Consider the following 57,443-nt stretch of genomic DNA (forward strand, 5'->3'; position numbering starts at 1 on the left):
CTCGTGATGGTGAGCGTCGTTCGTTTGGTGGGGATCGTGACCGTAAGCCGTTTGGTGACCGCGGTGACCGTCCGGCCCGTGAAGGCGACCGTCGCCCCTTCAACAGTGACCGCGGCGAGCGTAAGCCGTTTGGCGACCGGCCCGAGCGCGGGCCCCGGAACTTCGACCGTCCCGCCCGTGACGGTGACCGACGCTCCTTCAACAATGACCGCGGAAATTCCTGGGAAGAGCGTCCCGCCCGCGTTCCCAACGCCAAGGATATTCGTAGCGCCAACCGGCCTGACCGCGAGCGTTCCCCCGAGATTGATGACGACGTCACGGGCAAGGAACTCGACCGCGCCACGGGCCACCAGATCAAGACCCTCGAGGAGCAGAGCGCGGGCTGGGTTGCCAAGCACCTGGTCATGGCTGGCCGCTTGATCGACATTGAGCCGGAGCTCGCCTTCCAACACGCTCTGGCCGCGAGTCGCCGTGGCGGAAGGCTCTCCGTGGTTCGGGAAGCAGTAGGTTTGACCGCCTACGCTGCCGGCCACTATGGCGAGGCTCTGCGCGAATTCCGTACCTACCGTCGGATCAGCGGCTCTAATGTGCACCTTCCTGTCATGGCCGACTGTGAACGTGGCTTGGGCCGTCCCGACCGTGCACTGGACGTGGTTCGCTCTCCCGAAGCCCAGGATCTGGATGCCCCGGGCAAGGTTGAACTGGCCATCGTGGCTTCTGGTGCACGCGCTGACCTGAATCAACTTGACGCTGCTGTCAGCGAACTCGAGATCCCGCAACTGGACATCAATCGGGCATTCTCCTACAGCCCTCGCCTTTTCCGCGCATATGCAGAAGCGCTGTCTGCCGTCGGGCGTACCGAGGAAGCCGATAAGTGGGCTCGCCAGGCGCTCGTCGCGGAGAATGCACTGGGTGTTGGCGACTTCGCCGAGCCGGAAATTCTCGACCTTGGCTGGGACGAGGAGGACGAAGAAGCCGCGCGCAAGCCGCGCTTCGAGAAAGCTACCCGGGACGCCGACGTCGTAAAGCCCGAAACTGAAACCGTCATTGCAGAGGCCGCGGCAGCTGATGTTGAGCATGATGACGTTGAGTTGGACGACGTCGAATCGGACTACTTTGAGTCCGATGATGCCGAGTCGGACGTGGACTCCGTAGAGGATGAAGCGGATCGCCGGGAAGCAGCCGAGAACGACGACACCGACGCCCAGAATGGCTGATTCACTGATTTCCGCGTTTGATGCCGTCCTTTCCGACCTCGATGGTGTGGTCTACACAGGACCACACGCCATCCCGGGGGCGGTGGCGTCGTTGCAACGCCTCGAAACTGAGGGCGTTCGCTTGGGTTATGTGACCAACAACGCCTCGCGGACTCCCGCTCAGGTTGCTGCGCACCTCCGAGAGCTGGGTGCGCCGGCAGAGGATCACCAAGTGGTCAGTTCGTCCCAGGCAGCCGGGGAGCTACTCGCGTCCCTGTTGCCTGCAGGAGCCCGCGTCCTGATCACGGGCAGCGCGGCACTGGCGCACGAGATCGAGCTGGTGGGGCTTGTACCTGTGTCCAGCGCTGCGGAGAACCCTGTGGCCGTGGTCCAAGGCTTCAACCCGGAGATTGGCTGGAAGGACCTGGCTGAGGCTTCGTACGTGGTTGCCGGGGGCGCGTTGTGGTGTGCGACCAACACGGATATGACCATCCCACAGGCCCGGGGCATTGCCCCGGGTAACGGTGTGCTGGTCGCTGCGGTTGCAGCTGCCACCGGGAAAACACCCGTCGTGGCGGGAAAGCCAGAAGCGCCCTTGTTCCACACCGCGGCAAAGCGGTTGAACTCCGATCGTCCGCTCGTGGTGGGCGACCGTTTGGACACCGACATCCTGGGCGGCAACCGGGCAGGATTTACCACGGCGGCCGTTCTTACGGGAGTGGACACCAAGGAAACCATCCTGGCTGCACGGTCCGACGAGCGTCCCGACTACTTGCTGGCCGACCTTGCGGATCTCTACGTCACCTATCCGCAAATAACGGACGACGGCGGCACGTTCCGTTGCGGTGCCGCCTCGGCACATGCGCACGATGGCATCGTGACCGTGACGGGTGCCGAGGATGACCTCGACGCGTGGCGCGCTGCATGTGCGGCGTGGTGGTCGGCGGTCCCGGACGCGTCCACTGCCCGAGCGCCGCGTCTTGAGTGGCGCCGTCACTAGACTGGTGGGATGACCGAGCCTACACACCGCCTGGCGCCAGAGGCCGGCAACGATCAGGTTGAGCCGACCCGGACCCAGCTGGAAAGCCCGCAGATTCAATGGCCAGACACACCACTCCCCACCGGTGATGCCCTCGTGGACCGAGCACTGGACGCACTGGGCCGGATCAACGCGGTGCCGGTGGGGGAGCACGGTGACCTGTATGCCCATATCCACGACGCGCTTTCGGAAGCCCTTGATTCCGAGCCGGGCCTTCCCCCGGTAAGTCCACGCAGCACCAACAGTTCCGGTTCGGAAGGCGACAGCTAAGGCATGGCACGACTCGATCAGGAACTCGTCGCCCGAGGACTGGCGAGGTCCCGGACCCATGCCGCGAAACTCATCAGCGACGCCAAAGTCAGCTCGGGCGGTACCTTGCTGACCAAAGCCTCGCACCAGGTGGATGCGCAGACTGAGCTTGCCGTGGAGTCCCACCTTGAGGACATTTACGCCAGCCGGGCCGGGCATAAGCTGGCCGGTGCACTGGCGGCTTTTCCCGACGTCGTGGTGTCCGGGAAGCGGTGCCTCGACGCGGGCGCATCAACAGGTGGGTTCACGGATGTGCTGCTGCGCCAAGGTGCAGCCCAGGTGGTGGCAGTGGACGTCGGACATGGCCAGTTGGTGCCGCACCTGCGCGAAGATCCCCGCGTGGAGGTCCACGAGGGCCTCAACGTGCGGTACATGACGCCCGAACAGATTGGCGGATTGGCCCGATTGACGGTCGCGGATCTTTCCTTCATATCGTTGACCCTGGTCATGTACCCGTTGGCGCAGTGCACGGAGCCGGGGGGCGATATGGTGCTGATGGTCAAGCCGCAGTTCGAGGTGGGCAAGGAACGGTTGAGCCGTACCGGCGTGGTGTCGTCGGAGAGCGAACGACGCCGGGCCGTCGCCCAGGTTGCAAGGGCCGCGGTGGATGCCGGCTTGGAATTGAGGGACGTGGCGGCAAGCCCTTTGCCCGGCCAGGACGGAAATGTTGAATACTTCCTTTGGATGACACGCCGGATGTCGTCCGTGTTGCCTAAGATCGAAGAGCGGGACGAGGACGTTGCTGCGTTGATCCATAAACTCTGGCCAGATGACTAGAAAGCAGACCCGATGAGCAGGCGTGTACTTGTCCTTGCCCACACCGGCCGTGAAGAGTCGCTCCGTGCAGCATGGGATGCCTGCACCCAGTTGCATTCCTCCGGCCTTGTTCCGGTCCTCCAGAAGTCTGAACTGGTAGATATTGAGCGCTTCTTCGGCGCCCTCGATACCCCCATTGAGATCCTCCACGACCACGTCAGCCTGGAGGACGTCGAGTTGGTCATGGTCCTGGGAGGTGACGGGACCATCCTGCGTGCAGCCGAGTTGGTCCGCGAAGTGGACGTCCCACTGCTTGGCGTGAACTTGGGGCATGTGGGTTTCCTTGCCGAGAGTGAGCGGGCCGACCTCGCCCAGACAGTGGAATGGATCGCGAGCCGCCAGTACACCGTGGAAGAACGCATGACCATCGATGTCCAGGTGTGGATCAAGGGCCAAAAGATTTGGCACACCTGGGCGTTGAACGAGGCTGCGATCGAGAAAGCCAACCGCGAGCGGATGCTGGAGCTCGTCACGGAAGTGGATGAGCGTCCCATAACCTCCTTTGGCTGCGACGGGGTGGTTTTGGCAACGCCTACGGGTTCGACCGCTTACGCCTTTTCTTCGGGGGGCCCGGTGGTTTGGCCTGAAGTTGAAGCCTTGGTCATAGTTCCGATCAGCGCCCACGCACTTTTTGCCAAGCCGCTGGTGGTATCCCCACGCTCGAAGCTTGCGGTGGAAGTGATGAACCGGACGGATGCGCTGGGGGTTCTGTGGTGCGATGGCCGCCGATCCGTGGACTTGCCTCCCGGCGCCCGCGTGGAAGTGACGCGTTCGGCCACCCCGGTGCGGCTTGCCCGCACGCATAAAACCCCGTTCTCTGCACGGCTTGTCCGAAAGTTCGAGCTCCCCATCCATGGCTGGCGGGGGCCGGCACCCCGACAGGCCGAGGTCCACACGGGTCCTATCCCGGTCATCCGGACCCTGTCGCCGGCGCCGCTGCCAAGCCCGCGTGATCCGCATGCCCCCGCTCCCCAGGATCCGGGGGAGCCTTCCGACCCCACGAATGCGAAGTGAATAATGCTTGAGGAACTCCGAATCCGTGACCTGGGCGTTATTACGGACGCGGCCTTGCCGCTGGGCCCTGGCCTTAGCGTGGTCACCGGTGAAACGGGCGCCGGTAAGACCATGGTGGTGACCGCCGTCGGGCTTCTCCTCGGTGCGCGGTCCGACGCCGGCGCCGTGCGGAGCGGCGCCAAATCAGCGTCCGCCGAAGCCGTCCTGAAGCTCGATCCCCGGCACAGCGCGGTGGAGCGTGCCAAGGAAGCAGGTGGTGATGCGGAAGAGTTCGACGGCGTAGCTGAACTCCTGCTGGCACGCACGGTAGGAGCCGATGGGAGAAGCCGGGCTTACGTTGGCGGCCGTGCGGCACCGGTCGGGGTACTGGCGGAATTGGGTGAAAGCCTGGTGGTGGTTCATGGCCAGTCGGACCAGATCCGGCTCAAAAGTTCCACGGCGCAACGTCATGCCCTGGACCGCTTCGCCGGAGCGTCCTTCGCCAAGGCCCTTGGAGAATATCAATCCCTGTTCAGCCACTGGAAGGCGATCCAGTCAGAGCTGGAGACCTTGCGCAGCGAAGCCCGGGAGCGTTTGCGTGAAGCCGAATCCTTGGAGGCAGCGCTCCAGGAAATTGACGAGGTGGATCCGCAGCCAGGCGAAGATGACACGCTCAAGGCCGAAGCCGTGAAGCTAGCGAACGTGGAGGAACTGCGGCTGGCGGCAGCGGCGGCGCACCAATCCCTGATTGCGGAAGAGTTTGGCGACGCCGGGGACGCCACAACCATGGTTGACGCGGCCAAACGGACCCTGGAACACGTAGCCGATCACGATGAGGAACTGCGATCGGCCGCCACTCGCCTCGCCGAAGTAGGCTTCCTCCTCAATGACATCGCTGCCGAGCTGGCGAGTTACCAGGCTGCCTTGGATACGGAAGGGCCCGAGCGGCTTTCCGAAATCGAGGATCGTCGCGCGGCCTTGGCGAAACTGATCCGGAAGTACGCCCCGAGCATTGATGAAGTACTTGAATGGGCAGCTGCCGCGAGGGTGCGCCTGGACGAACTGCAGGATGATTCGAGCCGTATTGAGTCCCTCGATGCGGAGGTCACCGCCACGGAGGCCACGCTTCGGAAGCAGGCCGCGGCGATCAGCAAGGCGCGGCTGAAGGCAGCCAAGACCCTCTCAACACGGGTAAGCGCCGAGCTGAAAGCCCTGGCGATGGCTGATGCCACCTTGGTCATCGAGGTGGATGGCTCCGGCGTTTTGGGCCCGTGGGGTACCGACGAGATCGCGTTCCTTCTTCAGCCGCATTCAGGGGCCCCCGCCAGGCCGCTGGGCAAGGGAGCCTCGGGCGGTGAACTCTCCCGGGTGATGTTGGCCATAGAAGTGGTGCTTGCCGCCGTCGATCCTGTTCCCACTTTCGTGTTCGATGAAGTCGATGCGGGCGTCGGTGGGCGTGCCGCCGTCGAGATCGGGCGTCGCTTGGCCATGCTTGCCCGCCACGTCCAAGTGTTGGTGGTAACGCATCTTCCGCAGGTGGCCGCTTTCGCGGACCACCACATCCGCGTTACCAAGACATCCGTCCGCGGCGCCGATGGGAAGACCACCACGGGCTTCACCTCCAGCGATGTGCAGTTGCTCGGTGACGAGGACCGGGTCAAGGAACTGGCCCGCATGCTGGCCGGGCAGGAAGACTCCGAGTCGGCGCAGGCGCACGCCCAGGAATTGCTGGACGATGCCAAACTCTTGCCAGCGGCTCTTGATTGAAACGCGGTGGTGGGCAACCATTGACCATTTGGGGAATCCGGCAGGACGCTTGGAAGGCGTAATTGATGATAAGCTCGAATTCCGTGGTGCAGCGATCAAATTCCCGTGTAAATTCCCGGTTCCCGGGCTCGTCCAAGACGACCAAACACATCTTCGTCACCGGTGGTGTGGCGTCCTCGCTCGGTAAGGGACTGACGGCTTCCAGCCTCGGCCACCTGCTGCGGGCACGCGGTTTGTCTGTAACTATGCAGAAGCTCGATCCCTACCTCAACGTGGATCCGGGCACGATGAACCCCTTCCAGCACGGCGAAGTATTCGTGACTGACGACGGCGCAGAGACCGACCTCGACATCGGACACTATGAGCGCTTCCTCGATGAAAACCTTGAAGGTTCGGCGAACGTAACGACGGGCCAGATCTATTCGACGGTCATCGCCAAGGAACGCCGCGGCGAATACCTCGGAGACACTGTTCAGGTCATCCCGCACATCACCGATGAAATCAAACGCCGCATGCGCCTGCCTGCTGAGGGCAAAAACGCTCCGGACGTCATCATCACCGAAATCGGTGGCACGGTGGGCGACATCGAGTCGCAGCCGTTCCTTGAGTCGGCCCGCCAGGTCCGCCAGGACGTCGGCCGCAACAACGTTTTCTTCCTGCACGTGTCCCTGGTGCCGTACATCGGTCCGTCCCAGGAGCTGAAGACCAAGCCGACGCAGCACTCCGTGGCAGCACTTCGCTCCATCGGCATCCAGCCTGAAGCCATCGTGATCCGTTCAGACCGGGAAGTTCCCGACGCAATGCGCGAGAAGATCGGCCGCATGTGCGACGTTGACATCGACGCCGTGGTCAACGCCGCCGACGCCCCGAGCATCTACGACATCCCGAAGACCCTGCACCGGCAGGGCCTGGACTCATACATCGTCCGCGCACTGGACCTGCCGTTCAAGGACGTTGACTGGACCAAGTGGGACAAACTGCTTGAAGCTGTCCACAACCCCAAGCACGAAGTCGAGATCGCCTTGGTGGGCAAGTACATCGACCTTCCGGACGCCTACCTCTCCGTGACCGAAGCCCTCCGTGCCGGTGGTTTCGCCAACGAAGCAAAGGTCAAGATCCGCTGGGTCCCCTCGGACGAGTGCGAAACCCTTGCCGGTGCCACCAAGTCCCTTGCCGGCGTCGACGGCATCTGTGTTCCGGGCGGCTTTGGTATCCGTGGTCTGGAAGGCAAGCTCGGTGCGCTGAAATTCGCCCGTGAATCCAAGCTTCCGGTCCTGGGTCTCTGCCTTGGTTTGCAGTGCATGGTGATCGAGTATGCACGGAACGTCGTGGGCCTTGAAGGTGCTTCCTCCAGCGAGTTCGAGCCGGACTCCAAGTACCCCGTCATCGCCACAATGGAAGAGCAGTTGGACATTGTGGAGGGCCGCGGAGACCTGGGCGGAACCATGCGTCTGGGGCTCTATGAAGCCAAGTTGGACGAAGGCTCGGTTATCGCCGAGACCTACGGGACAACCACCGTGAGCGAACGCCACCGCCACCGCTATGAGGTCAACAACAAGTACCGTGACCAGATCGCGGCCGAAGGCCTGGTCTTCTCGGGGACCTCTCCCGACGGCAAGCTCGTGGAGTACGTGGAGCTTCCCCGCGAAGTCCACCCGTACTACGTTGCGACGCAGGCACACCCGGAGCTCAGCTCACGGCCCACGCGTCCGCACCCGTTGTTCGCAGGACTGGTCAAGGCTGCATTGGAGCGCCGCGAAGGCGAGCCGGCCGCAACCAAGACCGGTGCCCGCGCTGTAGCTGCCAAGTAACACACGTACAAGCAAAGGACGGCGCGATGCCCGAAATTTCTGAAACCGCCAGTACATCGAAGCAGGTTTCGGATATGCCGAGCCCGCGCCGTCTTTTGTCCTCCAAGAAGGTTTACGAAGGCCGCATCTGGGATGTGGTCAGCGATTCCTTCAAGCTCGGCGAGGACACAGACACGCTGGTGCGTGACTACATCGACCACCCGGGGGCAGTGGCTGTCCTTCCCATGAACGTCGACGGCGAAGTGTTGCTGATCAAGCAATACAGGCATCCCGTTGGCATGGACCTCTGGGAAATTCCGGCCGGCCTGTTGGATGTCGAAGGTGAAGACTTCGTAGCAGGCGCCGCGCGCGAGCTCGCCGAGGAAGCGGATCTCACGGCTGCCACATGGAATGTACTGGTGGACTTCTTCAATTCCCCGGGCTCTTCCAGTGAAGCTGTCCGCATCTACTTGGCCCGCGGCTTGGGCCAGGTGCCGGAAGCCGAGAGGCATGTACGGACGGATGAAGAGGCAGAGATTGAGCTGCACTGGGTCCCCTTGGAGGACGCAGTCAAAGCCGTCGTGGAAGGCCGGCTGCACAACCCCTCCGCGGTGCTGGGGATTCTTGCAGCAGCCGCCGCCCGCGCGGACGGCTTCACCAGCCTACGTCCTGCAAACGCCCCTTGGCCTGCCCATCCGAGCCAGCGCTGAGCGTGGCCGACTCGACCACCCGGCAGGCCACGGCAGTTGACCGGGCGGTAACGGACTACTTACAGCACGTCGGCGTGGAGCGCGGCTTGGCAGCGAACACCCTCTCGGCGTATCGCCGGGACCTTGCCCGGTATTCGAACTTCCTTGCAGGCCAAGGCGTCGAACGTCCGGATGGGGTCACCCGGCACCACGTCACGGCATTCGTGCAGGCACTTTCCGATGGCTCCGATGACGCGGCAGTCCTTGGAGTCCGTTCAGCGGCCCGCACCGTGGTGGCCGTCCGTGGCCTCCACAAGTTTTGGGCCTTGGAAGGAATCACGACGGCGGACCCCGCCAGCGATGTACACCCGCCTATGGCGGGTAAACGGCTTCCGAAAGCGATCAGCGTTGACGAAGTAACCCGCATCCTTGAGGCTGCCGGGACCGATTCGCCAACAGGGCTCCGCGACCGGGCGCTCCTGGAGTTCCTGTACTCCACTGGCGCACGTATCAGCGAGGCTGTTGGGCTCGACGTCGATGATGTGGCCCTTGAAGGCGACGACGCCGGACAGAACGGCGCAGAGCACGACGCCGGACCCGCCGTCGTCAGGCTTTTCGGCAAAGGGTCCAAGGAACGGCTGGTGCCCCTGGGGTCCTACGGTGCCCGCGCCGTCGGGGCCTATGTTGTCCGGGGCCGGCCCCTGCTTGCGTCCAAGGGGAAGGGGACGCCGGCACTGTTCCTCAATGCCAGGGGCGGCAGGATCAGCCGCCAAAGCGCTTGGACCATTCTCAAAACCGCAGCCGAGAAAGCCCGCATCACCAAGGACGTCTCACCCCATACCCTGCGCCACTCTTTCGCAACGCACCTCCTTGAAGGTGGGGCCGACGTACGCGTCGTTCAGGAGTTGCTGGGACACGCTTCCGTGACCACCACGCAGGTTTACACCTTGGTCACGGCCGATACTTTGCGTGAGGTCTACGCCGCGGCGCACCCCAGGGCCCTCGGGTAGATCCGTCACGGGGGATGGTCACCCCAAGACGTTCAGCGTCAGTTCCACGGCGTTGGTGAACAAGGCCAGTAGCGAGGTTCCTAAGCCCGCCACGAGCAGGAGACCAGGATGAGCGAGTCCCACTACCACACGCTTTAGCCTGGGCCGTTTACGCAGGAACTTTTTAGGTACGCGGGTCCCTACGGGTACCTGCCGCCAACCGCGAAGCCGCCGCAGGAACCAAGCACAACGGACGATGAACGCCATCCAAAGAATGGAGAGCACCAGCGGAACGGCAGCAACCATGAGGTTGAATCCGAGGGCCGTGACTTCCTTTTCCGAGTCGCCAACCACCGATTGGACGGTGGTGGAAATCGAGGCGCTCATCACCACGGAGGCACACCACACAATGAACGCAGCCACCAATGCAATGAACCGCACGAAGAAGTGCCCCAGCACCGTGGCGTCCACGGCGCGCAGGCGGCTCCGGGGCGTGGCGTGCAGAAGCATGACGGTTGAGACCAAAGTAGGCAGTGCTGCCGCAACGACCAACAGGTACCAACTCCAGCCGGCGACGTCCAGCACTTCGTCAAGGACGATCAGCCCAGCCCAGAAACCCGTCCAGGCCCAGCCTGCGTAGAGAGGGTGGGCCACCAGCCACGACGGGAGCCAGGAGTCGCGGTCAGGGACGGCCCGCTCGACGACGGTCGACTCGCCCGCAACCGACGGGTCCGTCTGTGCGTCACCCCCATCTTCGCTCATGGGCTCACTGTAGCAATGGGCGCAGTGGCGGGGGAGAGCAGGTTAAGGTAGTCACCATGACAGCTGCCCACGTGACTTTATGCTTCCTCCTCCGCGACGGACCCGATAGCGAACATGTGCTGCTCGGCACCAAGAAAACCGGCTTTGGCCGCGGCAAAGTTGTCGGCGTCGGCGGCCACGTCGAGGCAGGCGAGACAGCATCACAGGCAGCGTGCCGGGAGGTCATGGAAGAGGTCAGCGTGGTGGTCGCGCCGGAGGACCTGGTACCGGCAGGGACCGTTGATTTTGTGTTCCCGGCGCGGCCCGAATGGGATATGGCCACCACAGTGTTCCTGACGCGGGCATGGCAGGGCGAACCATTAGAAAGCGACGAGATCGCCCCGGCATGGTTTCCGGTGAACCGTTTGCCGGTTGAGCGGATGTGGGCCGATGCCGAGCACTGGTTACCTGCCATGATCTCCGGGCAGCGCATCGCGGCCCAGGTCCGTCTTGCCGCAGACAACGAGAACGTGGCGGAGGTCCACACAGTGGAGTGGGCTGACCCAGCCTAAGCACCGAACGACGGCGGACCGGCCACCTTGGGTGACCGGTCCGCCGTCGTTGGTGCAGCTGCGGTACAGCTAGGGGACGTGCCGTTCTTCGGGTCCGTTGTATTCGCTCAAGGGGCGGATGAGCGAGTTGGAGGCGACCTGTTCCATGATGTGGGCGGTCCAGCCGGTGATGCGGCTGGCGACGAACAACGGTGTGAAGGTTTGGGTGTCGAAGCCCATGAGGTGGTAGGTCGGTCCGGCGGGGTAGTCCAGGTTGGGCTTGATCGCCTTTGCCTCGTCCATGGCCTGCTCGAGGCCGTTGTACAGTCCGAGCAGTTCTGGCCGGCCGTAGTGGGCAATCATCTTATCCAGCGCTGCCTTCATAGTGGGCACCCGGGAGTCGCCGTGCTTGTAGACGCGGTGTCCGAAGCCCATGACCTTCTTCTTGTGAGCCAGGGCATCCTCCATCCAGGTCTTGGCCCGGGCGGCGGCTTCCTCCAGCGATTCTTCGCTGCGGATGCCGATCTCGTCGAAGGTGTGCATGACGGCCTCGTTGGCTCCGCCGTGCAGCGGGCCCTTGAGGGCGCCAATGGCTGCGGTGACCGCCGAGTGCAAATCAGCGAGGGTAGAGGTGACCACGCGTGCAGTGAACGTGGAGGCGTTGAAGGAGTGTTCCGCGTACAGGATCATCGAGACGTTGAAAGCCTCCACCACCTCATCCACAGGCTCTTCGCCGAACGTCATCCAGAGGAAGTTCGCTGAGTAGTCCAAGTCTTCACGTGGTTCGATGACGTCCTGGCCCCGGCGGCGGCGCTGGTCATACGCCACGACGGCGGGCATGGCAGCCCACAGGTCGATCGCTTTCTTCATGTTCGCTTCGGGCGACGAGTCCTCGGCCAGCTCATGCCGGGCACCGATCACGGACGTGGCGGTACGGCAAACGTCCATGGGGTGCGCAGTGGTTGGCAAGGCATCAACAACCTGCTTCACAACCGGGTCCAGCGCCCTGCCCGCGCGCTCGCGGGCGGTGAACTCGGCCAGCTGGGCCTCGTTGGGCAGTTCGCCGTTCCACAGCAGGTAGGCGACTTCTTCGAAGCTGCATTTGGCTGCCAGTTCCTGTACCGGATAGCCGCGGTAGAGCAGCGAGTTGGTGTCCGGGTTGACCTTTGAGACGGCGGTGTAGTCCACTACGACGCCGGCGAGGCCCTTTTTGATCTCTGTTTCAGCCATGCTGAACTCCTTCGTTCATGATGCAGGGCTCCGCGTGTTGCCGGAGCACCTGCGCTCCCCTTTGATGGATCCAGGACCTAGCGAACGCCGGGAACCTGGAAGTTGAAAACGCCGGTATCGAATTGGTTATATGCCTCGTAATCGACCAGTTCGTAGAGACGAGCACGCGTGAGCATGTTGTCCACGTGCGCTTCTTGGGTCCCCGCAGCCTTGATCGATTCCAGAGTACGCTCTGCAGCGCCCATGGCAATGCGGAGGAGAGTGACGGGGTAAATGACCATGTTCACGCCGACGCCTTGGAGCTGGTCCACGGTGAAGAGGTCGCTTTTGCCGAACTCTGTCATGTTGGCCAGGATGGGCACGTCCACGGCGTCGCGGATGGCTTGGAATTCGGAGAGGTCGCGCATGGCTTCGGGGAAGATCGCATCAGCCCCGGCGTCCACGAGTGCGCGGGCCCGGTCCTTGGCGGCGTCCAGTCCTTCGACTGCGCGGATGTCGGTGCGGGCCATGATGAGGAAGTTCGGGTCCCTGCGGGCATCGGCTGCGGCCCGGATTCGTTTGGTGGCGGTGTCGATGTCGACGACGTTTTTGCCGTCGAGGTGGCCGCAGCGTTTGGGGTTGAATTGGTCCTCGATGTGGAGGCCGGCCAGCCCGGCGTTTTCGAGTTCCTGGACGGTGCGGGCAACGTTCATGGGTTCGCCGAAGCCGGTGTCCGCGTCCACGAGGGAGGGCAGGTCCGTCATGCGGGCGATCTGCCCGGCCCTGGTGGCGACCTCGGTGAGGGTGGTCAGGCCGATGTCGGGCAGGCCGAGATCGTTGGCCAGGACCGCGCCGGAGATGTAGACCCCGGCGAAGCCTTTTTCCTCAATCAAACGGGCGGAGAGCGGGTTGAACGCGCCGGGGAACTGGGCGATGGTCCCGGAGTTCAGCAGTTCCCGCAGTTTCACCCGCTTCTGTTCGGGTGTGACGTTCGAGTACAGCATTTAGAACAGTCCCTTCGGTGCTGCGTCGAGGTTGATGACCCCGGGAGCGGCGGTGATGTTGAGTTGGTCCAGTTCACCGGCGCCGAGTTCGGGGAGGCGTTCGACGGCGGCGAGGAACCGTTCGATTTCGGCGTCCTCGACGAGCCCGGCGGCGAGGGTGCGGAACTTGGTGATGTATTGCTCGCGGGCGAAGGGCCGGGCGCCGAGCGGGTGGGCATCGGCGACGGCGATCTCATCGGTGATGACGGTGCCGTCCCTGAGGGTGATTTCCACGGTGCCGCCGAAGGCTTTCTCGGCGATGTCCAGGGAGTGGTAGCGGCGGGTCCATTCCGCGTCTTCGACCGTGGTGACTTTGTGCCAGAGTTCCACGGTGTCCGGGCGGGTGGCGCGTTCGGGGGCGTAGGAGTCCACGTGGTGCCACGCACCGTCCTGCAAAGCGACGGTGAAGATGTACGGGATGGAGTGGTCCAGCGTTTCCCGGGAAGCGGTGGGGGAGTATTTTTGGGGGTCGTTAGCGCCGGAACCGATCACGTAGTGGGTGTGGTGGCTGGTCTTGATCAGCACGGAGGCGACGTTGGCGGGGTCGGTGGTTTCGGGGTGTTCGCGGTGGAGCTTCCGGGCCAGGTCGATCCAGGCCTGGGCCTGGTATTCGGCGGAGTGTTCCTTGGTGTAGGTGTCCAGGATCGCGCGTTTCGCCTCGCCCGGGAGGGGCAGGGGCACCTCGTAGGAGGCGTCCGGGCCGTCGAGCATCCAGGCGATCACCCCGTCTTCGCCTTCGTAGATCGGCACGGGAGAGGTCTGTCCGCGCATGGCACGGTCGGCGGCTTCGACGGCCATCTTGCCCGCGAACGCCGGGGCGTGGGCCTTCCAGGTGGAGATTTCACCCTTGCGGGACTGGCGTGTGGCGGTGGTGGTGTGCAGTGCCTGCCCGACTGACTGGAAGATCGTCTCAACGTCCAAGCCCAGGAGCGTTCCGATGCCGGCCGCTGCGGAGGGGCCGAGGTGGGCGACGTGGTCGATCTTGTGTTTGTGCAGGCAGATCGCCTTGACCAGGTTCACTTGGATCTCGTACCCGGTGGCGATGGCCCGGACCAGGTCTTTGCCGTTGGAGCCCACATGCTGGGCGACGGCCAGGATCGGCGGGATGTTGTCCCCGGGGTGGGAGTACTCGGCGGCGAGGAACGTGTCGTGGTAGTCCAGTTCGCGGACTGCGACGCCGTTGGCCCAGGCGGCCCATTCCGGGGACACCCGCTCTTCGATGCCGAAGACCTTCGCGCCCTTGCCTCCCGTGGAAGGCCCATGCGTCAGGGCCTGGGCCCGGGCCGCGACGATCGGTGCCCGGTTCAACGACGCGATGGCCACCGACGCGTTATCGATGATCCGGTTAATCACCATGTCAGTGACCTCGGCCGTGACCTCTACCGGGTCGGCGGCGACCACGGCGATCTTATGGGCCAACTGCTCCTCGCGGGGAAGGTTCTCTTCGCTCTTATAGACGCGGACGTGGTTGTTCTTGACCATGGTGCTCCTTGTGGTGAGACGTTCTAACGGGCCGGATGGACGGCCTTGACGTGGGTAAGGCTGCGGTGCAAATGAAGTATCGTGGCGGCTTCGGCCAGCCGGGGATTTCCGTCGGCGATAGCCTCCGCTATGGCTGCGTGCTCTGCCGCGGCCGCATGGAGCCGGGCGGCGTCGTCGGCTGCGAGGCGCCGGACCCGGACCAAATGGACCCGGAGGCTGCGCATCGCATTGGCAAGATAGGAATTGGAAATCGCGGCATCGATGGCCTCGTCCAACCGGCCAACCAGCGCGTAGTACTCGTGCCGTGCGGGATCGTCTTCGCTGAGTAGTGCAGGGGCATCCAGGAGCCGGGCGCGGAGCTCAGCAAAAACGCTCGCTTCACCGCGCTCAGCGGCCAGGGCGGCGGCCCGCACTTCCAAGGTTTCGCGCAGCTCGAACAGCTCGTCGATGTTCTCCAGCGAAATATCGGTAACGACGACGCCGCGGCCCCCCGCCGCCGTCGTCAACCCTTCTGCGGTGAGGCGGCTCAGAGCCTCCCGGACCGGGGTCCGTGACACTCCGAGGCGTTCGGATTGCTCAACTTCAGCCAAGATGGCGCCCGGCCGAAGACGCCATTCGACGATGTCTTCACGGAGGGCCATGTAGGCCCGATCACTGGCGCGCATGATGCCACTGTATACACAGTGAGTGGCAATTGCTAGAACAGGACGTGAAAAATGGCCGATTAATGCCCATTTGTATACAAAGCCCGTCTGCGGGCTTTTCAGTAGCTAGCGGCTAAGCGCGGTTCCAGCTGTACTCGTTTTCCGGCCGTCCGGGCGTACCGTACCGCGGTGCCCTGGTGACGGTGCCTGCGTCGGCCAGGTATTCCAAGTATCGTCGGGCGGTCACACGCGACATGCCGAGCGCATCCATCACCTCGCTGGCGGACACCGGCACTTGCCGTGCCCTCATCAAGTCCTTGACCGATTCCAAGGTGGACGTGGAGAGGCCCTTGGGCAGCGGCAGCTCGGTGGGGGCACGCAGGCTCGCAAACGCCTGGTCCACATCACTTTGCGACGCCCCGGCTTTTGAAATGCCGGACACGGAACCGGCCAACTGTTCACGGAAGGTGCGGTAGCTGCGCAGCTTGTCCGCAAACGTGGCGTAGGTGAACGGCTTAATCAGATACTGCACGACGCCGATGGACACCGCGCTGCGGACGATGTTGACTTCCCGGACCGCGGTGATCGCGATGATGTCAGCAAACACGCCGGAGGAGCGCATCCTGCGGGCCACATCCAGGCCGTGCAGATCAGGAAGGTTCAAATCAAGCAGCACCAGGTCCACGGGTGTACCGGAGGCCGCGAAATCACTCAGGATTCTTAGTGCTGATTGGCCATCCGGTGCCGTCCCCACCAAGGTAAAGCCCTCCAGCCGACCGACGTAGACGGCGTGTGCGTCAGAGGCGATGGGTTCGTCCTCGACCACCAAAACCCGGATGTCTGTCATGCTTTCTCTTCCTCGGAGACCGGCGCGGGAAGCACCACATGGAATTGCGCACCGCCGAGGTTGCTGTTGGACCCGAGGTTGCTGATGGACATCGTACCGTTCAGGCGATGTACGGCCTGACGAACGAGCGCGAGCCCGACGCCCCGCCCATGGGCTCCGCGGGGATCTTCCGCCGAGGATTTCGTGCTGAATCCGTACTGCAAGACGTCCTCGATGGAGTCGGCATCGATTCCCTTGCCGGAATCCCGCACGGTGAACTGAACGCCCGTCGGCCGGGCATCCACGTCCAGTTGTACCTGCCGGGGAGCTTCACCCGCCGCCGCGGCATCGATGGCGTTATCCAAGAGATTTCCCAGGATCGTCACCAAATCCTGGACTTCGAGACCGCGGACGCCGGAATTGCCGGAGGTCCGCACCTCAAGCTCCACCCCGCGCTCATGTGCTTCTGCGGACTTGCCCATGACCAGCGCGCTCATTACCGGTTCGTCGACGGAGGCCACCATGTCGTCGGTGAGCTGTTGGCTGAGCTCAAGATCCTTGGTGGCGAACTCCAGCGCCTGCGGGGTGCGGCCCAATTCCAGGAGCGAGACAATCATGTGCAGCCGATTTGCGTGCTCGTGGGTCTGGGCCCGCAAGGCATCTGAGAGCGTCTTCATTGTTTCCAGTTCGGTGCCGAGGGACTCAATTTCGGTCCTGTCCCGAATAGTGGCAACTGTGCCATAGACGGCAGGTTTCTGCCTGCTGCGCTTGGGCACGGGGGCAATTGCTGGCGCCTGGTTCACCACCAGGATCCGGGATCCGGTCAGATGGATCTCGTCATGTGCCGGTCGGCCGGACTCGAACAAGGCCCGGAGGCTGCCGCCGAAGGGAAGCTCGGCAAGTTTCGGCGCGGCGTCGGGTGACCGGTCGACGTCGGACGGTTCCAGCCCCAGCAGCTCCGCCGCTTGATCGTTGTACATGACGGCTTTTCCCTTGGTGTCCACCAAGATCAGGCCTTCACGAACTGAATGCAGGACTGATTCGTAATACGCGAAGAGTTGTGCCAGCTGCTCTGGGCCCCACCCGCGGGTGATGCGGCGAAGGTACCGGCCCAGGATCCAGGAGGCCAGGAACGCGAAGAACAACACCACTATGGCGATTCCACCAATAACGCCGAGCCGCTCCGCCACATCGGTGTCAACTGTTCGGACGGTGATCCCCGCCGCCACTAACGCCTTGACGTTGCCGGCGCTGTCCTCCACGGGGGCGATCGTGCGCACCGACGGGCCAAGGGTTCCTGCGGTGACTTCGGTAAATGTCTCGCCATGGAGTGCGGGGTCGATGGTCCCGATATAGGGCTTGCCGATTTCCTCGGGACGAGGGTGGGTCCAGCGTGTGCGGTCCGGCGCCATGATCGTGATGAAATCCGCCTTGGCGTCCGCGGTGACTTTAAGTGCGTAGGGCTGAAGCGCCGCTGACGGATTCGGCGTCGAAGCAGCTTGGAGGACCAAGGGATTGTTGGCGATTGACGTGGCGATGGCGCGCATCCGGTCTCCGGCGTCGCCATAGGCGCGATCCCTGGCTTCCACCACGGAGAACGTACCGAAAACCGCCGTCAGCACCAGGACGAACAGTAAGTTCGCCACAAACAAGCGCCGGGCGATGCTCCATTTATGAAACACGTTGGCCTCCCATGACCAATATGAACGCAAGGGTGATGTGTGTCACCAGCGGATCAATGATGGATATCACACAGGGGCGGCGGAGTGGACACAAGTGCAGGACCGCGGCGCCTTACACAGTACCCAGAAGGAGAATCCCATGACCTCTCAACGAGGAGAGTCGGCGCTGGCCGCCCGTACCGGACGCAAGGGGCTCGATAAGTCGCATTACCTGTACATCGCCGTCATTTTGGCGGTCGTGCTCGGCGCGGTCATCGGCCTGATGTTCCCCGAGGTCGGCAAGTCGCTGAAACCGCTCGGCGACGGCTTTATCAAACTCATCAAGATGATGATTGCCCCTGTCATCTTCTGCACCATTGTCCTTGGTATCGGGTCCATCGCCAAAGCAGCCACTGTGGGCAAAGTCGGCGGCTTGGCACTCGGATATTTTGTGGTGATGTCAACGTTCGCCCTGGCCATCGGTCTGGTGGTGGGTAACGTGATCCACCCGGGCGCCGGCCTGAAGTTGAGCCCCTATGATCCAAATGCCAAGGCGGCGACCAACAGCACGGCCGATTTCCTCCTGGGTATCATCCCGAATGACATCCCGGTCCTCCCGACGTTGCTTGCGGCGATCCTTATCGGGTTCGCACTCCAGAAAATGGGCAAGCAGGGTACGCCGATCCTCACCGCGATTGGCCACGGACAACGCCTGGTGTTCCGCATCCTGGTCATGATCATGTGGCTGGCTCCAGTGGGTGCCTTCGGTGCGATCGCGGCTGTTGTGGGGGCTACGGGTGTCCAGGCGATCTTCAGCATGTTCACGCTGATGGTGGCGTTCTACATCACCTGCGCACTCTTCATTGTGGTGATTCTCGGTTCGATCCTTCGGGTAGTGTCCGGGGTCAACATCTTCAAGCTCATGAAGTACTTGGCCCGTGAATACCTGCTGATCTTCTCCACCTCGTCGTCGGAAGCAGCACTGCCCCGGCTCATCGCCAAGATGGAACACCTCGGAGTCTCCAAGCCGGTAGTCGGCGTCACCGTTCCCACGGGCTATTCCTTCAACCTGGACGGCACCGCCATTTACCTGACCATGGCTTCCCTCTTCGTCGCGAACGCCATGGGTACGCCTCTTGATTTCGGAGCCCAGATTTCACTGCTCGTCTTCATGATCATTGCTTCGAAGGGCGCGGCCGGTGTCACTGGTGCAGGCCTGGCAACCCTTGCGGCCGGACTCCAGGCGCACCGCCCCGAGCTGCTCGGTGGAGTGGGCATGATCGTGGGCATCGACCGCTTCATGTCGGAAGCGCGGGCACTGACGAACTTCACCGGTAACGCCGTGGCCACGATCCTGGTGGGCACCTGGGTCAAGGAGATCGACAACAGCCAGGTGGGGCGCGTCCTCTCGGGCGCCGCTCCCTTTGACGAGCAGACCATGATGGCCGACGGCGAGGCTCACGCCGACGCCGGGGTTGCCGCGACGGTCGCTTCCAACAGCACTGCAGCCACGCCACTGTCCATCGAAAAGCACGCAGCAGGCGTCTAGCCAGCTTCCCGTACGTCATGCCACGGCAAAAGGCCGGTGTCCTCCAGATGCCGGCCTTTTGCGGTGTCCGCAGCACCCGCGGCAAGCGCTCAACCTTAGACCTCAACTAGAAGGTCAAGGCTCAATATGCGGACAAAGTCAAGTTCCCAAAATAAGCGTGTCGGCGCTGTAGCCTGAAGAGGTAGTAGCGCTGGGACCCGGGGGATCAGCGGCAGGGAAGATCGTCGTCGAAAGAGTGGTTAGATACGTGGGCATCGAACGTGGAACAGCGACGCTGGAAGGCACTGAAATCGATCTGGAAGACGCCGTCATGGGCCCCACGGGCCGCCCTCACCGCGACTTCCCGGAACCCGCTCCCTTGGCGTCCCATGGGCCGGCCAGGGTCATCGCCATGGTCAACCAAAAAGGTGGCGTAGGTAAGACCACCTCCACCATCAACCTTGCCGCGGCGCTCGCAGAATACGGCAGGCGTGTGCTCTTGGTCGATTTCGATCCCCAGGGCGCACTCTCAGCAGGCCTCGGCGCCAACCCGCACGAGCTCGACCTCACTGTTTACAACGTGCTCATGGACCGCAAAGTGAGCATCGAGGACGCCATCCAGAAGACCGGCGTCGAGGGTGTGGATCTTTTGCCCGCGAACATTGACCTTTCCGCGGCCGAGGTCCAGTTGGTCAACGAGGTGGCCCGCGAGCAGGTTTTGGACCGTGCCCTGAAGAAGGTGGAAGATGACTACGACGTCGTACTCATCGACTGCCAACCCTCCCTTGGCCTGCTGACCGTCAATGCTCTGACCGCGGCCCACGGCGTCATTATTCCGTTGATCTGCGAATTCTTTGCCCTCAGGGCCGTTGCCCTCCTCGTGGAGACCATCGAGAAGGTCCAAGACCGCCTCAACCCGCGCCTGCAGGTGGACGGAGTCCTGGCAACGATGTACGACGCCCGTACACTGCACAGCCGGGAAGTGATTTCCCGCCTGGTGGAGGCTTTCGGCGACAAAGTGTTCGAGACTGTCATTAAGCGTTCCATCAAGTTCGCTGACGCCACGGTGGCTGCGGAGCCGATCACCAGCTATGCCGGCAACCACATCGGCGCAGATGCCTACCGCCGTCTTGCAAAGGAACTGATTTCGCGCGGCGGCGCGCCCTAGCCCATCGTGGTTCCGTCAATCGCCCCGGCCACTGAGGCGCCCACAGAAACGGACGCAAGCCCGCGGAAGGCCGGCTTCGAGGTGCGCCTGGCTAACTTCACCGGCCCGTTCGATCTCCTTCTGGGGTTGATTTCGAAGCACAAGCTCGATATCACCGAGGTGGCCTTGGCCACGGTGACCGATGAATTCATCAAGTACATCCGGCGCCTCCAGAAACTGGGGGAGGACTGGGCGTTGGATGAAGCCAGCGAGTTCCTGGTCATTGCCGCTACGTTGCTGGATCTCAAAGCTGCCCGCCTTCTTCCTGCCGGAGAAGTCGAAGATGCCGACGACATTGCCCTCCTGGAGGCGCGGGACCTGCTGTTCGCCCGCCTTCTGCAGTACAAAGCGTTCAAGGAAGTTGCGGGCATCGTGGGTGCAACGCTGGAGGAGGAAGCCCGGAGGTATCCACGCCACGTGGCTTTGGAGCAGCATTTCGCTGCCATGCTTCCCGACCTTGTGTGGCGGCACACCCCCGAGCAGTTCGCGGAGCTGGCTGCCGCGGCACTCAAACCCAAAGGCACCGCACCGGTTGAGGTGGGGTTGGACCACCTCCACGCACCGCCGGTCAGCGTCAAGGAACAGGCCGAGATCATGGGTTTCCGCTTGAGACTGGGTGCGCCGCTGTCCTTCCAAACGTTGATTGCCGACGCCGACACAACGTTGGTGGTGGTGGCTCGCTTCCTTGCGTTGTTGGAAATGTTCAGGGATCGCGTTGTTGCCTTCGAACAGCCGGAACCGTTGGCCCAGCTGACCGTGCGATGGACCGGAGCCGACGCGGAGTGGGACAGTTCCAGCCTGAACGAGGAATACGAAGCAGGACGCGACGCTGGAGAAGCTGGAAGCGCAGGAGACAGCAATGAGTGAAGAGGGAACCGTCCAGGACGGCCTGGCAGAACTGAATCAGCTGCCCGGCGGCCCGCGGGGCGCGCTCGAGGCAGTCCTCATGGTCATTGACCAACCGGCCACCTCGGCCGAGCTGGCCGCAGGACTGAACGTCACGGTCGCCGTCGTCGAGGAATTGCTGCAGGACCTGCAGCGGGAGTATAGCGGCTATACTGTTAAAGCCCCGGACGTGGATGCTGTCGGCTTTTCCCATGACAGCACTGCACCCCGGGGTTTTGAATTGCGGAACGTCGCCGGTGGGTGGCGGATCTACTCGCGGCCGGAATTTGCCGACGTCGTGGGCAGGTTCGTCCTCGAAGGCCAGACCACCAGGCTTACTCAAGCGGCGCTTGAAACACTGGCGGTTATTGCTTACCGGCAACCGGTCTCCAGGGCCCGGGTGTCCGCAATTCGCGGCGTCAACGTTGATTCGGTGGTCCGGACCCTGACCCAGCGGGGTTTGATCGAGGACTCCGGAACCGATCCCGAATCGGGTGCTGTCCTCTACCGGACAACCTCGTACTTCCTGGAACGGATGGGCATCGGTTCGGTGGCCGAACTGCCGCAACTCTCGCCGCATCTTCCGGGCTTGGAAGGCATCGACGAGTATTACGACGCAAGCCGCATGTAACGCCGGGCCGACGCCCGGACTGCTTCAGAACTTCATACTGATTCACGCACCACACCCCGGTGCACAGCGACAAAGGGCAGACGATGTCTGCCGGGCTGGCTAGTGTTGATTTCATCAACGAACGCCGGCCATTACTACACAAGGACGGGTCATGACACAGGCGGGACGCCAGAGTTCACCACGTAACGGTTCGGGACGCAACAGCTCCGGACGCAATGAGGCCAAGGGCGGCAACGGCCGCTCCAACGCCGGCGGCTTCTCCGGCCGCGGCGGCAGCGCCGGCGCTGGAAAGCGCAACTTCACCCAGGGCGAGGGCCGCCCTTTCAAGGCTTCTAAGCCTCGCGAAGCTGCCCCCTTCGATCCCGACAACCCCACGACGGCGGGCGGTTACGATCGCGGCGAGGCGGCAAGGCCTGCCAAGCCGTTCCGTAAGCCGGGCTCCAACAAGCCAGGCTTCGGGAAAGCCCCGGGCACTCCCGGCGCCATCAAGCCCAAGGCAAAACCAGCCAAGCAGTTCGGCTCCAAGGCCTTCGGCAGCGAACGCTTCGGCCAGAACCTTGGTCCCATTCGCAAGCCAGGACGCAACCGCGGCCCGCGCCAGGAAGTTCCGCAGTCGGACCTGCACGACGTCGACGGCGTGCGCCTTCAGAAGGTCATGGCCCAGGCCGGAGTGGCCTCGCGCCGCGTGTGCGAGGAAATGATCCTCGAAGGCCGCGTTGAGGTTGACGGCCAGGTCACCACTGAACTCGGCATGCGTGTCGATCCCACCGCTGTAGTGATCCACGTTGATGGCATCCGGATCCAGCTCGATGAAACCCTTGTCTACATGGTGTTCAACAAGCCCAAGGGCGTTGTATCCACCATGGAGGACCCGGAAGGTCGCCCCTGCATCAGCGACTTTCTGAAGAACAACAAGAACAAGGGCGAACGCCTGTTCCACGTCGGCCGGCTCGATGTCGCCACCGAGGGTCTTCTGCTGCTGACCAACGACGGCGAACTCGCCAACCGCCTGACACATCCTTCCTATGAGGTACCCAAGACATACCTGGTGCAGGTGCGTGGGCCGTTCCCGCAGGGTGTCGGCGCCAAGCTGAAGGCCGGCGTCGAACTTGAAGACGGCTTCGCTGCCGTTGACTCTTTCAAGTTGGTTGACTCAACCCCGGGCCACGTCCTGATCGAGGTTGTCCTCCACTCGGGCAAGAACCGGATCGTGCGCCGTATGTTCGACGCCGTCGGGTTCCCGGTGGAGCGGCTTGTCCGCGTCAAGGTTGGCCCTATCGGCTTGGGTGACCAACGCCAGGGCAGCATCCGCAACCTCGGCAGGCAGGAAGTCGGACACCTCCTGGCATCTGTAGGACTCTAGGGGATGTCGGCATTCAGTACGCACGGCAGGGGCCATCTCGATGGCCCTGTCGTCGTTCTCGGCACGGGCTTGCTGGGGGCCAGTATTGGCCTTGGCCTCCGCGGACGTGGAGTTCCCGTCTACCTCTTCGATCCTTCGCCTACCAATCAGGCGGTCGCGGTGGACATCGGGGCAGGACGCCCCTTGGCCGAGTTGGACCAAGCACCCCAACTGGTAGTCGTCGCCGCTCCGCCTGACGTGACGGCCGACGTCGTGCAGAAGGCTCTGGCGGACTACCCGTCCGCCGTCGTCGTCGACATCGCCAGCGTCAAGGCAGGCATCCAAGCGCAACTGCGGGAACGCGGCGTGGACCTCTCCCGGTACGTGGGGACACATCCCATGGCGGGCCGGGAGAAGTCCGGACCGGTCGCGGCCAGGGGAGAGCTTTTCACCTCCATGCCATGGGTGGTTTGTCCGTCGGAGGAGACCGGCAGTGTCGCCCTGCAAACGGCGCGCTCACTCGCAGCTGATCTCGGGGCCATCGTGTCCCAGTTCACTGCGGACGAGCACGACGAAGCCGTGGCGTTGGTTTCCCACCTTCCGCAGGTCATGTCTTCCCTGGTTGCCAGCCGTCTGCAGGGTACCCCCATGCACGCGCTGTCCTTGGCGGGCAACGGGCTCAGGGACACCACGCGCATCGCGGCCAGTGATCCGACCCTCTGGGTGCAGATCCTTGGTGGCAACGCGGAGAAAGTGGTGCCCATCCTGCATGGGGTCCGCGAGGACCTGAATCGGCTGATCGGTACCTTGGAAGAACCGCTGGCCCCTGGCGCGCGGCTCGATCTTGCCCAGCTCATCAGTGAGGGCAACGCCGGCCAGGCGAGGATCCCCGGTAAACACGGCGGTCCACCGCAGGCCTACTCGTGGCTGACCATCCTCGTGGATGACAGGCCTGGGCAAATCGCGCACCTCCTCACCGAAATCGGTGAGATCGGTGTGAACCTTGAGGACCTGCGGCTGGACCATTCCTCGGGACAGAATGTAGGCATGGTGGAGCTCTCCGTTCTTCCCAGCAAGCACGACCTCCTTGTTGAAGCCTTGACCGATCGTGGATGGCGGGTACTCCAGTAATGACACGTGAATTTTTTGGTCCGGAGACCGTTGCGCGTCCCGGCAAGCCCCTCGTGATCGCCATCGACGGCCCTTCCGGGTCTGGTAAGTCGAGTGTCAGCAAGGAAGTGGCCCGCCGATTGAAGTTGGCATACCTTGATACGGGCGCGATGTACCGTGCACTGACCTGGCACTGCTTGAAGACCGGCGTGGATCTTGAGGACGGAGCTGCCGTGGAGCAGGCCTCAAAGACCATGCCCCTGGAGATCAGCACCACCAACGCCACTGAGTACGTAGCAGTGGATGGTACCGACATCACGGACGAAATCAGGGATCCTTCGATTTCTTCTGCGGTAAGTGCGGTGGCCACCACGCTGGGTGCCCGGACGGAACTGATCCGCCGCCAACGCGAGCTCATCGACCAGCACCATCACCGCATGGTGGTGGAAGGGCGCGACATCACCACTGTTGTTGCTCCAAATGCCGAAGTCAGGATTCTCCTGACGGCCAGCGAGGAAGCCAGGTTACGGCGTCGCGGGATCCAGCTGGGAGGGACCCAGAGCAGTGCGCAACTCACAGCGCAGGTCATCCATCGTGATGCCAAGGACTCCACGGTAGTCAACTTCACCCAAGCCGCCGACGGCGTGGTAACCCTGGATTCCTCGGACCTCGACTTTGAGGAAACGGTGGACACAGCCCTGGCGATCGTCAGCAAGGTTATCTATGGAGAATAGGAACCATTCGCCGGCGATCCTTCCATCCCAGTGGGCGCGGCTATGGAGCCGCCCCATCGGCTGGATCCTGGACCACCTCATTTACCGGACCCTGGTGACGGGCAAAAGCAACGTTCCCGCTGCCGGGCCTGTGCTTTTCGCTGCGAACCACATCAGTTTCCTTGATGGGCCTGTGCTGTTCGGAGCGTCACCGCGGCCGATGCACATCCTCGTCAAGAAGGAGATGTTCGCGGGCGTCCTCGGGAAGGTCCTCAGAGGCTCCGGCCAGATTCCGGTGGACCGGGACGGTGACCGCACGGCATTGCATACCGGCAAGAAACTGCTCGACGCCGGCCGTTGCGTCGGGATCCTCCCTGAAGGCACCCGGGGGACCGGTTCAGCAGGGAGCATCAGCAGCGGGGTTGCTTGGCTGGCACTCAATTCCGCGGCAACAGTTATACCGGTCGCCATACTTGGGACCCGTCACCGTGACGAGCACCGCGACCATATCCCCAGACCACGCCGCAGGCTGTATGTCAGCTTCGGCGAACCCCTCACGGTGAAGCGCCGGACGGGCGAACCGGGGCGTGTTTCAATGGACAGGGCGGCTGCGGAGATCCGCACGGCTTTGGCCGGACACGTCCAGGACGCTATCGAATCCACAGGCCAGGCCCTCCCCATGGAGCCTGTGCCCGGAGAAACCGTCTCCGCAACACCGCCAAACAGCAGTAGCCGGGACGCCGGCAGACCACCACTAAGGAAAGTGCAATGAGCGATACGACTCAAAAATCCGGCCTCCATGGAGCCGGCGACGACGAATACACGCCCACCGGCACCGACCAGGTGGCTGAGAACCTGGCGGCACTGGACGACGACGAGGCGGAGCTCCGCGCCGCCAGCCTCCGGGCGGGCCTGGAGGACTACGATCTCGATGAGGACGACGCCGCCCTGCTCAGCGGCGAGTTCGGCGATGAGGGTGAAGAAGGCCCCCTCAAGCTTGATCCCGTCCTTGCCATCATCGGCCGGCCGAACGTGGGGAAGTCCACGTTGGTCAACCGCATTCTCGGCCGCCGGGAAGCGGTTGTGGAAGACACCCCCGGCGTCACCCGCGACCGTGTCATGTACTCCGCCCACTGGAACGGCCGTAACTTCACGCTGGTAGACACCGGCGGATGGGAACACGACGCGAAGGGCATCCACGCCCGCGTAGCCGAGCAAGCAGAAATGGCTGTGGAGCTGGCTGACGCTGTTCTCTTCGTCGTGGACTCCGCCGTTGGCGCCACCGCCACGGACGAGGGCGTCATGAAGATGCTGCGCAAGAGCAAGAAGCCGGTCATCATGGTGGCCAACAAAGTGGACGACTTCGCGCAGGAAGCAGATTCGGCAGCACTGTGGGGCCTCGGCTTCGGGCAACCGTACCCCGTATCGGCATTGCACGGCCGCGGAGTGGCCGACCTTCTGGACCACGTGATGGACACCCTGCCGGAGTACTCGTTGGTAGAGGGTGTGGAACGCTCGGGCGGTCCGCGCCGCATCGCCCTGATCGGCCGCCCGAACGTCGGTAAGTCCTCGCTGCTGAACAAGCTCGCAGGCTCTGAACGCGTTGTGGTGGATCCGCTCGCCGGTACCACGCGTGACCCGGTTGATGAGTTCATCGAACTCGGTGGCCGTACCTGGCGGTTCGTGGATACTGCCGGTATCCGTCGCCGTCAGCACATGGCTCAGGGCGCCGACTTCTATGCGTCACTGCGTACGCAGGCCGCGCTCGAAAAGGCGGAGGTCGCCGTCGTACTTCTTGCCGTTGACGAGGTGCTCAGCGAGCAAGACGTCCGCATCCTCCAGTTGGCGATTGAGTCCGGCCGTGCGCTGGTCCTCGCGTTCAACAAATGGGACCTGTTGGATGACGAACGTCGTCGCTACCTCGAACGCGAGATCGATCAAGACCTGGCGCACGTTGAATGGGCGCCGCGAGTGAATATCTCGGCCAAGACCGGCTGGCACAAGGACCGCTTGGTTCCGGCGCTGGACATTGCCCTGGAGAGCTGGGACCGCCGCATCCCCACCGGCCGCCTCAACGCGTTCCTGGGCGAACTCGTCGCAGCGCACCCGCACCCGGTCCGCGGCGGCAAGCAGCCGCGCATTCTCTTCGGAACACAGGCATCCAGCCGGCCGCCGAAGTTCGTGCTCTTCACCACGGGTTTCCTGGACCCGGGATACCGCCGCTTCATCACGCGGCGCCTGCGCGAAACGTTCGGCTTCGAGGGCACACCCATCGAGGTCAACATGCGCGTGCGCGAGAAGCGCGGCAAGAAGCGCTAAGTGTCCGTCGTCGGAGTTGGCTGTGGTGAAAAAGAGACGGTCATCACAGCCGACTTTGACCCCGATGGACGCGGCACCCTCCAACGTCGTGTAAGCTTTTGGAGGTGGTTCGGCCGGACTGCTTAGGAGAGACTTTTCGAAGGATTTCCCAGGCGGAGAACGGTGGACCAGCGGGCTGTAGCGCAGCTTGGTAGCGCACTTGACTGGGGGTCAAGGGGTCGCAGGTTCAAATCCTGTCAGCCCGACCAGAGTCGCTTTATTCGAACCATGGTTCGAGTAGATCGACTTTAGTTTGAACAACAGAGATGGCGTCGAGAAATCGGCGCCATTTTTGGTATCCAGGAACTGCCCGGTAAGTACGCCTGAAACGCCCAAAACCGCCCCGATTTCGGGCGATTGGGCCGATCCTGGTACCAATACCGCCCGGGAAGATTTGGTCGATCGGTAGGCCGCCTGGGCGGCGAAGATGTCGTCGAACGGTTGATTCAAATCGGCGCCAACTGCTCCGTCTTGGTAGACGAAGAATCGGTGAAAGAAGGATTCGTTGAGTAGTCTCCGAACCTTGTCGGTCGCCTTCTCGTAGTACGCCTTCGGGTCAGCAATCTGATCAATCGCTTTGGTGAGAAGCTGGCCGCCTACCGCAATCTCTTCGCCGATATTCGCGAGGCTATCTTCAATCCGGGAACGTTGCACACGCAACTCGTGCATCTTCTCGCGGATCTTCGACGGGGGCAGAATCCCATCGGCGGCCATATCCACGAGCCTGCCCTCTTTGGCTTCTACTTCGTTCAGCTGATTCGTGTACTTCGCGTACATCGCTTTGAGGTCTTGCTGTTCACCAAGCAGGGCTTCTTCGAGTCGCGTGCGCACATCCCGTTCAAAGTCCTTGTCGAGGACGAGTCGACCATAGGACTCGGCGACGCTGTCTTCAACGAGGTAGGCCGGCAAATACGGAAGGTCACACTGGCCTTCCTGACGAGCCCGGCAGAAGAAGTACTCATGAATGGTGCCACCCCGCCCTTTCGCCTGCATGTAAACAACGCGGCTCTCCCGGCCAAGCTTGAAGCACTTGCCGCAGTACAGCATGCCCTTGAGAAAATGATTGTGGATGCGGTCCCTTGTGCCTGCGCCACTCCGTGAGCTCATGACCTCTTGCACCTGATCGAAGAGGTCTTGCCCAATGATCGGCTCGTGTCGGCCCGGATAGGCGTCGCCCTTATAGATGACGTACCCGACGTAGTACGGGTCCTTGAGCATGTGGTGGAGCTTGCTTGCAGAGACGGGCCCTTCGGGGAATCGCGCCGTGCGGCGACTGGTCAAGCCCAGATCCGCCATCGTCGCCTCCAGTTGCTCAATCGAATACAGCCCGGTGGCATAGAGTTCAAAGGCCTTGAGTACCAACGGCGCCCTCACTTCGTCTAGCCCGACGCTGTTGATCATGCGACCGTCGATGTCTTTGCGGATATTGAGGTAGCCAAGTCTGGCCTTACCTACCGTGCCACCGTTGACGGCTTTGTTGCGCATCTTAATGCGGATATCTTCGCCGCTGAGCTGATTCTGCACCTGGTTCATGATGTCCGTGACAGCTTCCATGGCTTCCGCGTAGGTGCCTTCACCAAAGTCCTCACGTGCAGAGAGCAAGCGCACGCCGAGCTTGTCGAGATGGCGCCGAGTGATGGCCGCGTCGGTGAAGTTGCGGAAGGCACGCGAGCGGGCGTAGACGATCACATAGTCGACGTCACGGTTGTCCTGTAGGAACGTGAGGAGGGCTTGGAAAACGGGGCGCTTCTCGATCGTCTGGGCTGACACGCCCGGCTCGACGAACTCCTCGATGATGTCGGCGTTGACGGCTTCAGCCTTCTGCTTACAGATGTCGCGCTGTGTGGCGATGGAGTTGCCATCCTTGTCGATGTCGATGGCAGTTTCTGTCTGTTTCTTGCTTGAGACGCGCAAGTACAGAACTGCTTTGCGCGGTCTCAGTGCTTCGATTTCTTCGATCGTCATCGTCATACTCCTTGTATTTGGGTGCGGCGATTCATGCGGTACTGCCATGAACGGGAGAAGGGAGTGCTTTGGGGTGTGCATCGCGGGGCAGGTTCGGCGATGCCTGTTTGGCGCAGTCGCACGGTCATCGCCGCTTCGGACACCTGAAAGTATGCGGCGAGATCAGCCGTCTTCTGCATACCGCCGTAGTAAGCGCGCTTGAGCAACTTTTTCGGAACGAGCAGGCAACCGGCAAAGTAGTCAGCGGCTTGCTCGGCCTGTTCAGCAGGTGTGGCGTCGCGGCTTCCGACGTACAGGGCGTCAGCGCGGTTGTGGTCGATGATGTGCTTGTACTCATGAGCTAACGTGAAACGCTGGCGGCTGTAGTTTTCGTGCTTGTTCAATTGGATAATCCAGCTGTTGCCGTTCCAGAAGCTGGCGCCTGATACTGGCGCATCGACCATCTCGATTTCAATCTTGGGCAGATCGGCGATGAACTCAACTGGCACGGGACCGGTCTCGATGCCGTGGAGCTCCAAGAGACGGGTCGCTTGGTGTTCGGCAACTTGCTTAGCCTCAGCCTGGGAGCGGACTTCCCGGTTAGGAATGAGGCCTCGGAGAGTAGCCAGGACGCTCCGTTCGATATATCTGTGAATATGTTCGTTGGTCATGGCTTTCTCCTTTCTGAGAAGTCGTTTGGTTATTCGTCCTCGCCTGGTCCTGGACCGTTATTTATATCAATGCCGTGCCGTGCAGCGACATCGCGGAAATGTTCTTCAATCTCACGAACTGCGCTGTCTGGCATGCCTTTGAACTTCGTCCGGAGGTACGGACTGAGAGTCGGGAGGTCGGAGCCCCGCAGCAGGCTCGACTCAGCCAGGATGTCGGTCAGTGGAAGCTGGAGAACGTCAGCAATGGCGCGCAGGTTATCCATACGGGGACTCGCAACCTGCCCGAGCTCCAGCCGTGTGATAGTCCCTTTGGCCACGCCTGCTTGGCGGGCAACCTCACTGGCTGAAAGGCCCAACTTCTGACGCTGATTTCTGATGGTTTCAGCCAAGCCTTGAATATCTTTTTCCTGCATTTCTTCTATCTCCAATTCCTGTTTGTATTATGAATCTCTCGTTCAATTCGTTCAACGATTTAAGCGAATTCCACAACAGAAATTTCGTCAAGAAAGGAAGGACTTCCTTAAGCGTTCTTAGGTAAACAGTGATGTCCGGCAAGGACAGCGGAGGCGCTCTTACGAGTGCTACTCACGCTGCCCCTGCCGATGGTCTCGAACTAGCGTCCGCGAGCCGGGCGAGTTTTGATCGCCTCCGGATCGCTGCCAAACAACTGAGCAATCGCCTCACGGCGGGCAGCTGCTTCGCGGTCGATCTCCGCCATGGCGGATTCCGCCTGCGAGGCGAGATCGGCGTTTCCCTTGATGCCAGCAATGTGCGCCATCAAGGCCTTTCTGATCTCGTCAGTGATCGTACTGCTCCGCAGCTGAGCAATCAGCGTCAGTTGGGTGTGGACGTCCTGTTCGAGCCGGATGGCAAGAGTCTTGATTCCTGCCGGGTTCTGGCGATCGCCGCCAGTAATGGGTGTCGTCATGACAACTCCTCGGTGTGTGCGACTGGCGAGATCCCAGGTTGGAATCCTCGTCACCAGCCGCGGTGCACCGATGAGGTGTCGACCGAACTATTCGTGAGGTGGTGAGCGTGGGCGGGCGGCGACTATGCGGGCCAGCGCCTCTTCTGCGAAAGTGGGGTTCAGTTCGATACCCACCCACTGACGACCCAGGGCTTCGGCGACGACCGCAGTCGAACCACTCCCCATGAAAGGATCGAGGACTATGCCCGGCTCAGGATCTCCCTCATGGGCGCAGGTTGCCTGGAGAGCTAACCGCGTGGCCGTCGCACCTAGCCTGCGGATCGGTCGTCGCCACGGTGCACGGCAGGTTACGCAGCGAGCCTCAGGTGCGCCGGCTTGGATGCATTTAATGGCGAGCGGTTCGGGGAACGCAGCGTGATGGCTACCCTTGCCTGCGGCCGTGGCGATCGTCCAGACGTCGCCGGGATTTTTGCCGAGTGGGTGACCGACAATGCCCCGCGCCTTCATCGCAGCGAGGCCCGTCGTAGAGTCGGCGTTCGGTCCCCGCCACCTTTCCTTGCCGGGGCGACGAGTTGCTGGACACGGTGGGTTACCGGGTCGCGAACGGTGCGGCCTCCGGATTGCATCCAGGTCGAAGTGATAACGTCCCTGCTTTGCGAACAGATAGATGACCTCGTGAGCTGCGGTTAGCCGATCGCCTACGCTGCTCGGCATCGGGTTGGGCTTAGCCCAGATGATCTTGTTCCGAACAATCCAGCCGTCCTGTTGCAGGAGCTGAGCAACGCGCTCCGGCGCTAGGAGCAGGCTTTTCGACGGTGCCCCTTGGCGCGGGTGGTTGGCGTAGGTATCACCAAGATTGAGCCAGAATGTGCCTGTCGACACTAAGACCCGGCGGATCTCGACAGCAATTGCACGAATCGCCTCAGCCCACGCGTCCACGTTAGCCTCCAGGCCTAGTTGCCCGTCCGCGCCATAATCACGCAATCGAAAGTACGGCGGACTCGTTAGGCACATATCAACCGAGTTCGGTGGAAGCTTACGCAGTTCATCCAAGGCATCCCCGACATAGAGAACGTTGACCGGCTCACCCATGCCAAACCTCCTGGACCAGCTGCGCCGCCGCCTCATCCAGTGCATAAATGCGGTAGAGCTCCGGTGTCACCTTTGTGCCTCGGCGCAGCGCTCCCTGCAACGCTTGACGACGGCGCTCTGCCAGTTCTGGACGGTAAGCGCCCATTGCCCAGACGACACTAGGAAAGCCGCCAAAGTCACGCTGTTCGATACCCGCCTGGTAATAGGCTTCGTACTGCTGACACTTCCCGAGGACAGTCGGCAGACTCTCATGACCGAGGTCGACCTCAACGAAGAAGGCCTGGACATCCTGATCACCGGGGCGGGCGGCAAGCTCAACATAGAGATCGGGACGAAGCACCTGCGCACCACCAAGACGGTCAGTGTAATAGCGACGAGCCTCCTTCTCCGGAGCCACATTCGCCACCTCAGCGCCGGACGCATTAGCCGTAGCGATGAGGCCAATTGCCACATCGGCAATGGCCAGTGTGTGATCAAGGAATCGCGCTGATGGCTCTGGGAAGCGCCTGCGTCGCCGACTGGATTCTCCGCCTCTTTGAATACGCTCGCCTGTCGTATCCATGAAATAGACCAGACCCTCTGAGCCTGCTCGAACCCCACCGACACGACGATTGAGAACACCCAGAACGCGCTCACGTCGCAGTCGCACCAGGACGCGGCGACAGGTGCGCGCACCGGTTTCCGCCGATGCATGGTCGGCAAAGTGCAAGGCCTCAATATGTTCGGCCGTCAGGAATCGAAACCGCTCGACAGACGATAAGACAGCGCGGTCACGGTCACTGAGCTGAGCTTCGATGTCATGCAGACGACGACGGCTTACCCGTGGTCCCGTATGAGCTCCGGTGCTAGCTGAAGCACCAGTATTCGGCGCCACAATTCGCATTGTTTCGCCGTCGACCTGCGGCGATGCAACTTCCGGCTTCGACGCGAACGGGTAGCCGACCGGTAGTGCATCTTGGGAAGTCATGGCTGACTCCTTCTACGCCGCCCACCGGTCGTCTGACTCTCGGCTATGGGATTCAGGACACTGCGCAGTCCGCGTTCGATGGCGTCGGTGGGCTGGCCGAACTGATTGCGACTGCGCGCCCGGATCGTGGCGGGCGACGACGTTTGCTTCGGAACGTCGAGCGTTACACCGGAGGCCCAATCAGTTACCGCACCGTTGCGAACGAGCTGAGCGTAAACGTGGCGCGAAGGCAGCGCCATGAAGTCTTCGGGTTCAAGGCCAGGCGCCATACCAGCCGCCGCCTTGGCGTCCCGGGATGCAAGTTGGAAGAAGACGCGAGAGCGACAATTGGCTTCAAATGCCGTGCGCATACTCGTCGGCAACTGATCCAAGTACTGGTGCGCCACATGGAAGGCGGCACCCAGGCCGCGCGAGGTGGCAAGCGCATCCCCGATATCGGTCGGCAGTCGTAGGTACTCCTGGACCTCGTCGAGATAGATCATGACCGGATGACGGTCGTTTGTCGAAATACTGGCACGCTCCTGGATGGCCTGCCACAGTTCAGCAACCACCATAGCTCCCAGCAATTGGGCAGCTTCAGGCCCCAGCACTCCCTTCTGAAGAGGCACGAGTAGAATCTTCCGCTCCGTCAACACCTGACGGACGTTGAAGCGCGGAGTGGGCTGTGCCAGAACATGACGCAGGTGGGGATCGAGTAACGGGCGCAGCTTGTTCATGAGCGGCGCAGTGACTTGGGCACTTGCCTCTGGCGTGAGCTGCTCATACCAGTGCCAGAACGGCCCAGCCGAGAACGGGTCACCACCTGCAATTTGATTGGTGACCGACTGCCGGAACTTCTTGTTGTTGAGCAGAATTGGCAGCATGGCCATACTCGCATCATCGCGTTGAGCCAGCGCGAGAAGCGAATGCCGCAGGATGTCAGAACTACGCGGGCCAAGCTGGTCACCGTACAGCGCGTGGAAGGTGCCGAATACTTGATCGGCGACAAGCGCTGGGCTGCGCCCATGACCATCGAGCGGATTGATGCCAACCGGCACGTCGTCGAGTGGATCGAGAACGATGACGTCGCCTTGACGCTCCTTCGGAACGTGCTTGAGGACGTCCCGAATCAGATCCTTGGGTTCGATTACGACGCAGCTACGCCCCGCCGCCATGTCATTGATGATCAGGGACAGGAGCATGGAACTTTTACCCACACCGGTCGGTCCCATGGCCCACAGATGATGACAGCTATCGGCTGGCGACAGACCAAGCCGGCCATCCGTAGTGCCTGGAGCCGTCGCCAAAGCGACAATTCGATCCGTGGACGACGCCTGAAAGGAAGGCCGAATTTGCCGTGGGTGAGCGGGAGGTTGGCCAGGATAGGCCACTGCACCCTCGCCTATTGGCCAGGCGCTGAGCATGCCGACTTCAACGGCAGACAAGCGCTGCCCGAACGCGAAGCGCGGCCAGTCGGGACTCGGTTGGTTCAACTTCTGGATATGGTCAAAGTGCACCTGGAAGCGGAGTCCCGGCGCCACCATTGAGCGGAAGGCATTGACCACTCCACCGATGAGCGTTCGGCGACGCTCCTCTTCGCTGGCTCTGACGCCAATCCGAACATAGCCAGCAAAGCCGTGCTCGCCTTGTTTGTTTTCGACACCACGGGAAACACCGCGACGCTGCTCCGGCTGGATACCGCGAAGCACCACCGAGGCGATGCCCTGGTCGACCTGCGCAATTGTGCGGGGTGTCAGCTGTGGGGCGAACCTCGGCCCCAGGATCATCTGTATAACCAGGCTCTCGTTGCCCTGCACGGCCGTCAGACTAGCCAGGAGGGAACGTGTCGAACCCTCGGGAGATCGAGGTTCCAGTGATTGGGCGGGCGCATTGACGGTCACTCGCCGAACCGCCTGCGCCGGTAGTCGTTCGCCATCCTCGGCGACCACGATGGATCCAGCAACTAGGCGCTCAATGTCTCGGCGAACGGCCGACGCATGTCGCCGCTGTGTGCCGACGAGGTAGCGGATGCCCTGACGACTGGCCCTGGCTTCCAATATGATTTGCGGGGCGTGGCTTTGGGCGCTCCACAGGCGCAACAGGTTGATAGCCTGCTCATCCTCAAGGGGACGCGGCCAATGAATTTCCTGCCACATCAGCTGCCGAAGGACCAATTCAGAACTACTCATCATCAGTGTCCTCCCGGCGACGCTTGACGCCTTTGCGCTCGTGCTGCGCCTGAGCGTCCCGCTCAGCTTCCGCTTGAGCCATGGCGATGACTGCGCGGCTAAGCTTCCGGAGGTCAGGACGATCGCGCTGCACGCCTCGGACGACGATCTTGCCTTCCTGGCGCGGCGTAGTCGTGCGCCTCCGATTTGGACGCTTGTTTCTCATGAACATGGTTGTTTCCCTCCTTCCTGCGGTGTTGTGATTTGCCGCCACCGTTCAACAAATTGAACGATGTCTGAGCCTTAGTATGCGTTCAATAAGTTGAACGTTCAACTGTTTTAGCGCAAACCACAACACCGACTGGAAGAGCTCTACAGCTGTTTTGTGGCGATGGAATTAGTACCTGTTGCGCCGGTATTGGATGACTGCCCAGACGGCCCAAATGATCGACGCGACGCCTACGCAGCCCACCAGGAACGGCAGGATCGACTGCAGAACCTGCGTCGCGCAGTACAGCGCGATCACGGCCAGAAGAACGGACATACAAGCTCCGATCGCCCGGTCAAACCAGGATCTGGGGCTCGGGTCGACACTCACTGCTGGCGCTTTGATGAGGTAAGTAATTCGGACATGACAAATACCCCTTTCTAGAGGCATCTTCGAGGGGCTAAGCCGGAGGAGCTCAGGAACGGACGCTACCTATCGCGGCGCATGTCGTGCATAGCCCGGCGATATGCGGCTTCGAGGCGATTTACCGATTCATGAGCATCCCGGGTGACATTGGTAATTCGATCCCGGGTGGACGCCGACCGGTCCCGCCAGTAATCAGCAACGACAAGATATGCGGCGGCAATGGAAGCTGCGCAGGTAATCACGATGGCAATCCAAAAGAGCGCAGTCATGACCGCTGGGGACCCTTCGGCCAGGTTTCCAGCGCCGTCAGGGCCATGGCGGACATCTGCTGTGATACCAAGCTCAGATGCCGTGCTGTCGCTGGCGATGTAGCTTTGATGGTTCTCGCAACCGTGTCCAGCTCATCCACCAGCGTCGCGATCCGCCCGACGAACAGGCGGACTGCCGCCTCATGTTGCAGCACTTCGGGCTCCGCGAAATCAACAGGTCTCAAAAGATTTTCGAATTCGTGCTTCATGGCTCGCCTCTACCGTTGGAACCGGCGGACTTCCCACGCCGCATACTCGGCGAAGGAATCGGCGATGAAGTTCAGACGCTCGGCAGCCCGCGGGTCACCGTTCGCCTGAAACTCGGCCTCACGACTGAGCATCCCGCTCAGGTGCATGCCCGTTGCGGCCACATAGCCGGCAGCATGAACCCGTGCGGCTGTCACGAGCCCCCGCGAGACTTCGGCGTTCTGCGCTCGTTGGAGAGCCTTGCCCTCCGACCGCGAGAAGCCCTCTGGTGGATTGAACGGCATGACCCTACCGCTTGGACGGGGAATGAGATCGGACATGACTTCTTCCTTTCCGTTGTATCGATGAGGACGGCAATGATGGCCGTCAGTACTGTTCCAATCGGAGCAATGCGAACTGGGACCGTTCGGCCAGAGCCCCATCATCAAACTGCTCCAAGAGCTTCAGGCAGACGCTCGGGTGTGAGACGCCGATGACTCCGCTGGAATCCGCGATGCCACGGTTCGCGCCAGGCGCAGCCGTGCTGGGGCCGTGCCATTCCAGCTGCTTAGGAGGCGCCTCCGATTCGTCGGTTGCGATCCGCGCGAACAATATGCCGACGCCCGTGAGTTCGTCGTTGCCGAAGGGAGGTAGTTCGCTGGACATGATCTTGCCTTTCTGATTGTTCCGAGAGCCCGCCTTTTGCGGGTCCTGTAACTAAGGCTGAAGCTGACGGATCAACGGAAATAGAGGGCTGCTGCCGTGCCGTCGCGGAGTCGTGCCGTCCAGCTGCGATTCCTTGCGGCCTATTGCGGAGACCTTGACTGCGGTAAAAGCGGGTCGCATAATGCACGGCAGAGGAGGTATATGAGGGACGCTGACAATGAGAAACATCCGAAAGCGCGAATTATCGAATTCCTTGGCGCAAGTACTCGGAATGGCCTCCACGGGACGAACGGACGGACGACGGCGGTGGACCTCGGCAACGGGCACCTGCTCGATATCCAGTTCATCGAGGATGCTGTCAGCGCTCAGAGCCAGAAAGACATCTCGTCATTTGTCCTTGAGCTTTACCAGGGCAGGGTCGCCACTCTCGCCTTGGAGCCTTCTGAGCTTCTGAAGCTTCGTGCCACGCTGTTGCTGGGACTTGGAGAAGCCCGATACCTCACTTCGGATGAACGCCGGGCGGCGCTTGCACGCACCTACCGTGTGTATGTTCCACCAGGAAAGAAACCCCTCGAGGGTATCCATCAGTTCAGGGACAGATACCGGGACGTTAGGCGGGTCGAACGAGAGGATGTTCTCGCGGGCGTTGCCGGCATCGTGGTAGAGATGCTCGAGGCCTCGCAGGCTCGGGTCGCTACAATCGGTTCAAAGCCCCCCTGGACCTACGAGATTGTCGACGCGCAGGATGACTACGTCTATCCCGCCAGCGCCGAGGGTCAGATCCGCACGGTCATCCGCAGGCGCACTATCCGATCGACCGTTCCCGCACTTACCGAGTTTCGGCAGACGTACACCGACCGCACCCCGGGTGGGGCGATGCCGGAAGTCCAGAACGTCGGACAAGGCCAGCTCACAATCGAGAACCTCCGCGCCTACGATGAGAATGGCGTCCCCGGATACCGCTACGACATTGTGATTACTTTCCCACCACTTCAACGTGGGGTACCCCTCGAAGTTGCCTGGCTACTTACCCACCGACTCACTTATCAGGATCAGTGGCGGCCCGGTGCCGTACATCATGTGCAGCTGACTCCAGCCGTGCCAATCGGGAAGCTTTCAATCGGCGTCCGCTTCAGTCCGCCGGAGGTCCCAGAAGGAATCTGGCGTATCGACAACGTTCCGCCTCAGAACATCCGCCAAGCCCACGCCCGAGGCGAAAATCTCACTCCGAGTCACGACCGTGTTCAGGCGAAATGGGAGGACGTCACGTTGGGCCGTGCTTGCGGCATTGTTTGGTACTGGCCCAAACACATAGACTGAGCGCAGCCACCGGGGTCAAGCACGCAGGAGACACCATGGAACTCATCCGAGGCAACCTTGCCATTCGGGCGCTTCTTCGCGGTGGCGAGGGAGATACCGACGGGGAAAGTGACAGCGGAAGCTCCGACGGAGACGGCGATCACCCCTGAGGTGCCTAACCCTTCGGTCTAAGGGCGGCCGAGATCCTCCGCCAGCAGCCGGAGGCGACCTGCTGAGAGCAAGCATCTGAGTCTCTAGCTGGCGCGGATGTGCGCAGTTCCTCAAGTCCATCATCTGGCAGGCTGCTTTCAGGGTAGTCGGCCTCGGATTCTTCCGCATCCGGGGCTTCGAAGAGGCCCATCGGACTTCCTGTAGGTGTAGGCAGCGAAGCCAGTCTGCTTCTACCAGTAGGGAGAAGCACCCTTCGAAATATATGCCGATTGTGGTATACTTTAGGCCAGTTAGCGGGCCGTGGTTGAGATCCCTCCCCATCCGCAAACCTACCCAACACAGCCGACCTCACCTGATTTGTCGCAGCTCCCCGGTAGATTGAAATCAACACTAAGTGGCTACCGTCGTGTGGCTGGAGACTGCCGCATGACTAGTTCAACCGAAACAGGATCGACGCAAGGGGTACGAGCCGTGGCGCTCAAGAAATCGGATCTTTACAGTTCGCTGTGGAAGAGCTGTGACGAACTGCGCGGTGGCATGGATGCCAGCCAGTACAAGGACTACATCTTGACGATGCTGTTCGTGAAGTTCGTCTCCGACAAGTCCAAGATCGATCCGAACTCGCTGATCGATGTGCCAGCAGGTGGTTCCTTCGACGACATGATCGCTACCAAGGGCGATAAGGAGATCGGCGATCGGATCAACAAGATTATCGCTAAGCTCGCCGAGGCCAACGACCTACAGAAGGTCATCGACCTGGCCGACTTCAATGACGAAGAAAAACTCGGCAAGGGTAAGGAGATGCAGGACCGTCTTTCGAAGCTGGTCACCATCTTCCAAGACCTGGACTTCCGTGGCTCCCGCGCCGAGGGCGACGACCTGCTGGGGGACGCCTATGAATACTTGATGCGACACTTCGCGACTGAGTCAGGCAAATCTAAGGGGCAGTTCTACACGCCGGCCGAGGTTTCACGCATTCTTGCCAAGCTTCTCGGCATCAACGCTGACACCCCGTTCTCGGCCACTGCATACGACCCGACTTGCGGATCCGGATCCCTCTTGCTCAAAGTCGGCGACGAAGCCCCCAATGGCCTTACCCTCTACGGCCAAGAAAAAGACAACGCGACCTGGGCGTTGTCTAAGATGAACATGATCTTGCATGGCAATGAGATTGCCGACATCCGCAAGGGCGACACGATCACGAGCCCACAGTTCACCAAGGGCGACCAACTCGAAACGTTCGACTTCGTAGTGGCCAACCCGCCCTTCTCGGTTAAGTCGTGGAGCAACGGCCTGGAGAACGAGTTCGGCCGCTTCGAATACGGCATGCCGCCTGAGAAAAACGGCGACTACGCCTTTCTGCTGCACATACTGAAGTCGATGAACAGCACTGGCAAAGCAGCAGTCATCCTTCCCCACGGCGTCCTGTTCCGCGGTAATGCCGAAGCCGTCATTCGTAAGCGCCTGCTTAGGCAGGGGTTCATCAAGGGCATCATAGGCCTGCCCGCCAACCTCTTCTACGGTACCGGCATCCCTGCCTGCATTATCGTGCTCGACAAGGAAAACGCAGCGGCCCGTACCGGTGTCTTCATGATCGACGCCTCTAAGGGATTCATCAAGGACGGGAATAAGAACCGCCTGCGATCCCAGGACCTACACAAGATCGTCGACGTCTTCACCAAGCAGACCGAAGTCGAGCGCTATTCGCGGATGGTATCGCTCAGTGAGATTGCCGATTCGAAGAATGACTACAACCTAAACATCACGCGCTACATCGACTCATCTGAACCGGAAGACATCCAGGACCTGCATGCTCACGTCCATGGCGGCATCCCCGAGCGCGATCTCGACGCCCTTTCCGGCTATTGGGACGCATTCCCTGCCCTCCGCTCTGCGCTCTTCAAGCCAAACCGTTCCGGATACAGCGACTTGGCTATCGATGTGGCAATCGTGCAGCCGACCATCCTCGATTCTGAGGAGTTCAAGCAGTTCGCCAAGGATATAAACGTGGAAGTCGACGACTGGTTTGATACCCACCGCGGCGAATTAACAGGAATCACCGAAAACACCAAGCCCAATACATTAATTGAAGCGTTGGGTGACGACTTATTGGCTCGATTCAAGCACACCCCGCTGCTGGATGAGTACAGCGTGTATGAACAGCTCATGTCCTACTGGCACGATGTCATGCATGACGATGTCTTCCTTGTCATGAACGACGGGTGGACTGGCTCAGCAAATCCGCGCAAGACCATTGACGATAAAGAGCGCAAGCTATCGGAGACACCAGACTTGGCAACCGGCTCAGGCCGCAATGTCGCAAAGTACAAAATGGACCTCATCCCGCCCGCCCTTATAGTTGCACGCTACTTCGCCGATGAGCAGACCAAACTCGACGAGCTCAACGCAACCGCCGACGAAGCCAGCCGCAGCGTCGAAGAATACACCGAAGAACACGCCGTCGAAGACGGACTTCTTGTAGAAGCCATGGACGACGACAAAATCACCAAGGTTCTGGTAGCCGCACGCCTGAAGGCCGCTAAACGTGAAGGCTCCGACCCTGATGAAGTGAAAGCGCTGGAGCATCTGATATGGCTATACAGCTCAGAAACTGTAGCCAAGAAGGCTGTCAGGGATGCGCAAGCCGACCTCGACCTCGCCACGCTCAAGAAGTACGGCGAACTCAACGAAGGCGACATTAAGCAGCTTGTACTCGACGACAAGTGGAATGCAACGATCAGGCGTCGTGTTGCAGAGGAGGTTAATGGGCTCACTCTTGAACTAGTTGAACGAATCAGGGAACTTGGTGATCGATATAAAGAAACTGTCGACGACCTCGCCGATGAACTCACCAAGCTAGAGACAAAGATGACTAAGCATCTCTTCGATATGGGGATTAGCTGACCGTGAGCACAACCCAAACCCAATTCAAGAATTCCGAAGCTGGATTGATCCCTCAAGACTGGGAAGTCAAGCGAATTGGAGATTTTCTCAAATTTTTCAGTGGAAAAGCCCACGAGCAACATATCTCACCTGCGGGACGTTACGTCGTCGTGAACTCGAAGTTCATTTCCTCTGATGGAAGAGTTCGCAAGTACAGCACCAAAAACTTTCTATCGGCTCGTATAGGCGACGTGCTAATGGTCATGAGCGACTTGCCAAACGGTCGCGCCTTAGCCAAATGCTTCCTCGTAGACCATAATGATTTCTATGCGGTAAACCAGCGGGTGTGCATTCTCCGCACTCGTAACGACGATCCTCGATATCTGCGGTACGTTCTGAATCGTAACCCTTACTTCATGGCATTTGACGATGGCGTACAGCAGACTCACTTGTTGAACGATCCGATAAAGAACTGTCCGGTAGTTTTACCTAAGTTCAATGAACAACTTGCAATCGCCGATGTCTTGGAGGATTCGGATTCCCTAATCGCCGCGCTGGAACGGCTGATCGCCAAGAAGCAATGGATCAAGCAAGGCATGATGCAGCAGCTCCTCAGCGGCAAGACCCGCCTTCCTGGATTCAGTGCAAATTGGCGCACCATAGTTTTGGGGGATGTGTTGAAGGTAAGACATGGACGGAATCAACAGGGAGTCGAGCACGCCGCCGGGCAGTATCCAATCCTTGCCACGGGCGGACAGATCGGCCGAACGAACACACCACTTTACTCGAGGCCGTCCGTTCTAATTGGTCGCAAGGGGACGATTGATCGACCTCAGTATCGAGATGAGCCGTTCTGGACTGTCGACACATTGTTCTATACCGAAATTGCCGATTCCATGGTCCCGAAGTTCTTGTACTACCAGTTCCTCATGGTCGATTGGCGCTCAAAGAATGAGGCATCAGGAGTGCCAAGCCTGAACGCACGTGCCATCGAGAACGTTCAAGTCCGAGTGCCAGAGCGTGAGGAACAGCAAGCCATTACCGATGTACTTTCGGATGCTGATGCAGAAATACAGTCCTTACGGAGGCGCCTGACGAAGGCAAAATCACTGAAGCACGGCATGATGCAGGAGCTTCTGACCGGCCGGACGCGCCTGCCAACAGAGGCCGCAGCATGAACATAGATTGGGCGCTGAAGGAGCTCGACAAATTCATAGAGCAAACTGCGATGCGGTATCCAGATCCTGTTCCCGGCTTTGTGGATATGACCGGGCGAAAGATTACTGCCGCTTCGGACGAGGAAATCACGAAGCAAGCTCATGTCGTTGAGCAGATACTCGATCGTGTTATCCCCGGCTGGCGCGATCTTGCAGCGAGTAAGGCTAACAAGTGGGTCCGCCACCGGACAGCCACACTTCGTGCTCGCGAGGCGCTCGTCCGTGACCAAGAAATTCGGGAAAACCTCGGTGAGAATGCCCCTGAGCTGTCGGCGGCCAAACTTCATCCATGGGTATGGACTGGAGCTAAGTCTCTCTGGCATTCCGGACACTACCGAGAAGCAGTTGAAGGTGCGATCCGCAAACTCAACGCCGAGGCACAAAACAAAGTTGGTCGACGCGACATCAGTGAGACGGATCTCTTCAAGCAGGCATTCAGCAGGGACGCTGCAGCACCGGGAAAGGCTCGGCTTCGTCGAATGACTGACGACGGCAGCAAAACATTTGAATCCGTACAGCGTGGTGCGATGAACTTTGCGGAAGGTGTCTTCGCTGGGATCAGGAACCCGTTGAGTCATGAAGCCGATCAGGAATTATCAGAACAAGAATCACTCGAATACCTAGCAGCACTCAGCGTCCTGGCGCGGTGGGTGGACGAGGCCGAAGTTGAAAGTAAGGAGGTGTCAGCATGAGCACAGTCGGACAAATTGAACGAAAAACACAAAACCGCGTAGTGGAGCTGTTCCAGGAACAACTCGGCTATGAGTACGGTGGCAACTGGGAGTACCGCGAGGGCAATTCCCATGTTGAGGCTGCCCTACTTGAGCAGAATCTTCGAGCCCGTGGTTACAACGACAACCTGATCAATAAGGCGATAGACCAGCTCAAGAAAGATGCGTCGCTCGGTGGCGGCCGCAAGCTTTACGAGGCCAACCGCGATGTCTACAACCTGCTGCGATACGGGGTGAAAGTCAGGCCTGGCATCGGCGAGAACACCGAGACGGTCTGGCTGATCGACTGGCGGAACCCGGAGGCCAATCACTTCGTAGTAGCCGAGGAAGTCTCGATCAAGGGCGAGCATAACAAGCGCCCCGACATCGTGCTCTACGTCAACGGCCTGGCGCTGGGTGTCATTGAACTCAAGAGATCGAAAGTCGGTGTGTCCGAGGGTATCCGCCAGAACATCGGCAATCAGCGCCAAGACTTCATTCAGCCTTTCTTCACAACTGTGCAAATGGTTTTTGCCGGTAACGACATCGAGGGTCTGCGCTACGGAGTCATCGGAACGTCCGAAAAGTACTGGCTGTCATGGAAGGAACCATCTGAGACCGAGAATCCTCTGGATCGCGCACTGGTCCAGATGTGCGCCAAGGACCGCTTCCTGGAGCTGATCCATGACTTCATGGTCTTTGATTCCGGAACCAAGAAGACCTGCCGCCACAATCAGTACTTCGGTATCAAAGCGGCCCAGGAACGCATCGCCAAGCGCGAGGGTGGCATTATCTGGCACACGCAGGGATCGGGTAAGTCCCTGACTATGGTGTGGCTGGCTAAGTGGATCCGCGAACACCAGACCCACGGTTCAGAACAAGCCCGCGTCCTGATCATCACTGACCGCACGGAGTTGGATGATCAGATCAAGAAGGTCTTCAACGGGGTCAACGAGGACATATACCGCACCAGCTCTGGTGCTGATCTGATTGGCGCACTGAATAAGCACGAGCCGTGGCTGATTGGGTCCTTGGTGCACAAGTTTCGCGCTGGCGACGATGACCAGAGCCGAGATGAAGCCAGCGGTGACTTCATCGCCGAGTTGAACGCCAAGATTCCGGCCGGCTTCTCTGCTAAGGGAAACCTGTTCGTTTTCGTGGACGAAGCGCACCGTACGCAGTCGGGCAAGATGCATAAGGCAATGAAGCATCTGCTACCGGGCGCGATGTTTATCGGTTTCACCGGTACACCGCTGCTCAAGAAGGACAAGGCGACCAGTATGGAAACCTTTGGCACCTTCATCCACACTTACAAATTCGATGAAGCCGTCGATGATGGAGTTGTGCTTGATCTGCGCTATGAAGCACGCAGTATCGACCAAGAGCTCGTCTCCCACGCCAGGATCGATCAGTGGTTTGATACCAAGACGAAGAACATGACCGACTTGTCCAAGGCGGAGCTCAAGAAGCGCTGGGGCACAATGCAAAAGGTCGTGAGCTCGGAACCGCGGGCCAAGCAAATCGTCATGGACATCATGTTCGACATGGGGACCAAGCCCCGCCTGATGGATGGCACGGGCAACGCCATGCTGGTCGGCTCCAGCATCTACCAGGCCTGCAAGTTCTACGAGATGTTCAACCAGACCGATCTCAAGGGCAAGGTCGCCATCGTCACCAGCTACCAGCCGCAGCCTGGGGATATTTCTAAGGAAGATACCGGACACGGCGCCACCGAGAAGTTGCGCCAGTACGACATCTACCGGCAGATGCTGGCCGACTACTTCAATGAACCAGCCGACCACGCCGTGATGAAGGTCGAACAGTTCGAGAAGGAAGTCAAGGAACGGTTCATCAAGGAGCCGGGCCAGATGCGTCTGTTGATCGTGGTAGACAAGCTGCTCACCGGCTTCGACGCACCTTCTGCTACCTATCTCTATATCGACAAGAAGATGCGCGACCACGGACTCTTCCAGGCCATCTGCCGAGTTAACCGCCTCGACGGTGACGATAAGGACTACGGCTACATAGTCGATTACCAAGACCTCTTCAACTCCCTCGAGGATGCAATCACTGACTACACCCAGGGTGCTTTCGAGAACTACGACGACGATGACGTCAAAGGCATAATGAAGGACCGCCACAAACAAGGACGGCAGGATCTTGACGAGGCCATGGAGCGCGTCCGCGCCCTCTGCGAGGCTGTGCTGCCGCCAAAGGATCCGCAGCAGTATCAGCACTACTTTGTAGCTATGGAGGCCGGGAACACTGCGCAAATCAAGGCAAACGAAGCTAAGCGCGTCGAGCTGTATAAGTCAGTCGCGGCTCTGACGCGGGCTTACGCGGCGATCGCCACTGATATGGACAAGGCTGGTTACGACGACACTCAGACGGCTTCTCTCGCTGCCGAAGTCAAGCATTACGTCGACGTGGTTGCTGAAGTCAAGGTTGGTGCAGGCGAGAACGAGGATTTCAAACAGTACGAAGCCGACATGCGCTTCCTCCTCGACACCTATATTCGAGCAGATGCCTCCCAAGTTGTCGCTGACTTCCAGGATGTCGGATTGGTGCAACTGATCGTGAAGGAGGGGGCTGTCGCCCTCGACAAGCTCCCTGCAGGTCTCAAGAATGACCCGGAAGCCATGGCTGAGGTCATCGTCAACAATATCCGCCGGGTGATCGTCGACGAGCAAGCGATGAACCCTAAGTACTACGAAACGATGTCTTCCCTGCTCGACGCTATTATCGAGAAGCGTCGCCAAGGAGCCATCGAGTACCAGGAATACCTTCACCAGTTGATCGCACATGCCAAGGCTGTTGGAGCCGAAGGAACAGGCAACAACTACCCGGCATGGGCCGTGGATGGTGCGCAGCGGGCGCTCGTTGATTTCGCCTTCCCTGATCCAAGCTTGGAAGTCCACGTTGATGCCGCTATCCGCGGCGGCAAGCCCCACGACTGGGTCGGAAACGGCATGAAGGAGAAGGTCGTGAAGCGAGCGATCCAGCGCGTCCTGCCTGACGCCTTCGACCGCTTCGATGAATTGTTTGACCTCGTAAAGGCACGCCATGAGTACCGCTAACGCCTACTTACGAGTCGCCGGCATCGACGTGGATGTGGTCTACAAGCACATCAAGAACATGCATATAGCCGTCTACCCGCCTCTGGGCCGGGTGCGCGTGGCCGCACCCGAACGACTCGACGATGATGCTATCCGATTGGCTATCGTCCAACGCCTACCGTGGATCAAGCGTCAACGGGAGCAACTGCGCAACGCCGTGCGGCAGTCTGAGCGAGAGATGATAGTCGGCGAATCTCACTTCGTCTGGGGTCGGCGTTACCGGCTCCAACTGATCCTTGCGCCCGGGCGGATTCGCTTCGAGACCTCGGGCAGCAAACTCGTCATGCATGCGCCGGAAGACAGCACGGCCGAAGCTAGGCGAGATGCACTGGATAAGTGGTATCGGCATGCATTGAAATCGGAACTCCCGGCTCTACTGGCGAAATGGGAACCAGTCATCGGGCGTAAAGCCGCCAAGTGGTCGGTTCGCCGTATGAAGACCAAGTGGGGATCGTGTAACCGCGAGTCTGCTCATGTCTGGTTCAATGCGGAGCTGGCCAAGAAACACCCCAATTGTTTGGAATACATCGTCGTGCACGAGATGACCCATCTGCTTGAACGCAACCACAATGAGCGTTTCACAGAGCTGATGGACGGATTCCTTCCTGACTGGCGAGCACGCCGCGATGACTTGAATCAAGCACCCCTGCGTGATGAAACGTGGAGTCTCAAATGAGAAGGATCATGGAGAGTAAGACCGCGTGACTACAACTTCGACAGCTGGTAAAGATCGGTCGGCTCATGCGTCCATTCGAGGGTACTGCTACCAATTCGATCGCACGATCCTGGAAGTCCTTGGAGCTGATTCGGATACCGAGGTTCTCGTCGAGGGTCTTGAAGACGTTGACCTACTAGGTCCAAGCGGCACCACCGCCGTTCAGGTGAAGTATTGGGCCTCGAAAAAGTACAGTACTCCGCGGTCCATCCATGAACCCGTCGAATTGATGCTCGATGCATACTCGCAAGGAAAAAATCACGACTTCATTTTGCACGTCCATTTTGGTCAGGAAAGCTATCCACCAGAGACACTGACACTCGATGAGCTTCGTGCATGCCTGACTCGACGAACTACCAAGGGCGGAGTACAGATTCATCGAGACTACGAAAAGTACTCAGAAGAAACACTGATTGGCTTCACCACACGGCTTATCATCCGATCCGGCGACGACTTCGAATCACAGAACAGGTCAACGAAGAAGCAGCTCGCACGGCATCTTTCTGCCAGCGAACAAGATGTAGATGATCTGCACTATGCAGTTGCGCTAACTCACGTTCAGTCCTTGGCGATGAATCCTGATATAAGCAAGCGAAAAATCAACCGCACAAATTTTCTCGATCGGATCAACACCCGCCAGGCTCTCTATACTCGGTGGCACGTCGAAACTGTCGGAGCAGACCGCTATGCAACCGGACTTGCACGGCGACTCAAACAACTGAAGGTACTTACTCCGACTAAAAACAAAGCCGTGGTCATCTCCATCGCTCAGGATGAGGTCGAAGCGCAGGCCCTCGCTTGTAGACTCGCCGTCTCCGAGTACGGCCCTGGAAAAATGTACACGGCTACTCCATGGACGCTCGTAGTTGACGGCACCGACGATCAAATTCGTCGGATCAAACTTGCAGTGCTCAAAAATGGCGTCGGGATCAACGACGGATACGAAACTATTAGTTTCCAGACATCAGCATTTGGCGCACCGCCCATCATAAATCGGCGCCGTGGCGGAGACATAATCAAGCTAGCCTCCTACACAATACGGATCATCTCCATGACCAGCTTTCGAGAATTCATCAAAGAAGGTAATGAGTTTGGCGTCGTATTCGCACTTCAGGGACTCGATGATGAGCTATGCCGGGATGGAAGCTCAGATCCGCCGGTTTTCTATCAAGGCTTGAGCGTAGAACACATTCACAAAATAATTGGGGGAAAATAAATTGAGCGACAATGACATTACAGATATTGCAAAAGTTATAGCAGTTGGGCCCGACGTTATCGAAGTGGAAGTTAGCTCAACCGAGGAATATCAGACCAGAGACGTGCAACTCGAAATCGGCAGCTACGTGCAGATTTCTGACGACAATGACTCTTGCCTGATTGCAATCGTTCAAAGCTTCAGAGTCAAAGACGCATTGAGTCGCCAAGATGATGACGAACTTCCCACCGTGAAGTTTGTTCTGTCGTTACAGCCCGTGGGACGCCTTGAAGATGGAGTATTTAAGCGAGGTGGAAAACAGATAACAATCCCTCCTCGACGCGTTGAAATAGCATCCAAGAGTCTATTGGAAGAAATCTACTCCGCAGTTGAACCGGAAAAACGGTTCAGCTTCGGCCAGCTTGTCCAAGATGAGAACATATCCGTACATCTTGACGGAGACAAGTTCTTTGGCAAGCATATTGGAGTGGTTGGATCAACTGGATCCGGTAAGTCGTCCACGGTCGCCGCAATCCTCCAGGAAGGGATTCGCCCCTCCACAGGACAGACAGAGGCAGGCAAGCTGAACAACTCACATGTGATCATTTTCGATTTGCATGGGGAGTATCGGAGCGCGTTTCCGGATGCCCGGGCCATTGGCGTGGATGAATTAAAACTTCCCTACTGGATGATGAATTCAGAAGAGCTAGAGGAGATGTTCATAGAGAGCAACGAACAGAACTCTCACAACCAGGTTTCGCAATTTCGCAATGCGGTAATTGAAAACAAGAAGAAGTATGCCGGAGCATCCGGCTCAAAGATCTCTTATGACTCTCCAATATATTTCAGCCTGGAAGAAGTGATTAATTATCTTACCCATCTCAATACGGAAGTGATAAGTAAGGCGCCCGGCGATGGAAATCTTCCGAAGTTTAGGGACGACGGGGCGCTTGTCGTTGATCGATCATTGCATTATTTTGAAATGCCAAGGGCCTTTGTCGAGCAGAGCACTTCAGCAGCTGCGAAGGCTTCGAACGGGCCGTTCAACGGAGAGTTCAACCGCTTCCTTATGAGGCTCGAGGGTCGACGAAATGATCGACGACTTGATTTTCTACTCGCCCCACGGAATCCCACCGGCGAAGAATATAAAACGGATGACTTGAGTGAGTTGCTCTCGCAGTTCATGGGTTACGGGAAAACCAAGAGCAATGTAACGATCTTGGACCTGAGTGGTATCCCGTTTGAGGTCCTAAGCGTTGTTGTATCACTCATTACACGCCTGATATTCACCTTCAACTTTCACTTCAAGAAACACCGGACCAAGGGTGCGCAGGAGCTACCGTACCTGCTGGTCTATGAGGAGGCCCACAACTACATCCCTCAGAGCGAGGGCGCGAAGTACGGCACGGTCAAGCGAGCGATCGAGCGCATCGCCAAAGAGGGACGAAAATATGGCATCTCACTGATGATAGTCAGCCAAAGACCATCTGAGATCTCGGAGACCGTCTTCTCGCAGTGCAACAATTTTGTGGCCATGCGCCTGACCAACCCCGCAGACCAGCGATACGTTAAGAGGCTGCTGCCCGACAACCTTGGCGCCATCACGGATGCACTGCCGTCCTTGGAGCGCCAGGAGGCAATCATCATAGGCGACTCGGTGACAGTCCCATCCATCGTCAAAGTAAATAGCATCGTCAACCTGCCGGATTCTCACGACATCAACTTCCGCACAGAGTGGAAGCATGACTGGCTCGACGTTGAGATTCCTGACGTGATCGAAAACTGGCAGGGTTAGACCCTGAAGTATCCATCCCAGAAGCCCACGCAGATCTACTTCCTCCGAAGCAGAAATATCCTTGCAGTGTCTGGAGTCGATGCCATGTTCGGTGAGCAGGCGCAGAAAGGTTGACTTGGCGATACTGTATTCGCGAACCAGCGAAGTGCTCATCTCGCCTGGCAAACTCTTCCACATACTCTTCGATGAGCCCGGATACCATACCGCCACTGCCGCCCTGCCGAAAGTGGCCTTGCCAACCAAAGGTAGGCGCGGGGGAGCGGTGCACTACATCACCGTGCAAGCTATTGTCTGGCCTCAGCCGGACCTGCAGAAGCTGGTGTCTGCCGCTAAAGCCTTGGTACGAGAACAGGTGCGGCAGATGGAAGCGTCGCCCGGGAAAAAGGATAGCGATGGTCTTTCCTAAGCTGCCCTGTTAATAAGGAAGGTCCGGACGGTGCCGTAACTGCAGCCAACCTTGGCTGCAATGCGGCGCATGCCCATACCCTGCTGACGAAGGTGGAGGACTTCTCGTTCGGGACTGCTGAAGGTTTAGTTGACAGCTGGGGTTGATATTTTCTTACGTGGCTGAGGCCGCGTTTTTTATTGTCTCAAACTCGATGGGTGTCAGCCGTCCGAGGGCGCGTTGACGGCGTTTGCGGTGGTAGCTGCGCTCGATCCACGTCGTGATGGCCAGCCGGAGCTCCGCCCGAGTGTCCCATCGTTCCGGTTCAGGACGTTCTTTTGAAGCAGGGAGAAGAACGATTCCATCGCTGCATTGTCACCGCATGCCCCTACCCGGCCCATCGATCCGTGCAGGCCGTAGGTGTTCAGGGCCAGGACGAACTTTCTGGATCTGAACTGGGACCCGCGATCGCTATGGACCACCGTGCCCGCCGGTTTCCTAAGGGCCACGGCGTGGTCCAGGGCGGCAACGGCCAGGGACGCTTTCATCCGCCCGTCCATCGAGTACCCGACGATCCGGTTCGAATGCAGGTCCTTGATCGCGCACAGGTACAGCTTTCCCTCCCCGGTGTGGTGCTCGGTGATGTCCGTGAGCCATTTCCGGTTCGGTGCCGTGGCGCTGAAATCCCGTTCGATGAGGTCATCGTGGACCGGCGGGCCGGCCTTGAGCCCTGACCGGCGCCGGCGGTGGATAACCGAGAGGATGCCGTTCTGGGAGCACAGCCGCCAGATCCGGCGTTCGCTGGCGGCCGGGCCGGGACCGGCGTTGATCTCATCGGCGATGAACCGGTATCCGAAGGCAGGATCGTCGCGGTGGTGGTTGATGGCGGCGTTGATCAAGTGGGCTTCTTCCCAGTCCCGGGCGGGGACGGGGTTGGCGGCCCACTGGTAGTAGGCCTGTCTGGAGAAATTCAGTACCCGGCAGGACACTGCCACTGGAACCCTGATCGGGGCGTCCCTGGCAGCCAACTCGCGGACCAGCGGGTACATCATTTTTTTGGATTGATGTCCCGGGACAGGTAGGCCACGGCACGGCGCATGACTTCGGCTTCCTGTTCCAGGAGCCGGATGCGTTTGTTGGCCTCCCGCAGCTTCGCGGCGTCATCGGACACGGCACCGGCCATAACACCGTCTTCTCTGTCGGCGATCTTCATCCAGCGGTGCAGGGCAGCGGGTGAGACACCGAAATCCTTGGCGATCTGCGTGATGGGCGCTTCGCCCTTACGGGCAACCGCAACGACATCGCGGCGGAACTCTTCGGGAAAGGCTTTGGGCATGATGAACATCCTTCCACCCGCAAGGATCAAATCCTCACAGGCAAAGTGTCAATCAAACCTTCAGCAGTCCCTTCTTTGGCTGGGGTCAGGCCATACTTTCTTGGTTCGACGTTGTGGTCGGCCAGGAGGCGGAGGAAGGTGGACTTGGCTATGCCCTGCTCTTTGGCGAGCTGAAGCGAGGATTCGCCGGCTTTGTAGCGGGCCACGAGAGCGGCTAGTTCGTCCGGCTTGAAGCGGTCGGCCAAGCGATAGCGCTGGCGAGCGGACATCGGCCTGGCCTGCGTGGTATCCACGACTACTCGAGAAATCGCGACCTCAAGGGCCTCTTGTTGGGCCAATTTGTGGCAACTATGCTTCGAGTAACCTGCTAGCACCTCGACCAATTTTGAGAATCATTCTCAAAAAGAATTGATGAATAACAGGGGCCGCCGAGCATGTTTCGGCGACTTTTTGTTTGGCTGCGGTACGGTTTTAGGCCATCCAAACCTGCTGCCGTCAAGCTTCACCACCCCTGTTAACTGTTTTGAGTCCTGTCAGGTGTCGAGCTGCGGTACGGTTTTTCGTTGCACCGCGCACTACATGGTCACCCCTGTTAGATGTACCGCAGGTGTTGATACGAATACAACATAGAACGGTACGGGGATGCGATAAAATAACTACATATGAAAGAGCTTCGGGATGTTTCCCTTAAAATTAAGAATTATAAGTCCTTCGGGGAGACGCCCCAGGGGTTTGATCAGATACTCCCGATTAACCTCATTATAGGTAAGAACAATGCTGGCAAGTCTGCGCTTTTAGATGCCATTGGCTTCGCCGTAGTAAAGCAAAATGGCATCATGCCAAACCTACACAACAATGGCAACGTTCCGGAGATTCATATATCTCGACCCATGGAAGAAGCTACTATACGTCAGGTTTTTCCCGAAAACACCTCTGGAGGCCCGATCCCCGGAAATCACTTTGAGTTTGGGAGTAGATGGATCGGAGCCCGAGTCACAACCAGCGAGACCTTCATAGCTGAAAGCATGTCCTTAGTGCAGATGGACCCTGCCTTTCCCGACGGATTGAGCGAGTATGGCTCGCAGCTTGCCTCCCGCGCATCACGGCCATTCGCCAATTACAAGGTACGGCGCCTAGCGGCGGATCGCGATATTAAGCCAGAAGGCGAAAGTGGCGCCGCTAATCTTCAGCCGGACGGCACAGGTGCGACCAATACGATCCGGTTCTGTCTCCACGACGCCGATGCTAATGCTGGCCATCTCGTAAAAAGAGGCTTGCTAGATGCGCTCAACTTCGTATTCGACGGTGAGACAGTATTTACGGACATCAATGTCAAGGTACGTGGCGGCATGTGGGAGGTCTATCTTACTGAGCAGTCGAAGCATGATGACATTCCCCTCTCAAACTCTGGAAGCGGCCTAAAGACAATCATCCTCGTCCTTCTGCAGCTCTTAGTTATTCCGGTTGCCGGGGAGAGGGCTCCGGATGCGAGCTACCTATTCCTTCTCGAAGAGGTCGAGAATAATCTGCATCCTGGACTGCTGCGAAATCTCCTGCGTTTCATCCGTGAGTATTCAGAAGAGAAAGACGCTCACTTCTTTATCACTACTCACTCCAGTGTGACAATCGACCTTTTTGACAAGGATGAGCACTCGCAGATATTACATGTCCGTCATGACAACACATCATCGAGCGCGGCAAGTATTCAGTCATTCAACGATAAGCGAGGCATCCTCGACGATCTCGATGTGCGTTCAAGTGATATTCTCCAATCCAATGCCATCATCTGGGTCGAAGGGCCGTCTGATCGCACGTATATCAATCACTGGATTGCTCTCTATTCGGAAGGTGAGCTCCGAGAGGGCGAACACTACCAATGCGTGTTCTACGGTGGACGCCTACTTGCTCGAATTACTGCCGATCCGGAGAAGACGGATAACGTTAATATCCTCAAAGTGAATCATCACGCCATCCTGGTGATGGACAGCGACATCACGGTTCCCGACGGAAGAATTAATGAAACAAAGCAACGGATGCAGACAGAAGTTGAATCCGTTAGCGGTCTAGTCTGGGTCACCCATGGCAAGGAAATTGAAAACTACCTGCCGAAGGAAGTCTTCGAGACATACTTTGGGGTAACTACCGATAAGCGATTTACCGCAAGATCTAAGATTCAACATTACCTGAACTCGCTGAAAAAGGGCGCAGGTGATGCTTTCGTACGAAATAAGGTTCTATACGCGGAAGAATTCATTCAACACTTCGACCGCGAGAAGCTTGAAGCAAACGCTGAGCTGTACGGCATGATTGGTGACGTCTGCGTAAAACTGAAGGCGTGGAATGGCGCACAACCTCCGCGAGTTTGATCAGGTGAACTCCAACCCTTGACTGCCAGCTCGCCCGCTATGCGGGCGAGGAAGCGAGGCAATCATGCCACGAGTCACCCAACGTGACCAATACCAACGACACCAGATCTTGCGAGATATCTGGACCAACGAACGGCGCAATATGGCGTTCGGAGTCCTGAAGTCATACGAGCAGCAGAAGATTCACGCGTTCTACCAACCGGACGAGGCTCTGAGCTTCAAGGAATTTGTCGCCCACCTGCGCCAAAGCAAGACGGAGCACCCAGGCCTCGCGCAGGTTGCCGGCAAGCTCTGCCGCATCCTCTTCGACGAGGGCGCGTACCATGCTGCCACTACAGCCCTGCCGAAAGTGGCCTTGCCAACCAGAGGTAGACACGGGGGAGTGGCGCACTACATTTCTGTGCAAGCGATTGTCCGGTCTCAGCCGGACCTGCAGAAGCTGGTGGCCGCCGCAAGAGCGCTAGTGCGCGAACAGATGCGGCAGATGGAAGCGTCGCCCGAGAAAAAGGATAGCGATGAACATTCCTAAGCTGCCCTGTTAATAAGGAAGGTCCGGACGGTGCCGTAGCTGCAGCCGACTTTGGCAGCAATGCGGCGCATGCCCATGCCTTGCTGTCGCAGATGCAGGACTTCGCGCTCTTTGGCTGGGGTCAGGCCGAACTTTCTTGGCTCGACGCCGTGGTTTGCCAAGAGTCGAAGGAACGTGGACTTGGTCATGCCCTTCTCTTTGGCGAGTTGGAGCGAGGATTCACCGGCTTGGTAGCGAGCGACGAGGTGATTGAGTTCGTCGGGCGTGAAGCGATCGGTCAGGCGGTAGCGCTGAGTGGGACGAGTTGCCTGCTGCGGGCGCGGTCTTGCACGGCCATCTATCCGCTTCAGTTCTGCTGCAATGGTCGTGAGCTGGTCCATTTTGTGGTAACGCTGCTTTGAGTAACATGTCAGGACCTCGACCAATAAGGCCGGAATCATGCGGAGACGCTGGTTCCGGCCTTTGGTCGTTAAGGGTCAGGGCCAATGCCCGCGTTCGTGACACCCGCCCACCTGGGGGCGAGCGTCACTGAACGATCGCGGCGATCCCGCTACGCGTGTTGCAGGCTATCGAGAGCCTTGACGAGGGGCTCAAGTTCCGGCACGGACCCGGCGGCGTCCAGCGCTGCAGCCAGGGTGTCGTCGTGTACCGGCTTGGCAGCCTCGAGCAACTGCTGCCCTGGGGCGGTGAGTTCGGTGTATATCCCGCGGCGGTCATCTGCGCACAGGATGCGGGTGAGTAAACCGCGGTCCTCCAAGCGGTTGACCAGTCGGGTGGTTGCACTGCTTGACAGCGCGGTGGCGCGGGCCAGTTGCTGCATCCGCATGTGCCACCCATCCTGGCGGCTCAATGCGTCCAGCACGGTGTACTCAACAACGGACAGTTCGCTGGAAGCCTGGAGGGCTTTTTCCAAGGCAGTTTCGATGCTTCCGTGCAGGGCTGCGAGTGTTCGCCACCCCTGTGCCCGGATTTCTACGGCGTCGTCCTTGATGCCCATGGTGTGCTCTGCTCCTAGCTCGATTGGGGACTGCAGCAGAGCTTCGAAAGTAGTTGCTTGCGCAAGTATCTAGCGTGTGCAACTATGTATAAAGCGTCTGCAACTACTAGTCTACGGTTCCCGGAAGCGCACTTCCACTCGTCAAGGAACCACCAACCAAGGAGCTTCACATGCCCGCAGGGTTGATCGCCCTTGCCCTCGGCGGATTCGGCATCGGTCTGACTGAATTCGTCATCATGGGCCTCTTGCCGGAGATTGCCGCCGACTTCCACGTCAGCGAAGCCTCGGCAGGTTGGTTCATTTCCGGCTACGCCCTTAGTGTCACCGTCGGTGCGTTGCTCGTCACGGCCGCCGTGACCAGGCTGCCCCGCAAGCCGGTCCTCGTAGGGTTGCTCGTACTTTTCATTATCGGCAACTTCCTTTCGGCCATTGCCGACGGGTATGGGGCAATGATGCTGGGACGTATCGTTGCCGCGTTGTGCCATGGAGCCTTCTTCGGTATCGGTTCGGTGGTGGCAGCAGGCCTCGTCCCGGCGAACAAGAAGGCTGGAGCCATTGCCATCATGTTCACCGGCCTCACAGCAGCAAACGTCCTGGGCGTTCCCTTCGGAACGTTGCTGGGCCAAAGCTTCGGCTGGCGTTCCACGTTCTGGGCGATCACCGCGATCGGCGTCCTTGCGCTGCTCGGCATTGCCCTCTGGGTTCCCAAGGCGTCAACAGGACCGGCTCAGAGCCTCCGAAGCGAGCTGGGCGCCTTCACCTCAGGGCAGGTATGGCTTTCCCTCGTGGTGACCATCCTTGGCTTCGGCGGGATGTTCGGCGCCTTCACGTACATAGCCTTCACGCTGACCGAAGTTTCCGGATTCCCAGCCAGCGCCGTTCCGTGGCTTCTGGTGCTGTTCGGCGGCGGGTTGTTCGTGGGCAACTTCCTCGGTGGCAAGGCGGCCGACAAAGCCTTGGACCTGTCCCTTATCCTCATCCTCGCCGGCCTGATGGTGGTCTTGGCCTTCTTTGCCCTTACTGCCTTCAGCAGCGTCGCAACAGTTTTCTCGCTGGCCCTCATGGGCGGATTCGGTTTCGCCACGGTTCCCGGCTTGCAGATGCGGGTGATGCACTTCGCCTCAATGGCGCCAACATTGGCTTCGGGGGCGAATATCGGTGCCTTCAACTTGGGCAATGCGCTGGGCGCCTGGCTCGGCGGGGTCACTATTTCCGCGGGCCTGGGGTACACCTCGCCGGTTTGGGCAGGAGTCGGCATGACGGCCGCAGCACTGGTGGTGATGATGCTGGCGGCCGCCGCAGCCAAGCGCCACGGGTCGGGAGCCCCTGTGGCCGCGTCCGACGTCGACAATCACCCCGTGGAGGCCGCCACGGTTGGAAGCCGCCAGCCCCATCGGCACGTGTAAGTGCCGGGTCTCTCCGGCACTACTGCCAGCGCCGGACTACTGTGCCTATACTTTCAGCGGTGGCCGGAAGCAGGGCCGCCGTCGAGGTTCGACAACGTCCCGATGAAAGGCCACCCGTGAGCAATATTCCAGCAGAACTTTCCTATACCGCTGAACACGAATGGATTTCCGCTCCAAATGCCGACGGCGTTGTGCGGATTGGTATTACCGACTTTGCCCAGGATGCGTTGGGCGATGTTGTCTATGCCCAAATGCCGGAGC

53 protein-coding genes, 1 tRNA gene and 4 pseudogenes (1 of these 58 running past the window's edge) are annotated in these 57,443 nt (G+C 59.9%); 33 read left to right on the forward strand and 25 right to left on the reverse strand.

The features are described from left to right. The 9 genes and pseudogenes from QRN42_RS12350 to xerD all read left to right on the forward strand — a co-directional run. Positions 1–1,217, forward strand: a pseudogene (locus QRN42_RS12350) (hypothetical protein); the annotation flags it as partial. Then, positions 1,210–2,196, forward strand: coding sequence for an HAD-IIA family hydrolase (locus QRN42_RS12355; RefSeq protein ID WP_284979461.1), 987 nt, complete (start codon positions 1,210–1,212; stop codon positions 2,194–2,196). The pseudogene QRN42_RS12350 and the gene QRN42_RS12355, both read left to right, overlap by 8 nt. Positions 2,197–2,205: 9 nt before the next feature. Further along, positions 2,206–2,505 carry a hypothetical protein gene (locus tag QRN42_RS12360; RefSeq protein WP_284979462.1) on the forward strand — a complete coding sequence of 100 codons (300 nt, stop codon included), beginning with the start codon at positions 2,206–2,208 and terminating at the stop codon, positions 2,503–2,505. A 3-nt stretch (positions 2,506–2,508) separates the two neighbouring features. Further along, positions 2,509–3,321 (forward strand): TlyA family RNA methyltransferase, encoded by an 813-nt coding sequence (locus QRN42_RS12365; protein WP_284979463.1) that lies wholly within the window; start codon positions 2,509–2,511, stop codon positions 3,319–3,321. 12 nt (positions 3,322–3,333) lie between these two features. Next, entirely contained in the window at positions 3,334–4,374 is a 1,041-nt protein-coding gene (locus QRN42_RS12370) for an NAD kinase (protein ID WP_284979464.1), read from the forward strand. Between the two features lie 3 nt (positions 4,375–4,377). Next, the gene (gene recN, locus QRN42_RS12375; protein ID WP_284979465.1) at positions 4,378–6,120 is read left to right on the forward strand and encodes a DNA repair protein RecN; all 1,743 of its coding nucleotides are present in this window, start codon (positions 4,378–4,380) and stop codon (positions 6,118–6,120) included. Positions 6,121–6,185: 65 nt separating this feature from the next. After that, positions 6,186–7,931 carry a CTP synthase gene (gene pyrG, locus QRN42_RS12380; RefSeq protein WP_284976167.1) on the forward strand — a complete coding sequence of 582 codons (1,746 nt, stop codon included), beginning with the start codon at positions 6,186–6,188 and terminating at the stop codon, positions 7,929–7,931. Between the two features lie 26 nt (positions 7,932–7,957). Next, a complete protein-coding gene (locus tag QRN42_RS12385; protein ID WP_284979466.1) occupies positions 7,958–8,620 on the forward strand; it encodes an NUDIX domain-containing protein in 663 nt (220 codons plus the stop codon). Then, on the forward strand, positions 8,593–9,609 hold the full coding sequence (xerD, locus tag QRN42_RS12390; protein ID WP_502869497.1) for a site-specific tyrosine recombinase XerD: 1,017 nt from the start codon (positions 8,593–8,595) through the stop codon (positions 9,607–9,609). The genes QRN42_RS12385 and xerD overlap by 28 nt, the downstream gene beginning before the upstream one ends. 18 nt (positions 9,610–9,627) lie before the next feature. Here the strand turns inward: xerD and QRN42_RS12395 are convergent, their stop codons facing one another. Then, positions 9,628–10,350 carry a hypothetical protein gene (locus tag QRN42_RS12395; protein WP_284979468.1) on the reverse strand — a complete coding sequence of 241 codons (723 nt, stop codon included), beginning with the start codon at positions 10,348–10,350 and terminating at the stop codon, positions 9,628–9,630. 56 nt (positions 10,351–10,406) lie between these two features. Between QRN42_RS12395 and QRN42_RS12400 the strand changes: the two genes are divergently transcribed. Next, entirely contained in the window at positions 10,407–10,901 is a 495-nt protein-coding gene (locus tag QRN42_RS12400; RefSeq protein WP_284979469.1) for an NUDIX domain-containing protein, read from the forward strand. Positions 10,902–10,970: 69 nt separating this feature from the next. Here the strand turns inward: QRN42_RS12400 and QRN42_RS12405 are convergent, their stop codons facing one another. The 6 genes from QRN42_RS12405 to QRN42_RS12430 form a co-directional block, all read right to left on the reverse strand. After that, positions 10,971–12,110, reverse strand: a complete 1,140-nt coding sequence (locus QRN42_RS12405; RefSeq protein ID WP_284979470.1) for a bifunctional 2-methylcitrate synthase/citrate synthase — start codon at positions 12,108–12,110, stop codon at positions 10,971–10,973. Positions 12,111–12,187: 77 nt separating this feature from the next. After that, the gene (gene prpB, locus QRN42_RS12410) at positions 12,188–13,093 is read right to left on the reverse strand and encodes a methylisocitrate lyase (RefSeq protein WP_284979473.1); all 906 of its coding nucleotides are present in this window, start codon (positions 13,091–13,093) and stop codon (positions 12,188–12,190) included. Beyond that, the gene (locus tag QRN42_RS12415; protein WP_284979474.1) at positions 13,094–14,614 is read right to left on the reverse strand and encodes an MmgE/PrpD family protein; all 1,521 of its coding nucleotides are present in this window, start codon (positions 14,612–14,614) and stop codon (positions 13,094–13,096) included. It abuts the gene before it with no gap. Between the two features lie 23 nt (positions 14,615–14,637). Then, the gene (locus tag QRN42_RS12420; protein WP_284979475.1) at positions 14,638–15,279 is read right to left on the reverse strand and encodes a GntR family transcriptional regulator; all 642 of its coding nucleotides are present in this window, start codon (positions 15,277–15,279) and stop codon (positions 14,638–14,640) included. A 112-nt stretch (positions 15,280–15,391) separates the two neighbouring features. Further along, positions 15,392–16,105, reverse strand: coding sequence for a response regulator (locus tag QRN42_RS12425; RefSeq protein WP_284979476.1), 714 nt, complete (start codon positions 16,103–16,105; stop codon positions 15,392–15,394). Next, complete coding sequence (locus QRN42_RS12430) at positions 16,102–17,766, reverse strand: sensor histidine kinase (protein WP_284979477.1); 1,665 nt, start codon at positions 17,764–17,766, stop codon at positions 16,102–16,104. The genes QRN42_RS12425 and QRN42_RS12430 overlap by 4 nt, the downstream gene beginning before the upstream one ends. A gap of 139 nt (positions 17,767–17,905) precedes the next feature. Between QRN42_RS12430 and QRN42_RS12435 the strand changes: the two genes are divergently transcribed. From QRN42_RS12435 to QRN42_RS12480, 10 genes and pseudogenes are all read left to right on the forward strand, one after another. Further along, positions 17,906–19,294 (forward strand): cation:dicarboxylate symporter family transporter, encoded by a 1,389-nt coding sequence (locus QRN42_RS12435; RefSeq protein ID WP_284979478.1) that lies wholly within the window; start codon positions 17,906–17,908, stop codon positions 19,292–19,294. Positions 19,295–19,604: 310 nt separating this feature from the next. Continuing rightward, positions 19,605–20,441: a ParA family protein gene (locus tag QRN42_RS12440; protein ID WP_410550080.1), complete on the forward strand. Its 837-nt coding sequence runs from the start codon at positions 19,605–19,607 to the stop codon at positions 20,439–20,441. A gap of 6 nt (positions 20,442–20,447) precedes the next feature. After that, positions 20,448–21,347 carry a segregation and condensation protein A gene (locus QRN42_RS12445; RefSeq protein WP_284979480.1) on the forward strand — a complete coding sequence of 300 codons (900 nt, stop codon included), beginning with the start codon at positions 20,448–20,450 and terminating at the stop codon, positions 21,345–21,347. After that, entirely contained in the window at positions 21,340–21,996 is a 657-nt protein-coding gene (gene scpB / locus QRN42_RS12450; RefSeq protein WP_284979481.1) for an SMC-Scp complex subunit ScpB, read from the forward strand. Before QRN42_RS12445 ends, scpB begins: the two co-directional genes overlap by 8 nt. A gap of 151 nt (positions 21,997–22,147) precedes the next feature. After that, the gene (locus QRN42_RS12455) at positions 22,148–23,359 is read left to right on the forward strand and encodes a pseudouridine synthase (RefSeq protein ID WP_284979482.1); all 1,212 of its coding nucleotides are present in this window, start codon (positions 22,148–22,150) and stop codon (positions 23,357–23,359) included. A 3-nt stretch (positions 23,360–23,362) separates the two neighbouring features. Beyond that, positions 23,363–24,469 carry a prephenate dehydrogenase gene (locus QRN42_RS12460; RefSeq protein ID WP_284979483.1) on the forward strand — a complete coding sequence of 369 codons (1,107 nt, stop codon included), beginning with the start codon at positions 23,363–23,365 and terminating at the stop codon, positions 24,467–24,469. Next, positions 24,469–25,182 (forward strand): (d)CMP kinase, encoded by a 714-nt coding sequence (gene cmk / locus QRN42_RS12465; RefSeq protein ID WP_284979484.1) that lies wholly within the window; start codon positions 24,469–24,471, stop codon positions 25,180–25,182. The genes QRN42_RS12460 and cmk overlap by 1 nt, the downstream gene beginning before the upstream one ends. 55 nt (positions 25,183–25,237) lie before the next feature. After that, positions 25,238–25,919, forward strand: a pseudogene (locus QRN42_RS12470) (lysophospholipid acyltransferase family protein). A 10-nt stretch (positions 25,920–25,929) separates the two neighbouring features. After that, on the forward strand, positions 25,930–27,480 hold the full coding sequence (der, locus tag QRN42_RS12475) for a ribosome biogenesis GTPase Der (protein ID WP_284979486.1): 1,551 nt from the start codon (positions 25,930–25,932) through the stop codon (positions 27,478–27,480). 171 nt (positions 27,481–27,651) lie between these two features. Further along, positions 27,652–27,728: transfer RNA gene (locus QRN42_RS12480), tRNA-Pro, on the forward strand. Here the strand turns inward: QRN42_RS12480 and QRN42_RS12485 are convergent. The 13 genes from QRN42_RS12485 to QRN42_RS12545 form a co-directional block, all read right to left on the reverse strand. Then, positions 27,691–29,484: a recombinase family protein gene (locus QRN42_RS12485; protein ID WP_284979487.1), complete on the reverse strand. Its 1,794-nt coding sequence runs from the start codon at positions 29,482–29,484 to the stop codon at positions 27,691–27,693. The genes QRN42_RS12480 and QRN42_RS12485 overlap by 38 nt on opposite strands. A gap of 2 nt (positions 29,485–29,486) precedes the next feature. Next, positions 29,487–30,134 carry an ImmA/IrrE family metallo-endopeptidase gene (locus tag QRN42_RS12490; protein ID WP_284979488.1) on the reverse strand — a complete coding sequence of 216 codons (648 nt, stop codon included), beginning with the start codon at positions 30,132–30,134 and terminating at the stop codon, positions 29,487–29,489. 29 nt (positions 30,135–30,163) lie between these two features. Continuing rightward, positions 30,164–30,562, reverse strand: coding sequence for a helix-turn-helix domain-containing protein (locus tag QRN42_RS12495; RefSeq protein ID WP_284979489.1), 399 nt, complete (start codon positions 30,560–30,562; stop codon positions 30,164–30,166). A gap of 185 nt (positions 30,563–30,747) precedes the next feature. Beyond that, positions 30,748–31,062: a hypothetical protein gene (locus tag QRN42_RS12500; protein ID WP_284979490.1), complete on the reverse strand. Its 315-nt coding sequence runs from the start codon at positions 31,060–31,062 to the stop codon at positions 30,748–30,750. Between the two features lie 87 nt (positions 31,063–31,149). After that, a complete protein-coding gene (locus tag QRN42_RS12505) occupies positions 31,150–32,154 on the reverse strand; it encodes a DNA-methyltransferase (protein ID WP_284979491.1) in 1,005 nt (334 codons plus the stop codon). Then, positions 32,147–33,121, reverse strand: coding sequence for a replication-relaxation family protein (locus QRN42_RS12510; RefSeq protein WP_284979492.1), 975 nt, complete (start codon positions 33,119–33,121; stop codon positions 32,147–32,149). Before QRN42_RS12510 ends, QRN42_RS12505 begins: the two co-directional genes overlap by 8 nt. Beyond that, a complete protein-coding gene (locus QRN42_RS12515; RefSeq protein ID WP_284979493.1) occupies positions 33,118–35,289 on the reverse strand; it encodes a type IV secretory system conjugative DNA transfer family protein in 2,172 nt (723 codons plus the stop codon). The genes QRN42_RS12510 and QRN42_RS12515 overlap by 4 nt, the downstream gene beginning before the upstream one ends. Next, positions 35,282–35,500, reverse strand: coding sequence for a hypothetical protein (locus tag QRN42_RS12520; RefSeq protein WP_284979494.1), 219 nt, complete (start codon positions 35,498–35,500; stop codon positions 35,282–35,284). Before QRN42_RS12520 ends, QRN42_RS12515 begins: the two co-directional genes overlap by 8 nt. A 165-nt stretch (positions 35,501–35,665) precedes the next feature. Further along, a complete protein-coding gene (locus QRN42_RS12525; protein WP_284979495.1) occupies positions 35,666–35,812 on the reverse strand; it encodes a hypothetical protein in 147 nt (48 codons plus the stop codon). A 152-nt stretch (positions 35,813–35,964) separates the two neighbouring features. Continuing rightward, entirely contained in the window at positions 35,965–36,171 is a 207-nt protein-coding gene (locus QRN42_RS12530) for a hypothetical protein (RefSeq protein WP_284979496.1), read from the reverse strand. Further along, positions 36,168–36,419 carry a hypothetical protein gene (locus tag QRN42_RS12535; RefSeq protein ID WP_284979497.1) on the reverse strand — a complete coding sequence of 84 codons (252 nt, stop codon included), beginning with the start codon at positions 36,417–36,419 and terminating at the stop codon, positions 36,168–36,170. The genes QRN42_RS12530 and QRN42_RS12535 overlap by 4 nt, the downstream gene beginning before the upstream one ends. Positions 36,420–36,428: 9 nt before the next feature. Beyond that, positions 36,429–36,737: a hypothetical protein gene (locus tag QRN42_RS12540; protein ID WP_284979498.1), complete on the reverse strand. Its 309-nt coding sequence runs from the start codon at positions 36,735–36,737 to the stop codon at positions 36,429–36,431. 46 nt (positions 36,738–36,783) lie between these two features. Beyond that, entirely contained in the window at positions 36,784–37,062 is a 279-nt protein-coding gene (locus QRN42_RS12545; RefSeq protein WP_284979499.1) for a hypothetical protein, read from the reverse strand. Positions 37,063–37,263: 201 nt separating this feature from the next. Between QRN42_RS12545 and QRN42_RS12550 the strand changes: the two genes are divergently transcribed. The 9 genes from QRN42_RS12550 (at position 37,264) to QRN42_RS12590 (ending at position 50,569) form a co-directional block, all read left to right on the forward strand. After that, positions 37,264–38,382 carry a hypothetical protein gene (locus QRN42_RS12550; RefSeq protein ID WP_284979500.1) on the forward strand — a complete coding sequence of 373 codons (1,119 nt, stop codon included), beginning with the start codon at positions 37,264–37,266 and terminating at the stop codon, positions 38,380–38,382. A 576-nt stretch (positions 38,383–38,958) separates the two neighbouring features. After that, entirely contained in the window at positions 38,959–41,436 is a 2,478-nt protein-coding gene (locus QRN42_RS12555; protein WP_284979501.1) for a type I restriction-modification system subunit M, read from the forward strand. A 2-nt stretch (positions 41,437–41,438) separates the two neighbouring features. Then, a complete protein-coding gene (locus QRN42_RS12560; RefSeq protein WP_284979502.1) occupies positions 41,439–42,593 on the forward strand; it encodes a restriction endonuclease subunit S in 1,155 nt (384 codons plus the stop codon). After that, positions 42,590–43,324 carry a TIGR02391 family protein gene (locus tag QRN42_RS12565; protein ID WP_284979503.1) on the forward strand — a complete coding sequence of 245 codons (735 nt, stop codon included), beginning with the start codon at positions 42,590–42,592 and terminating at the stop codon, positions 43,322–43,324. The genes QRN42_RS12560 and QRN42_RS12565 overlap by 4 nt, the downstream gene beginning before the upstream one ends. After that, positions 43,321–46,419, forward strand: a complete 3,099-nt coding sequence (locus QRN42_RS12570; protein ID WP_284979504.1) for a type I restriction endonuclease subunit R — start codon at positions 43,321–43,323, stop codon at positions 46,417–46,419. The genes QRN42_RS12565 and QRN42_RS12570 overlap by 4 nt, the downstream gene beginning before the upstream one ends. Beyond that, the gene (locus tag QRN42_RS12575) at positions 46,406–47,134 is read left to right on the forward strand and encodes a M48 family metallopeptidase (RefSeq protein ID WP_284979505.1); all 729 of its coding nucleotides are present in this window, start codon (positions 46,406–46,408) and stop codon (positions 47,132–47,134) included. Before QRN42_RS12570 ends, QRN42_RS12575 begins: the two co-directional genes overlap by 14 nt. A gap of 25 nt (positions 47,135–47,159) precedes the next feature. Continuing rightward, positions 47,160–48,389 (forward strand): hypothetical protein, encoded by a 1,230-nt coding sequence (locus QRN42_RS12580; RefSeq protein WP_284979506.1) that lies wholly within the window; start codon positions 47,160–47,162, stop codon positions 48,387–48,389. A 1-nt stretch (position 48,390) separates the two neighbouring features. Continuing rightward, positions 48,391–50,163 (forward strand): ATP-binding protein, encoded by a 1,773-nt coding sequence (locus QRN42_RS12585; protein WP_284979507.1) that lies wholly within the window; start codon positions 48,391–48,393, stop codon positions 50,161–50,163. A 115-nt stretch (positions 50,164–50,278) separates the two neighbouring features. After that, positions 50,279–50,569: a hypothetical protein gene (locus tag QRN42_RS12590; RefSeq protein WP_284979508.1), complete on the forward strand. Its 291-nt coding sequence runs from the start codon at positions 50,279–50,281 to the stop codon at positions 50,567–50,569. Here the strand turns inward: QRN42_RS12590 and QRN42_RS18020 are convergent. From QRN42_RS18020 to QRN42_RS12600, 3 genes and pseudogenes are all read right to left on the reverse strand, one after another. Next, positions 50,566–50,679: pseudogene (locus QRN42_RS18020) on the reverse strand (hypothetical protein); the annotation flags it as partial. The gene QRN42_RS12590 and the pseudogene QRN42_RS18020 overlap by 4 nt on opposite strands. Before the next feature lie 43 nt (positions 50,680–50,722). Continuing rightward, positions 50,723–51,884, reverse strand: a pseudogene (locus QRN42_RS12595) (IS3 family transposase). 26 nt (positions 51,885–51,910) lie between these two features. Further along, positions 51,911–52,177: a helix-turn-helix domain-containing protein gene (locus QRN42_RS12600; RefSeq protein WP_284979509.1), complete on the reverse strand. Its 267-nt coding sequence runs from the start codon at positions 52,175–52,177 to the stop codon at positions 51,911–51,913. Between the two features lie 369 nt (positions 52,178–52,546). Between QRN42_RS12600 and QRN42_RS12605 the strand changes: the two genes are divergently transcribed. After that, on the forward strand, positions 52,547–54,250 hold the full coding sequence (locus QRN42_RS12605; RefSeq protein WP_284979510.1) for an ATP-dependent nuclease: 1,704 nt from the start codon (positions 52,547–52,549) through the stop codon (positions 54,248–54,250). Between the two features lie 64 nt (positions 54,251–54,314). Further along, a complete protein-coding gene (locus QRN42_RS12610; protein WP_284979511.1) occupies positions 54,315–54,779 on the forward strand; it encodes a hypothetical protein in 465 nt (154 codons plus the stop codon). On the opposite strand, the gene QRN42_RS12615 is transcribed toward QRN42_RS12610, so the two are convergent. Together QRN42_RS12615 and QRN42_RS12620 are read right to left on the reverse strand one after the other, a co-directional pair. After that, complete coding sequence (locus tag QRN42_RS12615) at positions 54,776–55,159, reverse strand: LuxR C-terminal-related transcriptional regulator (protein ID WP_284979512.1); 384 nt, start codon at positions 55,157–55,159, stop codon at positions 54,776–54,778. The two genes, QRN42_RS12610 and QRN42_RS12615, sit on opposite strands and share 4 nt — an antisense overlap. A 170-nt stretch (positions 55,160–55,329) precedes the next feature. After that, positions 55,330–55,776: a MarR family winged helix-turn-helix transcriptional regulator gene (locus QRN42_RS12620; RefSeq protein ID WP_284976149.1), complete on the reverse strand. Its 447-nt coding sequence runs from the start codon at positions 55,774–55,776 to the stop codon at positions 55,330–55,332. A 170-nt stretch (positions 55,777–55,946) separates the two neighbouring features. Here QRN42_RS12620 and QRN42_RS12625 point away from each other — a divergent pair, with 170 nt between their 5' ends. Continuing rightward, complete coding sequence (locus QRN42_RS12625) at positions 55,947–57,182, forward strand: MFS transporter (protein WP_284979513.1); 1,236 nt, start codon at positions 55,947–55,949, stop codon at positions 57,180–57,182. Positions 57,183–57,298: 116 nt separating this feature from the next. Beyond that, on the forward strand, positions 57,299–57,443 hold the 5' portion of the coding sequence (gcvH, locus tag QRN42_RS12630) for a glycine cleavage system protein GcvH (protein ID WP_284976147.1). Its footprint extends 242 nt past the window's final position; 145 of the gene's 387 nt are visible here — the first part of the coding sequence; it begins with the start codon at positions 57,299–57,301; its stop codon lies beyond the right edge, outside the window.

This window comes from Arthrobacter sp. fls2-241-R2A-200 (genome assembly GCF_030209745.1).
Classification (GTDB): Bacteria; Actinomycetota; Actinomycetes; order Actinomycetales; family Micrococcaceae; genus Arthrobacter.

Bases quoted from the DNA above. Each gene is read 5' to 3' on its own strand.
- QRN42_RS12620 (WP_284976149.1), bottom strand. From the start codon at position 55,776: ATGGGCATCAAGGACGACGCCGTAGAAATCCGGGCACAGGGGTGGCGA.
- QRN42_RS12605 (WP_284979510.1), top strand. From the start codon at position 52,547: ATGAAAGAGCTTCGGGATGTTTCCCTTAAAATTAAGAATTATAAGTCC.
- QRN42_RS12355 (WP_284979461.1), top strand. From the start codon at position 1,210: ATGGCTGATTCACTGATTTCCGCGTTTGATGCCGTCCTTTCCGACCTC.
- QRN42_RS12520 (WP_284979494.1), bottom strand. From the start codon at position 35,500: ATGTTCATGAGAAACAAGCGTCCAAATCGGAGGCGCACGACTACGCCG.
- QRN42_RS12425 (WP_284979476.1), bottom strand. From the start codon at position 16,105: ATGACAGACATCCGGGTTTTGGTGGTCGAGGACGAACCCATCGCCTCT.
- QRN42_RS12455 (WP_284979482.1), top strand. From the start codon at position 22,148: ATGACACAGGCGGGACGCCAGAGTTCACCACGTAACGGTTCGGGACGC.
- QRN42_RS12525 (WP_284979495.1), bottom strand. From the start codon at position 35,812: ATGTCCGTTCTTCTGGCCGTGATCGCGCTGTACTGCGCGACGCAGGTT.
- pyrG (WP_284976167.1), top strand. From the start codon at position 6,186: ATGATAAGCTCGAATTCCGTGGTGCAGCGATCAAATTCCCGTGTAAAT.
- QRN42_RS12515 (WP_284979493.1), bottom strand. From the start codon at position 35,289: ATGAGTAGTTCTGAATTGGTCCTTCGGCAGCTGATGTGGCAGGAAATT.
- QRN42_RS12535 (WP_284979497.1), bottom strand. From the start codon at position 36,419: ATGAAGCACGAATTCGAAAATCTTTTGAGACCTGTTGATTTCGCGGAG.
- cmk (WP_284979484.1), top strand. From the start codon at position 24,469: ATGACACGTGAATTTTTTGGTCCGGAGACCGTTGCGCGTCCCGGCAAG.
- QRN42_RS12400 (WP_284979469.1), top strand. From the start codon at position 10,407: ATGACAGCTGCCCACGTGACTTTATGCTTCCTCCTCCGCGACGGACCC.
- QRN42_RS12540 (WP_284979498.1), bottom strand. From the start codon at position 36,737: ATGTCCGATCTCATTCCCCGTCCAAGCGGTAGGGTCATGCCGTTCAAT.
- prpB (WP_284979473.1), bottom strand. From the start codon at position 13,093: ATGCTGTACTCGAACGTCACACCCGAACAGAAGCGGGTGAAACTGCGG.
- QRN42_RS12530 (WP_284979496.1), bottom strand. From the start codon at position 36,171: ATGACTGCGCTCTTTTGGATTGCCATCGTGATTACCTGCGCAGCTTCC.
- QRN42_RS12460 (WP_284979483.1), top strand. From the start codon at position 23,363: ATGTCGGCATTCAGTACGCACGGCAGGGGCCATCTCGATGGCCCTGTC.
- QRN42_RS12555 (WP_284979501.1), top strand. From the start codon at position 38,959: ATGACTAGTTCAACCGAAACAGGATCGACGCAAGGGGTACGAGCCGTG.
- recN (WP_284979465.1), top strand. From the start codon at position 4,378: ATGCTTGAGGAACTCCGAATCCGTGACCTGGGCGTTATTACGGACGCG.
- QRN42_RS12610 (WP_284979511.1), top strand. From the start codon at position 54,315: ATGCCACGAGTCACCCAACGTGACCAATACCAACGACACCAGATCTTG.
- QRN42_RS12505 (WP_284979491.1), bottom strand. From the start codon at position 32,154: ATGGGTGAGCCGGTCAACGTTCTCTATGTCGGGGATGCCTTGGATGAA.
- QRN42_RS12500 (WP_284979490.1), bottom strand. From the start codon at position 31,062: ATGACGACACCCATTACTGGCGGCGATCGCCAGAACCCGGCAGGAATC.
- QRN42_RS12415 (WP_284979474.1), bottom strand. From the start codon at position 14,614: ATGGTCAAGAACAACCACGTCCGCGTCTATAAGAGCGAAGAGAACCTT.
- QRN42_RS12490 (WP_284979488.1), bottom strand. From the start codon at position 30,134: ATGACCAACGAACATATTCACAGATATATCGAACGGAGCGTCCTGGCT.
- QRN42_RS12365 (WP_284979463.1), top strand. From the start codon at position 2,509: ATGGCACGACTCGATCAGGAACTCGTCGCCCGAGGACTGGCGAGGTCC.
- QRN42_RS12360 (WP_284979462.1), top strand. From the start codon at position 2,206: ATGACCGAGCCTACACACCGCCTGGCGCCAGAGGCCGGCAACGATCAG.
- QRN42_RS12565 (WP_284979503.1), top strand. From the start codon at position 42,590: ATGAACATAGATTGGGCGCTGAAGGAGCTCGACAAATTCATAGAGCAA.
- der (WP_284979486.1), top strand. From the start codon at position 25,930: ATGAGCGATACGACTCAAAAATCCGGCCTCCATGGAGCCGGCGACGAC.
- QRN42_RS12395 (WP_284979468.1), bottom strand. From the start codon at position 10,350: ATGAGCGAAGATGGGGGTGACGCACAGACGGACCCGTCGGTTGCGGGC.
- QRN42_RS12510 (WP_284979492.1), bottom strand. From the start codon at position 33,121: ATGACTTCCCAAGATGCACTACCGGTCGGCTACCCGTTCGCGTCGAAG.
- QRN42_RS12485 (WP_284979487.1), bottom strand. From the start codon at position 29,484: ATGACGATCGAAGAAATCGAAGCACTGAGACCGCGCAAAGCAGTTCTG.
- scpB (WP_284979481.1), top strand. From the start codon at position 21,340: ATGAGTGAAGAGGGAACCGTCCAGGACGGCCTGGCAGAACTGAATCAG.
- QRN42_RS12440 (WP_410550080.1), top strand. From the start codon at position 19,605: ATGGGCCCCACGGGCCGCCCTCACCGCGACTTCCCGGAACCCGCTCCC.
- QRN42_RS12575 (WP_284979505.1), top strand. From the start codon at position 46,406: ATGAGTACCGCTAACGCCTACTTACGAGTCGCCGGCATCGACGTGGAT.
- QRN42_RS12420 (WP_284979475.1), bottom strand. From the start codon at position 15,279: ATGCGCGCCAGTGATCGGGCCTACATGGCCCTCCGTGAAGACATCGTC.
- QRN42_RS12570 (WP_284979504.1), top strand. From the start codon at position 43,321: ATGAGCACAGTCGGACAAATTGAACGAAAAACACAAAACCGCGTAGTG.
- QRN42_RS12615 (WP_284979512.1), bottom strand. From the start codon at position 55,159: ATGGACCAGCTCACGACCATTGCAGCAGAACTGAAGCGGATAGATGGC.
- QRN42_RS12405 (WP_284979470.1), bottom strand. From the start codon at position 12,110: ATGGCTGAAACAGAGATCAAAAAGGGCCTCGCCGGCGTCGTAGTGGAC.
- QRN42_RS12625 (WP_284979513.1), top strand. From the start codon at position 55,947: ATGCCCGCAGGGTTGATCGCCCTTGCCCTCGGCGGATTCGGCATCGGT.
- QRN42_RS12435 (WP_284979478.1), top strand. From the start codon at position 17,906: ATGACCTCTCAACGAGGAGAGTCGGCGCTGGCCGCCCGTACCGGACGC.
- QRN42_RS12370 (WP_284979464.1), top strand. From the start codon at position 3,334: ATGAGCAGGCGTGTACTTGTCCTTGCCCACACCGGCCGTGAAGAGTCG.
- QRN42_RS12545 (WP_284979499.1), bottom strand. From the start codon at position 37,062: ATGTCCAGCGAACTACCTCCCTTCGGCAACGACGAACTCACGGGCGTC.
- QRN42_RS12385 (WP_284979466.1), top strand. From the start codon at position 7,958: ATGCCCGAAATTTCTGAAACCGCCAGTACATCGAAGCAGGTTTCGGAT.
- QRN42_RS12550 (WP_284979500.1), top strand. From the start codon at position 37,264: ATGAGGGACGCTGACAATGAGAAACATCCGAAAGCGCGAATTATCGAA.